Genomic DNA, 56,655 nt, shown 5'->3' with positions numbered 1-56,655 from the left:
GCATACTCTTGTCGCTGCGGGAGTTGATTCAGTGCAATCAGTTCCTGTTTCATCGCCTCCAATTGAGTCAACGTGCGGGCTTCCTCAAAAGCAACTCGATCTCGTCCCGGAATCGGTGGCACCCAGCCCTCAACAATGCTGCAACCGTTCAGCAGCCCGGAAAATGCTTTGAGTATTCCCTGTTCCCCCGAAGGCATTTCCACCAGCAATATGCCGTACATCTTCCCTTCGCGATCGCAGGCACCGTCAGCCGCCAGGTACTGCATCAAACCCCGGGCCAGATCCTCGGACATTCGAGTACGCGGCAGTCTCAGCAAGTCGCCGCTTTGAGGACAAAGGCCTTCGTACCAATAATTCGGGTGGGAGTCGATCGACTCGCGATCGCAGTCCGTGAAATCTAAAAGCGCGTGCAAGTTTAGCATATTAAATTTGGTTTGAAATCTCGATTGGGACATATTTGTTTGTGTCTTGACGGTATTTTACAGCGGTGTACCGAAAGTGGGAACGGGGCATAATTTTATACCACTAAAATTCACTAAAAATGATTTGTCGCACCAAGCCTGATATGCTAAATTTGTTTCAAAACAGCAGCGAGATTAAGAAAAGCATAAGTTAATATATAAGACCGCAAGCTTGTTATCCCACTAAATTTTTTATGTGCAAGGCGTATGCCAGACCTCTCGACTTCGGCTCCTGAAAACTCCTCAAACCCCCAACCAGCTCTGCTGCCGCCTATTTTAAGAATTTTTGCAGCATTTCCAGATTACGATCGGGGCAATAGATTGTACGCATCGGGAAGGTACGAAGCGGCAGTCCTTTGCTACGGAAAAGCAGTTCAAATTAAGCCGGACTGGGCCCGGGCGTGGCTGAATCTGGGCAAAGCTTACAAGCAACTGCACTCCTACGCAGAAACCGTAGCCTGCGCCGATCGAGCTATTGCAATTAATCCCGAAGAATATTGGGCTTGGATGCTGCGCGGGACAGCGCTGTTAAATTTGCAAAATCACTCAGAAGCGATCGCGGCTTTCGACAAAGCAATAGAAATCAATCCAGAAAAGCACGAAGCTTGGTATCAGCAGGGCAGAGTTTTAGAGGAATTGCAGCAGTGGGATAAAGCAGCAAGCTGTTACAAAAAAGCCACCCAACTTCATCCGAATTTGCCCGCGATGTGGTACCGGCAAGGCAACGTGTTGCTGCAAGCGGAGCGCTACGGTGAGGCAGTGGCGGCTTACGAGCGCGCGCTGAAACTCGTCCCCACTAATTGGGAAGCTTGGCTGAACCGAGGTTTGGCTCTGATGAAGGCGGAACGTTACGCTGAAGCTGTAACTTCTTACGATCGCGCCATTCAACTGCAACCGCAAAATAGTCTGGCTTGGTTCAATCGAGGCATTGCTTCAGCAAAATTGCACAAATATGCAGAAGCGGTGACAGCTTACGATCGCGTACTGCAACTGCAACCCAACGACTGCGAAGCTTGGTTTTATAAAGGTATGGCCGTCAAACACCAGTGGCCCGATGCGGCAATTGCTTGTTTCGATCGGGCAATCCAAATTAATCCTTTTTATCCCGAAGCATGGATCGGCCGCGGTCAAACACTGTCAGAATCGAGAGATTTTGAAGGGGCGATCGCAGCTTTTGACAAAGCCATTCAAATTAATCCGAACTTCCCCGAAGCTTGGCTGGGTAGAGGCATCGCCCTGGCAGAATTGGAACGCTACAAAGATGCTATTATCGCTTACAGCAATGCCCTACAAATTGAAGGTAATTTTCTAGAAGCTTGGAATTTGCGAGGCGAAGCTCTGGAAAAATTGCAGCAATACGAAGAAGCGATCGCCTGTTTTGATAAAGTAATTTCACTTAGTTCCGAAGCAGAAATTACATCAAAAGTAGGGTTGCAGCAAGGGGCGGCGCTGGAAAGATTGCAGCGCTACGAAGAAGCCGTCGCAGCTTACAACCGCGTAATTAAAATCGTGCCCGACAATTTTGAAGCTTGGTTGAAACGCGGCAACGCTCTGTCAACTTTGCAGCAGTACGAACAAGCTCTCGCATCATACGATCGAGCAATTACTATCTGGCCCGACAGCTATCAAGGCTGGGTGCAGCGAGGTTTAATCCTTGAGAAAATGCAGCGCTATTCCGAAGCACTCGTCGCTTTTGACCAAGTGATTCAACTCAAGCCCGACAACTGGGAAGCTTGGGCGCAGCGGGGCGACGTTTTGCAAAAATTGCAGCGGACTCAAGATGCCATTAGCTCTTACGGAGTCGCCCTGGAGATCAAACCCGATTACTACGAAGCTCTAGTCAGTCGAGAAGAATTGAGGCTCAAAGATGCAATCCCAGGAAAATGGTAATGAGAGCATCCAATGAGAGCTTTCAAAGTAGTGCGATCGCCTCGCACTCCTCAAACTTTCCCTCTTTTCTCTTCCTCTGCGTTCTCTGCGCCCTCTGCGGTTCATCTGAAAATTGGGTAGAAACCCCGTCCTTGTAGGACGGCTTTATATTGTGCTAGACTCGGATGAGTATTTAGATAGATGCAATGCAGACAATATCTGTAAAATGTAAGCTCCAAGTCCCTGTAGAGTTGCGGAATGAAATTGACCGCACTTTGCTGTGGTTAGAAACGGCTTGCCATCAGATATATGAAGTTGCAAAACGTGAGAAGTGCTGGAATACAACCAAGCTTCACCACAAGGTTTATAAGCCAGTGCGCGAAGCTACGGGGTTGAAGGCAAACCATGTCTGTCAAGCAATTCGTCGTGTAATTGGTAATGCCACATCTGTTAAGCAAGTCCACAAATTTAGACCGACATCTATTAATTTGGATGTTCGGACTTTTCAATATATTGAGGATTTGCAAACTGTTGGCATTACTTTGATGTGTGGTCGAGTTAAATTCAAATTGAGTATTGGCAATTATCAATTGGCTTTGCTTAAAGGGCAAGCTCCAACGGCTGCTACTCTCAATAAAACTAAACGAGGTGACTACTACATCAATGTTTGTGTTAAATGGCCCACCAACCCAACTGGTCAAAGACTAAAAGTAGTTGGGGTTGATTTGGGTAGAAGAGATATTGCTACCACTTCTACTGGTAAGTCGTGGAGTGGCAAGCAGATCCAATCCATCCGTGACCGATATCGCTTCGTCAGAGCCAATGTTCAATCCAAACGCACTCGGTCTAGTCGTAGACTTTTGAGAAGGCTTTCTGGGAGAGAACAAAGATTTCAGAAATGGTTGAACCACAATATCTCAAAACAGCTTGTTCAAGAAGCAAAACAAATAGGTGCGGACTTGGCTTTTGAGGATTTGACTAATATTAGAGAGTCTTTGAACAAAAAACCAAGGAGCAAAACTGAACGCCGAAGAACTAATAATTGGGCTTTTTACCAACTGCGTTTGTTTGTTGGGTATAAAGCTAATATTGCTGGCGTTAAAGTTGTATTTGTCCCAGCGGCCTATACAAGTCAAACCTGTTCCCGATGCGGACATATTCACCCGGTTAAGGGTAAGTCGTACCGTAATGGAAAAGTTTTTAAGTGTGGGCATTGTGGTTTTGAACATGATGCTGATATTAATGCAGCTAATAATATTGCTGCTTTGGGGAAGTCTGTAAGCCTTCCTGAAAGTCCGGGGATGAGTTGTCAACTAGAGGGGCAATTGTCTCTCTTCCCGATGATTCAAATCTGAGGCTAAAGCCCCGTACCTGATAGTCGGGGTAAGCTTACAAAAATATAATTCACAAATCAAATACTTTTGCGATATACGGATAAAGTTCGATCGCAGAAGTAATGATATCGTCTCCGGTAAAACAACCGTTATCACTCACATCTTGCACCATTCTCGCTTAACAGGCAAGATGTCAGTTATAACTTACATCTTGCACCATTCTCACCAAGCCTTTTATGGGCGGGCTCTCCTGGCCAACCCTACTCCCCACAAGAAAATTCACTCTTTGTGGAACAGGCCGAAAAGCCTGTTAAGCGAGAAATGTGCAAGATGTAAGTTATAACTGAAATCTTGCCCAATTTTTAATAAAACCCCATCAACCGGCTAACAGCGACGAAAAATCTCGGCTCTCAAGTTGATTCCGCAGCAAGGAACCAAGCAGATAACGCCAAAAGGGCAAGATGTCAACTATCACCAATACTTGCTGTCGGAGATTGCCCGACAGCACCCCTAATAAAAAATTCTGACAGCCAATTGCTGATTCTGCTGGCTTCATGTTATAGTGATTTTTCAAGAATTAAATTCGGTGGCGTAGTTTGTTGGTGTTTATTTACAAGCGTCTCTCCGAATCTAACTCTCTGCACCTTAAGGATTCTGGAGATTTTATGTCGATTTACGTGGGTAATCTTTCTTATGAGGTATCGTCAGAAGACCTCAGTCAAGTATTTGCCGAGTACGGTACTGTAAGCCGCGTCCAAGTGCCAACGGATCGGGAAACAGGCAGGATGCGGGGTTTTGCTTTTGTGGAAATGGCAAGCGAGGCAGAAGAAGCAGCAGCCATCGCAGCTCTAGATGGTGCTGAGTGGATGGGCCGTGACTTGAAAGTCAACAAAGCCAAACCTCGCGAAAACAACAACAAACGCTCCTCGGGCGGCGGCGGTGGCTGGGGCGACAACGATCGCTCCTCACGACGCTACTAAGCTTTGAGACTGAAAATTCGAGTTTTTGTAGTTGACAGCAGGTGCGAATGCTGCTTTTTTTTCGGGTTGTTCGATCGACCTATCATATCAAATCCGCGCTTCATCGTCGGGCGTAAAATCGAGAAGGCCAGTCAACACTCAACCTTCATTCAGTTTTTCGACTGACAGTTAACACTCAACAGTCAACAGTCAACAATCACCTGACGGTGCAACCGGAATTTAGATAAGATATACCCCCAAACCTCTCGCATCAGTTTGGCCCCCTCCTTCGAGGGGGCTTTGTTTTTGGCGAAAAATCCCGCCCGGTACGCTGGCGGCACATTTCCCCGCTTAACTCGCGATTCGATATCCTCTTAACTGCTTTTTTCAAGAGGCTTTCGGGATTTCTGGGCTCAACTCCTGTAAACTGTCAAGCTAGAAGTAAGCACAAAGAAAAGTTAGAATAACGGCAAAGTGATATTAGACCTCTTGCAAAAATAACTAGGACGGGCAAGATGCCCATCCCACAAAAAACATTTTTCCTTGTGGAACGGGCATCTTGCCCGTTCCAAAATTTGATTAAAAGGACTTTTGCAAGAGGTCTATTGCTCAAAAAAACAAACAATCTTTACTGAAAATTAGCCGAGAAAACCAGCCAGACCAGCAAATCTATTGATTTTGCCTGAATAAAGATGCCCAAGGTCTACAGCACGGCGGAACTTATTAAAATCCTCGAAGAAGAGCGCCAAGCCTGCTTGCACGGGCGACGCCTCAACTTGACTCAAACTCCTGCTACAGGCAACCCCGTGATTGACCGCTTTCTCAAATCTGAGGGCGTGCAGAAGTTCACTGCTTATCAAAATTTTAAGGCTGCCGTGCACGAATACCAGCGGGAACATCAAGTTTCTGGGATTGTGTGGCGGGAAATGGCGGTTAAAGGCTATAGTCTGCGCTATCCGGCAGTGGACGACCAATTAATAGCTTTGCCAGTTGATTTGATGACGCTGAAAGCGGCCAAGATTTCAATGTTGGAATTCTGGCAGCAGGTAACTGCGGGGATGGATTTGTATTTAAGCGTTAACAGCGGGAAGGATTTTCGATCGATCGAGCCGGTTGATGTGGAGGCGATCGTCCAGCGCACAGAATGGGCCAGTCTCTCGAAGTGGGAAAAGTTGGATTTTCTAGAAATTTTGTTGCAGTTGGGCTGGGGGAAGCCGGAGGAAGCTTATTATAAGCGGGGATGGCCGACCTCGGGCAGCGAGTACATTCACGCCGTCAAACCCGGACAGCGACCAATTTGTTAATTAGTCAGCAGTCAGTAGTCAACAGTCATTAGTCATTAGTCAGCAGTCAGCAGTCAGCAGTCAGTAGTCAGTAGTCAGTAGTCAGTAGTCAGTAGTTACTGATTATTGGGAGATATTCAAAACAAATAACAAATAACAATTGGGGCGTTGCTGATTCACGGTATGAATCAACTTTTCGCTTGAAGTTACAAAACTCACCCGACTTGGCTTATAGCCATTGGGAAATCTTGAATTCATACCTGTATTAAGCAACGCCACAATTGGCAATTGGCAACTGCCAACTGCCAACTGCCAACTGCCAACTATCAACTATCAACTGTCAACTGACAAAGCATCAAGCCAAACCACTGATTTGGATCTGTCCAAACTTGCACCGGCATTAAACCGCGCTGCGAAAGTTCTTCCTTTACAGTATTGAGATTAAACTTGCGCGATATTTCGCTGCGGATAGTTTCTCCTGCTGCAAATTCCACCGTTAAATTGAGAGCGCGCAACTGAACTGTTTGCGCTTTTTTACTTTTCAAGTGCATTTCAATTTGACATTCCTCTTGATTGTAAAAAGCCCAATGCTCGAACTGTGCTAAATCAAAATTTCCCTCATATTTTCGATTTAAATGCCGCAGCATATTCAAGTTAAACGCCGCCGTTACTCCTTGACTGTCATCGTAGGCCGGCTCTAAAATATCCTTAGATTTGTCCAAGTCAATTCCCAGCAAAAAATACTCTCCCGGCTGCAATGCACCGACAATTTGCGAGAAGAATACATCGCATTCTCGATCGTTGAGATTGCCGAGGGTACTGCCTAGAAAGCAAATCATTCGGGTTGGCAACGGCGACGGTGCAATTTTAGCTAAGGCTAATTCGTAAGTGCTCACAAGTCCGTGAATCTGGAGCGACGGATAATCTGCCAACAGTTGACAAGCGCTGCTTTCTAGGATAGTAGGACTGATGTCGATCGGCAAATAGTGCAGGGGATATTCCAGTTGGCTGTAAGCATCGAGGAGAATCCGAGTTTTGGTGGAACTGCCACTGCCGAGTTCGACGATTTCGCACGGGCCCGTCAAATGGGCGATCGCCCCCGCGCATCCCTGCAAAATCGCCGTCTCAGTGCGCGTCAAGTAGTATTCCGGCAACTGACAAATCAACTCGAACAGCTTCGATCCGCGATCGTCGTAGAAATACTTGGGAGGCAGGGATTTGGGGTTTTGAGTCAACCCGCTAACTGCATCGCTGCCAGCATTGATTTCTGCGGGTGTCGGTGCCGCAGCGCTCACCAGTCGCTCTAAGTGCAGCCGGTTTTCCTTCGTTGAGGCTGAGTTTGTCGTGTCGGACAGTCTTGGGGATTTCATAGTAATTTTTAGATCCACAAATGGGTATAGCACGCCGTCGCGTTGCCAAATATCGCGATCGAGTCAGATTTTTCATGCCGATCTCCGTTCTGTATTTTCTCACCGGATGGCGATCGCTCCCCAAATTAAAACTTAAAAATAATTTTCCTAAGTTTTTTTACTTAATATTTTAAAATGCGATCTTTTTGGGCATTTAGTAAACAATTTTTGTCCCAGATTTTCTCGACCTATTACTTAATTTTTTGATTGATTGAGCGACCGCAGATGTCAGGCAGATGCAACACAGATAAACGCAGATACATTAAAGATAGTTTCCGAGTTTTGCAATCTTTTCTATTGCAGTTATAATTACATAGCGAACTACTTAGCGCACCGAAAACCAGCAATAATTTGCCGCACGCCCGGATAGTACCAATTCCGAAAACTCGATCGCAGTGCCTGCGGAAAAGTCGCCCAACTCCCGCCTTTCAAAACCCGGTGTTCTCCATCAAAATAAACTTGAGAGTATCCCCTGTAAGGATAACTTTCAAATCCCGGATAGGCCTCAAAGGTTGAAGCAGTCCATTCCCAAACATTACCCAACATATCGCAGCAACCGGCCGCACTTGCTCCTTTGGGAAAAGCATCAACTGGCGAGGTATTTGCCATATTATTGCCGTGATTGCACAGGCTGCCGTTTGGCTGTTCTTCTCCCCAAGGATAGATGCGATATGTCTGATTTGTGGTATCCCAACTCGCAGCTTTTTCCCATTCGGCTTCCGATGGCAAACGCTTGCCGGTGAAGTTGCAGTAAGCTTCGGCTTCGTACCAACTCACGCCGCAAACTGGATGGTTGTTGAAAGCTGGATTTTCTGACCAGTAAAGCGGGCGATCTACTAAATGAGATTGCAGCCATTTCCAGCCGTCCGCTGACCACCAATCAGGGTTTTGATAGCCGTTGGATTCCATGAAATCTCGGTATTGACGGCAAGTGACGGGATAGCGATCGATCGAGTATGCTTCTAAATAACATAGGTGGCGCGATCGCTCATTATCCAAAGCCTCAGCAGCATCGCTTCCCATGTAAAATTCCCCGCCCGGAATTTCAATCGCCGGCGAATCAGTAATTGGGCATCGGGAATTGGGCATTGGGAATTTCTGCTGCTTTATTCCTCGGTTGATTCCTCTGTGTTGTAGAGAATTAATCCGTGTATCCGTGTCCAAATCCGTGTCGTGCCTTCCTTCCTTCTTCCTGTGCATTTGCAACACGAAAGCAACTGTTTCGCAGTGCTGACTTTCGTGCTGAATAATAAACCGCCAGAGACGTTCTTGCTCGTCGATCGGCGCTACTTCCAAATAATCTAACACCTTTTTTCTCACCGCGTCTAGATATAATTCAACTTCTGGTAACGCGGGCAGAAAAACCCGTTGTTTTTTCGGCAAAATATCAGCAGCAAACAGTTGGTGATACTCAGGAAAGACTGGCTTCAACCCAGCACACCGCTGCAACAGCCACAAATCCTCAGTATAAGCAATATGGCCTAAGTGCCAACCAACCGGGCTGAAATCTGGATGAGCTTGACGGCAGAAAGTATCGTTATCGATGTCTGCAAATAGCTTGAAAGTGCCGCGGCGACACTGCTGCAAATCGTGATAAATTGCCTCTCTACAAGATTGGATAGATTTCGATATCACGCTCTACTCCGGTACTGATAATGCTCTGGACTGGACACTCGTGCCAATTGCCAGCAAATAAAGGCTCAGAAGCAATGATGACAGAATTCGGGAAATTTAAATCGTCTCGCAGCCAATAGAGGGAAGGAGGGGTTTTTTGGGAAGCAAAGCGAGAGGCAACGAGCTGGTGTCCGTCGCTGATAATGATATTAGCTGAAAATTCTACTTGGTGAACGTTTGCTAGCTCAGCTAAGGTTTTTAGGGAGTTTTGCAAAGCAGCTTCTAGAGTCAGATTTGTGTTGGTCAATTCATTGACAAATAAGCCGAAGATGTGTTCTGAATCTGTAGTACCGTTAATTGATTGATAAACGGTATCGCTGAGCCGATCGCGAATTGGTCTGTAAAGACTTTTCCGAAAATTTTGCACGAAGCCGTTGTGTACGAACAGCAGGCGATCGCGCCCAAACGGCTGACAGTTGCTGAAATCTAGAGCTTGTCCTGAAGTTGCGCTGCGAACATAGCCTAGAACACAGCCGGATTCAACGTATCGACTGATACTCGGAAGGTTAATGTCGTTCCAAATTGGCTGTATATTTTTATAGGTAAACGGATCGGTATCTAGGTGCGGGTGATACCAACCAATACCAAAACCGTCAGCATTGAGTAGGCCAGAAGTCATTTCGCGGGGCTGGTAACTCTGCACAATTAGGGAATGTTCCGGCTTGTACACAATAGCATCAAGTAAAATCGGCTCCCCGAGGTAGCCAAGCAAACGGCACATAAAATTTTTGCAGCAATGTAATTAGCATTTTAGACCAATAGCCGGCAAATTAGCCGTTAGCGAAGCCCTCGAAGAGGATCGCGCATCTTAAGCGCTGGAAGGTTTTTTGTAGGCCGCTGCCAGCATCGCAGTACAAACGATACAGTTAAGGTAGAACCCCAGCAGCAAAAGGAGACTCTTGAATGTTCATCGACGAACTCATCCCCGTGGTCAAAGAATTGATCCAACAGCCGATCGCCTTCACTGGCGGATTTTTTTCTGGCCTGCTTCGGCTTAACCTTCACGAAGAGCCCGTTAAAACCTGGATCGACGACCAAGCCGGTTCAACTTCCTACACTACTCCCCCTGCCGAACCCACCAACGGTAAAAGCACGGGGCCTCAGTCAATCTCGATCGACTAAGCAAAAACAGTAACTATTGCAGTCAGTACAAAGGGTTTGTCAGTGTGGCAAACCCTTTTAGTCAGATACGATTAGCTGGCGTTGTAAGCTAGATAGCACTTGACAGTAAAACCTACAGGTTATGATGTATAGCACAACAAGTTCAGTTCGATCGACATGACTATCTACATTGGAAATCTGTCTTACCGCGCCACCGAAGAAGACCTGAAATCAGTATTTGCAGATTACGGCACTGTCAGCCGAGTTGTCTTGCCAACAGACAGGGAAACCGGTCGGATGCGCGGTTTTGCATTTGTTGAGATGATGGAGGATGCCCAAGAAGACGCTGCAATTGCCGAATTAGACGGTGCAGAGTGGATGGGACGCCCCTTGCGAGTGAACAAAGCTAAACCAAAAGAAGAGGGAAATCGAGGCGCAGGTATCAAGAGGAACAGCGGATATTAGTCCGCGATGCGGCGGTTGACATCCTTTCGGAACCCACCTGATGCTCAAGTGCGCAAGTAGCGCCGAATTGCTAGCAGCAGTTGATTTTGGGGATGCAATGTTGTCAAATCCGCTGCACAAAAATATCGACCTTTATGGGCTGCACTTGATTCATTCTTTTTGAGAAAGACTGAATTTACGCACGGGAGTCTCGCAACCCGATTTCTTCCCGGATACCTCGCTGCTAAAACCAAGATTTATTAGGAGAAACCGGGTTGATGAGCGTCAGTCTTAGAAAGAGTAAACTCGCCCTTTTTCATCAATATAAACTGACCGATCTTGCCTAGTGCGGCCGTCAGATTGGCTGATGCGAATCGTCACAATGTTTTTCTGAGAGTCAACGTTATAGTCGTATTTCAAAGTTGTAGTTCCTCCTTTGACATTAATCGGAATATTGGCGATGTCGCCGGTGCGATTGCTGATGCGAACCATGATGTTTTTGGTGGCTCCGACGGGCAAGGATGACAAGCTGGCACCTGATTGACCGTATTCTAGGTTTAATCCTGTTTCATTTAAGAGTCTGAGGGTAATGTTGCGAGTATTGTCAACCTGCGCTTGAGGTTGCCAGAATCCGGGTTTTGTCCCGCCGTCAGTTGCAGGTTGAGATAATGCTGGGTGGGGATGCAGACAGCCGAGGGCGGCAAGTATTGCTGCGGTTGCAATAATTTTGGATTTCACTGTTTGTACCTCCGGGTAAAGTGTTGGTGATATTTTTATCCTAGCTTTAAAATCAGAGCTTTTGATAGCGGAAGGAAAAAGAAGGAAGAAGTTCGGCAAGGGATTCTGTAACGGATGTAACGGATGTCAGTCCGAAGGAAGAAGGAAGAAGGAAGAAGGAAGAAGGAAGAAGGAAGAAGCAATAAAAGCAAGGGTTTCACCAATTAAAAATGTCCTCGCCGTCTGGGCGGTTGCTATATCTAATTTAAAACCGGGTTTCTGTAGTTGTTAATAGTCCTGGATGCACGGGTTGTCTAGAAACGCGGTTTCTGAGCCGGTGGCTGCTTGCCAAAGCTATGATTTAGAGTAGAAACGGGGTTTCTGAGGTAAAGTGCGTCCGGGAGTGGTTAATTGTTAATTATCGATCGAGCGAGTTCTAGGAGAAGGCGCTGTTCGGCGCGGGCGATCGCCCTGCTAGTTTGTTCTACAGCATCGACATTGACCGAAATAGACGAAATCCCCCACCCCACAAAGGATTCAACTGTCTCGGGATACAATGTTGGAGCGTCGCCGCAGATCGAGCAAGGAATGCCGGCAGCCCGGGCCTGTCGGATTAATTGTTCGATCGCCCTCATCACTGCTCGATCGCGCCCGTTGAAACCACCTGCTACCTGTTCGGAGTCGCGGTGAATGCCTAACAAAAATTGAGTTAAATCGTTGGTGCCGATGGAAATTCCTTGAACTCCTGCTTTTACGTAATCTGGCAATAAAAATAACACCGAAGGAACTTCCGCCATAATCCACAGTTTAAACTCGGATGGCCGTTTTTTCCAAATAGTTTCTAAGCGCTGGCGGCAATAGACAAACTCCTCAACAGAGCGCACGAAAGGCAAAATTAAATTGACATTTGTATGACCTGAATCGCAGACTTTTTTAAGTACGCACAGTTCCCAATCAAATAACTCGGGTTCAAAGGTAGAACTGAAACTGCCGTGGGTTCCTGATTCGCGCAAATCGAGAGAGCGATAAAATACCGGCTGCGGCGAAACGGCAGCAGCAAATAAACTGAGGCAATCCGCCATGCGATCGACAAATTCCGATTGGCGGCCGTTTTGCAACCAAACTTTGGGGTTTTCACAGTCCAAAGCTTCCAATGCCATTAATTCCGATCGCAGCAATCCGATGCCGTCTATTGGCAGATTTTTGAGGCGGTCGATCGAACTTGTTTGGCTGATATTAACTAGCAGTTGAGTAGCCGTTGGCGCGCCCCAAACTGATTCGGCAGGCTCACCCCGTCGCGATTTATGCCCGGGATTGGACGATCGATCTGAGGTTGAAGATTGGTGGTTGGCTATTGACATTTTGGCGGCTGTACTGTATGTATCTGCATTTTTTGCTGTGTCCCGAAGCCGGTTGCTGTCTGGTTTCTCGATCGCATCCTGTTCGGCGGTGGCAAAAACTTCTCCGCTATCGCCGTCTACCAACACCCAATCGCCCGAGGCGATCGCCCGAGTGGCCCCGGCAACTCCCACAACGGCGGGAATCCCCAATTCTCTGGCTAAAATAGCGCCGTGGGCTGTCATGCCTCCTTGTTCCGCAACTACCCCAGCAGCAACTTTCAGCCAAGGCAGCCAGTGCGGCTCGATTGTCCGGGCTACCAAAATGCCTCCGGCTAAGAATTGGGCGTTTTCTGGGTGGGAATTAGTCATAACTTGGGCAATTGCTTCAACTTTTCCTGATGCGGCAGCCAAACCTCTGAGGAGCGCAGGAGTCCGGGCCTTGGCGATCGGCTTTTCCCATACCGACGCGACTTTTTCCCCTTTCAAAAGACGAACTTGAGTAAAATAAAAATGCGGTTCGCTGCTGTTTTCTGTCTGATTTATCGTCCAGTCCAAGATCAAATCAGAGTCAAATTCTGCGCTCGCTTTTTTACTCAATTCAATGATTTCTTGCAGTTTCGATTCCTCTAAAACGTATTCATTTTGTGCTTCCTTTCCCAGCGCTAAAACTTCCACGCAACTCTCAGCAAAATCAGGAAGGAGAAATGGATGATCGGGAATTGGGAAAGCAGCAAAATTGCCGATATGCAGTTTTTTTTTCGGTTCACCATCGCCGACTTTGAGATTGTAGGCTAATGTTTTGTAACCGAGCCGCTGGAATTTAACCGCGCCTGTTTCCGGCTGCACTTTATAGTAATCGGGGATGGTTTCTCCCCTAGCGAGGGACATTCCCAAACCGCTGGTGGCTTGGATTTCCCAGGCTGCACCCGCGTTAGTTTTCACCTCGCCCGCGGCGCGAGCTGCTTCAAGCGGCTGCACCAAAACTGCGGGATTGATTTGCTGTATCCCCATGCCGCACCGCTGCCAGTAAAATAGACTTCGGGCTCTGAACAGTTCTGCCCAAGCTCGTTTGAGTCCGGCCCCCATTGCTTCTGGTTCTGCCCGTACTGCGTGAGCTTCCAGGATTCCGACTGTTTTTGGGTTCCAGGAAGTCAGGGAAGGGCGAAAAATTAAGGCTTTGGAGTTTGAGTTTAAGTTTAGTTGAGAAACAGCAGACTCTAGGCTGGAGATCAGTGAATCTGGCAGTTTGCCGGCGAGGATTTGGTGGCGGATGCTGCGGGCGATCGATTGCAGTTGTCTGGGTTCATCGACATTCAAGTGGAGGGAAGAGTGCGGCCAGTCAGCCAACAGCGGTTCTAGGCAGTCGATCGACTCTAAAAACTGCCAAAATGTTTTAGCCGGCACGACAAAACCCGGTACAACGGGATGATTTTTCTGGAGCAAACAGCTCAAGTAAAATGCTTTTTCTCCCACTGCCTCTCGGTCTGAAGGTTGAATTTTGTCTAGCCAGTAGAGGTTTTTCACGCTGCGAGTCTGTTCTTGCAAACAGATTGAATTTGAGAGTTTTTTCTATTAATCACTTACCACAATTTTAGGATGAACAAGCGACAATGGACGGGATTAGTCAAATCTTTTCTCAATCTATTTCTTAAGTCTAACTGTTCTCTTTGTCAGCGACCTGCCGCCGGAGAGTTTTGTCCGTACTGCCACAAGCAACTTCAGCGATGTCAGTTAGCCGATCCGGGTCGATTTTGGCATTCACAGCAGCGTGTTTTTGTGTGGGGCGAGTACGGCGGGGTTCTCAAACGGGCGATCGCAGCTTTGAAATATGACGGCAATCCGCAATTAGCGAAACCTTTCGGCGGCTGGCTGGCGGAAGCTTGGCTGAGTTTTCCCGAATTGGCTATTGACAATTTAACAGTTGTACCGATTCCCCTGCACCAAGAAAAGCTCAAGCAGCGCGGTTTTAACCAGGCGGAACTTTTGGCTGAAAGTTTTTGCGAGCTGACTAATTTGCCTTTGCAGCGGCACGGTTTGGAGCGAGTGAAAAATACTCAGGCTTTGTTCGCTCTGACACCGCAGCAGCGGCAAGCGGAAATGAAAAATGCTTTGAATTTGGGGAAAGATTTTCGCCGCCGGCTCCCGCGCGATCGAGTGCTGTTAGTTGATGATATTTACACTAGCGGTACTACGGTTAACTCGGCAATTCAAATATTGAAACTGTCGGGAATTTCGGTTTACGGAACAGTGGCACTTGCAACTCCTAATAAGATCGATCGGTAAGTTGTGACTGGCTTTAATTGTGGACGCACGACCTCAGAAACCCGGTTTCTACGAATATTTCTCGTTTCTAGACGCAAAACTCGTAGAAACCGGGTTTCTCGCCCCTCGCGAGTCAGCCATGAAACTGTCCGAAGTGTTGATTAATAGACCTCTTGCAAAAATAATTAGGACGGGCTCTCCGGCCCATCCCACAAAAAGTTTTTTTCTTGTGGAATGGGCATCTTGCCCGTTCCAAAATTTGATTAAAAGGACTTTTGCAAGAGGTCTAATGATGATTTGCTAATAAGATTTTTTTGGGAAAACGAACCGCGAAGAGGCTTATGACGCGAAGAAAGAGAAGGGAGAAAGTTTAGGCGGAAAATGGGAATTGGTTGCTGATGTTCCACCGGCTGCCGTCGTGAAGCAGTAAAGTTAATGCGGAAGCAGTAAACTCAAAGTAGAGCGATCGCCCTGCAAATTCCAACCAAGCCGTTTGAAAATTATCCTTAGTTAAATCGCGAAAAGCCACTGTCATGTGCGGTACAAATGGGCGACTTTGAGAAACTCGATCGACAATTCCCAAATTTGCTTCGATATAACTCATCAAATCTTGTTGAATTTCCAGCAATGCTGGCGATTTGACAACATCAGCGTAAATGACGCGGGGCGCGAAAGCAGCAAAACCGAATAAAGTAACGGGAATTGGCAGCCGATTTGCAGAAAACTGGTTCAAACTTTCCTCTAATTTGGGAACATCAGCCGCTAACGAGTGAAAAGGAGGTTGCAGCGTGATGTGCGGCGGCGAATTCAAAGCACCGCGGCTGTTGTAGTTTCCCGCAAAATACAGTTTAATCTCAGTAATGTGCTGTTCAATATCGGGCGGCGGCACTAGGGCAATAAAAAATCGCTGTTTTGACTGGTTCATGGGATACCATCGCAGTTAAGAAAAAAGGGTGCAAAATGGAATATAGAGCATTTGCCCTAGATCCCATTACCGATCGCGCATTCCCAATCTAAAATATAAAATCTAAAATCCAAAATAAAAATGCCTTGGTTTGTCAAAATTGAGCAAGGAATTGTCGAAAAGCCTGTCTTTGACCAATACGTGCCAGCTCACAGAGCTTATGTCCGAGAGTTGATTTCTAAAGGACACCGAGCGAAAACTGGCTACTGGGCGCGGCGGGGCGGCGGTATGTTGCTGTTTGAGGCGGGTTCGATGGATGAGGCGAAGGCGATCGTCGCTGAAGACCCCTTGGTGAAGAACGGTTGCGTTATTTATGAAATTTATCACTGGTGTGTGGTTGAAGAATAAATAACTGTGTTATACTAATAAATGAACTGGACCCACGCGATTCCAACGCCCAAATCTTGTCAGGACCGGAAGGTAGCAGCAACACGGGATGCTTGTAATAGGCGTGGTCTCCGGTTCACCCAGTTTTTTGAGGTGTAGCTCCTATGCCTGGTTTCGGAGATATTTTACAAAAAGCAGTTTACCTTGGTGTCGGGCTAGCTTCCTACGCTGGTGAAAAAGCTGGCAGCAAGTTAACTGAATTGCGCACTGAAGCCCAAAAGCTGGCAGATGAATTGGTGAAGCGTGGCGAGATGTCCACGGAAGAAGCCCGCCGCTTTGTTGATGATATGGTGCAACAGGCTCAGCAGCAGCCCCCCGTAACATCGGCTGGGGACAAAAAACCCGCTGAACCTCGGCGGATTGAAATTATTTCTGAGGAAGAAGATGTCTCGGCAAAAGATGCTAAAGAGACAGGCGGCGTAGACAAGCTCCGCGAACAGGTGCAGAATTTACAAGAGGAATTGCGGCGGCTGAAGCGGGATTAAACTCAAAAAAGCTCGCTCCGCAAAGCATGAAGGGAACTCAGGATAATACTCTTGAGTTCCCTTTTTGAATATCTCCCCTGTCAGATGTGGACGGATATCAGGCAATAGGTAATAGAATTGAAAGTAGGTGCGATCGCTTCGCCAGAGGCTGGCTGCACCTGTCTGTAAAATATTTTGCAATAGCAAGCTATCAAATTCATGGAAGATTGGTCTAAAGATTTTTTCGGAGTAATGGAAAATGCTGTTTCTGAAGTAGAGCATTTTTTCAGCGAAATGGGCGAAGAGTTTGTCGAAATGCTGGACGTTTTGGCAAAAATGTCGGAAGAGTTTACAGAACAAGTACAAAATAATCTGATTAACGACATTGACGGTTATTTCAATGAATTTGACGGTTTATTTAATGAATTTCTCGAACCGATAATTGAAATTTGCCGGGACTTTGACCCGGAGTTTGATGAGATAGATTTGTCGATGGTGACTTATGTAGACCCTTCGCCGACGCAGCAGCCGGCTTGTCGCGGTTGTCGCAACTATCACGGTCAAGTTTACGGGGGAAATTTGTTGGTTTGTGCGATGCACCCTACCGGTGTGGAATCGGAGAGTTGTGCTGATTGGGAAACTGACGGCGATATGAATTTTTAAGAGTTTTTGAGGGTTTAATGGCTTATGGTAACGTCAATTCAGTCTCCGTCAAAGATTTCTCTGGAAGAGTTTTTGTTGCTTCCAGAGACTAAGCCGGCTAGCGAGTATGTTGACGGTCAAATTTATCAAAAAGCTATGCCGCAAGGCAAACACAGCACGTTACAAATCAAATTTTCATCAGCTATTAATCAAGTTGGCAAACCGCAAAAGTTAGCTTTTGCTTTTCCCCAATTGCGCTGTACTTTTGGGGGATGTGCTGTTGTTCCAGATTTAGCAGTATTTGAGTGGTCGCGCATTCCTCTGAATTCTCAGGGAGAAATTGAAAATAGGTTTGAAATTGCGCCGGATTGGATAATTGAAATTTTATCGCCGGATCGAAGTTCTAGTCGCGTGATTAAGAAGATTCTGTTTTGTCTCAAAAATAAGACTAAATTGGGTTGGCTGATTGACCCGGAAGAACGATTAGTTATTGTTTTTAAACCGCAGCAGCAACCAGAGGCGAAAGAGAATCAGGATATTTTACCTGCGCTCGATGTGCTGTCGGATTTGCAAATGTCGGCGGCGGATTTGTTTGAGCTGTTAAGTTTTAATTAGAAATGAGTTACAGTTGAGTATAGGGAATTTTGCATCTAACGGCATTTAAAGGTGAATCGCTCAACGGCTAATAATTCGCAATTTGGGTTTCCGAGAATGCCGCCATCGCTGCAATTGCGGCAGTATCAGCGAGTGGCGGTTGCTAATTGGTTTGCGAATCAGGGACGCGGTACGCTGAAGATGGCGACGGGTAGCGGCAAGACGATTACTGCGCTGGCGATCGCCACTGAATTATACAATAAAATTAACCTGCAAGTCCTGCTCGTAATTTGCCCTTACTGCCACTTGGTGAATCAGTGGGCGCGCGAATCGGAGAAATTTGGTTTAAAACCTATTTTGGCTTTTGATAGCGCCCGCAGTTGGCAAAACAAGCTGGCTGGGGGTTTGTATGAAGTGCGATCGGGCGATTGCCTACGGGATAGCTGCGCTTCACGAGCATTTCTCACAATCATCACTACTAATGCTACCTTAATGGGAGATAGTTTGCGATCGCAACTGCGCTATTTCCCAGAAAAAACCCTGATTATTGGAGACGAAGTTCACAACTTAGGGGCGCCCCGTTTAGGAGAAAGTTTGCCGCGCAATATTGGACTGCGACTCGCCCTTTCCGCCACCCCAGAAAGGCATTTCGACGAACAAGGAACCGAAGCTATTTTAGATTATTTCGGCCCTGTTTTGCAGCCCGAACTCACCTTAGCAGATGCCATCCGCCAAAAAGCACTGGTACATTATTTATACTATCCAATTTTAGTAGAATTAACAGAAGCGGAAACTCGCAAATATTCCTACTTAACTAAAAAAATTGGCTGGGCGCTTTGGGGCGATGAACAAGTACAAGAAAACGATGCTTTAACAACTTTATTAATGCAGCGAGCCCGGTTAATTGGAGCAGCGGCTAATAAATTAGTAGCGTTGCGAGAATTAATGATTCACCGTCTCGACACAGCCCACACTTTATTTTACTGCGGCGACGGTGCTATCGAAGGAGGTGCGCGCCGAAATAACAACCGCCAGCTAACAGAAACCGCGAAGTTATTGGGTTCAGAATTAGGCTATCGAGTTAACACTTATACAGCGGCGACTCCCTTAGCAGAAAGAGAACGATTGCGCCAACAATTTGAGAGTGGAGAATTGCAAGGTTTGGTAGCGATTCGGTGTTTGGATGAAGGCGTGGATATTCCAGCAATTCGCAATGCTGTAATTTTAGCAAGCAGCAGCAATCCGCGCCAGTTTATTCAGCGCCGGGGGCGCATTTTGCGGCCGCATCCGGGGAAGGAAAGGGCAACTTTATTTGACATGATAGTTTTGCCTCCAGATTTGGGCAGAGAAAGCTTAGAAGTCGAGCGCAATTTGCTGCGAAAAGAGTTGAAGCGGTTCTTGGAATTTGCCGATTTAGCCGACAATGCTGGAGAAGCTAGGGTGAAATTGCTGCAAATTCAGAGACGTTACGGATTGTTAGATATTTGACATTTATTAAGGTTCGGTTTATCTTAAAAAGATAGAATTATTTTATTGCAGTTTGAGTTGTTAGTTGAGTTTGCGATCGCGCGCCGACTTCAGAGACCCGGTTTCTTTGTAGATTTATCGTGAGGGGAGAGCAAAACTCGTAGAAACCGGGTTTCTCCTCCTCTGCGTAACCCTGTAGCTTTTGATTTTTGCAATATAATAAGTAAATTCACCTAATTAAACGTCAAAGAGAGATGACTCAAAAACGATCTGCTATAGCATTATTCCTTCTCTCGCGATAACTAAATTTTTCTTCCTTCTTCCTTCTTCCTTCTTCCTTCTTCCTTCTTCCTTCTTCCTTCTTCCTTCTTCCTTCTTCCTTCTTCCTTCTTCTTATGACTGAAAATCTGAATGAAAATCTAATTATGGCGTTTAGATATGAAGATAGTGCGATCGTATCCGTACCGACAAGCATTTTAGCAGAAAAGCGTTCTTCTTATCAAACTCATCAGGAATTGAGCGACGTACAGGAACCAATTACTAGCGCGCCGACCGAAGTTAGGCAAATTATCGAGCGGGTATTGGAACTTGAAAAAGATAAACTGTACATGAGGGCTCCCCGCTATATTAGCGATGACATTTTGAAAATTATTAAGGAAGCAATTGTATGAAGTTAATTTCAATTAGTCTGTGCAATTTTCGGCAGTTTCACGGCAAAAGTCCAGAAATTAAGCTTGCTTGGAGCGAGCGAAATATTACAGTAATTCACGGCAATAACGGTGCTGGAAAAACAGCTTTGATGAATGCCTTTACTTGGGGACTTTACGGAAATCTGAGTGCGGGTTTTACGGAAGAACAATCAGTAAATAAACGCGCTATTGCGGAAGCCAAACCGGGCAAACGAGTACCTTGTTGGGTGGAAATCGTGTTTGAACACGACAGCAAGCGCTACCAAGTAAGGCGCAGTTGCCATGCTTACAAAAGTCAAAATAGTGTCGAACACAGCAAAGGCGAATTGTTTATGCAGGTAGCAAAAGATGACGGCCGCTGGATGCTACCGCCCCAGCATCCTGATGATATTATCGGACGAATTTTGCCGGAAAGTTTGCATCAATATTTCTTTTTTGACGGGGAGCGAATCGAGCAAATTGTCCGCCACGATAAGAAAGCAGAAATTGCTGAAGCTACTAAGGAATTGCTGGGAGTAGAGGTGCTGAATCGCTCGATCAGACATTTGGGAGATGCCAGAAAGTCTCTAGAAACAGATTTAAGAATGATTGGCAGTTCCGAAATTAAGAAACTTTTGAAAGAGAAGCAAAAGTCTCAAATTGATGCAGAACAATTATTGCAAAAACAAGTAGAAATTGAGCAAGAATTGATTCATCAAGGCGAGTTGAGAAAAGCAGTTAACGGTGATTTGCTGCTACTGGGCGGTGCCGCCGAATTGCAAAATTTGCGAGACGAATTGGAAAAGCAGCGCCATTTATTTAAGCAACAAATTTCAGAAGCTACAGATGCTCTAAAACGCTCAATATCTATGCGCGGTTACGCGGTATTTCTGTCAGATGCGGCGGTTGAATTTGAAGTTATTGTCGGGGGTTTACGAGAATGTGGCTCGTTGCTTTCGGGGATTCAGCGGCCGTTTTTGGAAAAGTTATTAGCGCAGCAGCGGTGTATCTGCGGTGCGGAATTAGTGGAGGGTTCTGAGTCTCGCCAACAGGTTAGCGGTTGGATGGATAAAGCGGGTGTTGGCGATGTGGAAGAAACAACTATTCGGATTAGCGATCGGGTAAATGAAATTGACAGGCAAGTAGCTGATTTTTGGGAGGAAATTGACCGACAACAAGGCAATATCAGCCGGGACAGAACCGAACTTTCTCGGGTGGAAACGCAGTTAGACGATATTCACAACAAGCTGCGAAATTTTCCTGATGGCGATGTCAGCCGCTTGCAAAAGCGCTTGGATGAAATTGATGCAAAAATTGGCGAGTTGCACCGGGAAACTGGCTCTAACCAGCAGCAGATTGAGAGTTTGAATGCGTCGGTTGTGGCTTTGGACAAGCAAATCGACAAGCAGCAACTGAACGAGCAAAGGCAAGTATTGGCCCAGCGCCGGATTGCTGCGACTCAGGATGCGATCGATCGCCTAACTGAAGTGCGATCGCGCTTAGAAAAACAGTTTTGTTCTCAGTTAGAAAAGCGGGTGCAAGATATTTTTAGTCAAATTTCTTTTACTCCTTACATCCCCAAGTTGAGCGATAAATACGAACTGACGCTAGTAGAAAACACGTCGGGAAAAGAATCTTTAGTGGTCGCTTCTACAGGAGAAAATCAAATTCTCAGTTTGTCGTTTATCGGCGGAATTATTGAGGGCGTGCGGGAGTGGAGTCAAAAGAATACTTTGATGGGCCCGGATAGCAGTACGTTTCCAATTGTAATGGATTCTCCCTTTGGGAGTTTGGACGAAATTTATCGCAAGCAAATTGCGAATAAGTTGCCGAAGTTGGCGAATCAATTGGTAGTTTTGGTAACTAAAACTCAGTGGCGGGGAGAAGTTGCTCGAGAGATGGAAAGTTGCATTGGCAGGGAATACGTGCTGGTGTACAATTCTCCGAAAGCTGATTGTGAAGAAGATGCGATCGAACTGGGCGGGACGCGCTATCCTTTAGTTAGGCGCAGTCCGAATGAATTTGAATATACGGAAATTGTAGAGGTGGAGTATGACTTCTAATTCGGCAATTACGCAGGCTTTGGAAACGGATATTTGGGTGAAAGCGACGTGGGAAGAGTTTCTAGCCTTCGCTGACGATTCAGCTTGGGAAAAGGGCAAGTTTTATTATTATCAAGAACACATGAGGGTAGAAATGTCACCAGTAGGGCCATTGCACGGGCGTCAAAATTCAATTATGGCCTGTGTAGTTATTCTGTTTGCAACATTGAGAAATATCCGAGTAGTTCAGTTTACTAACACCAGTTTTAGGAAAGCAGGTATTCGCGAATTTCAACCCGATTTAGCTTACTACATAGGTTCAGATTTGAGAGTTCCTCCTAATGACAGCAATTCACCTGTTAATTTGAATCTATACGATCCGCCTAATTTGGTAATAGAAATTGGTGCATCTTCTTTTAGCGATGATTTGGGTAACAAGCGGTTGCTTTACGAAAATGCAGGAATTAGCGAATATTGGGTTGAACGTGCAAACACGCGGGATGTTTTTGCGTTTGCGATTAATGGCGGAGGTAGCGGGAGAATTCAAGAGTCGCGGGTTTTACCGGGGCTGGAAATCCGGTTAGTTGAGGAAGCTTTGAATCGGAGTCAAACGCAAGATGATGGGGAAATTAATCGCTGGTTGATTCAAACATTTAGTCAAGGTTGAAGGGAGTTTGACGTGGAAAAGGAGTATCATAAGTTGGTGCGCGATCGCATTCCTGAAATTATTCGCCAAAGCGGGAATGAATGCGAGTTTGTAATATTGTCGGAAGCCGAATACCGTCAAGCTTTGCGGCATAAATTGATTGAAGAAGCGGGGGAAGCGGCGGAGGCCCACGAGGAAGAGTTGGTGGCGGAATTGGCTGATTTGTATGAGGTGATTGATGCGGTGATGGTCAGTTTTGGGATTTCGGGCGATCGACTTTTGGCGGAACAAGTGAAGCGGCGGGAAGCAAGAGGAGGTTTTGCACAAAAAATTCTGTTGTTGCGGACAATAAGTATAAAATAACTTGGGCAGCTTATATACAGCGTATTCCAGTTTGTGAAGTGTAGGGACACGGCACTGCCGTGTCCCTACTAACGATAGGCGAGTGTATTTCATAAATGTGGAATCTGCTGTATGTTATTACCCGATCGCCCACAAAACATTTAATTAAAATTAAAATTTATCCCTGCACAGGTAAAACGATCGCAAACTCAGTGCCAACTCCAGGCTCCGCAATCACCTCGATGGTTCCGCCATGTTTTTCAACCGCAATCTGACGGGCAATTGCCAACCCCAATCCTGTTCCTTTGCCGACACCTTTCGTGGTGAACAAATGGTCAAATATCTGCTGTTTTACTTCCTCTTTCATCCCTGTGCCGTTATCAGCAATTTTAATTTGAATGTACTTTTCGCCCATTACATCAGTGCAAATCGTGATGCGGTTGGGATTGGCGGAAATTTCGCTAAAACTGCGTCCTAGATTTGACTCTTCTAAGGCATCGATCGCATTCGCAAGCAGGTTCATGAAAACTTGATTCAATTGACCGGGAAAACATTCGATTTTAGGGAGATTGCCGTATTTAGTCCTCACTTCGATCGGCGGACGCTGTTCGTTTGCTTTGAGGCGGTGTTTCAAAATTAAAATAGCGCTATTAATGCCTTCGTGAATATTAAAAGGAACTTTGTAGTCTTTGTCGCCTCGGGAGAAGGTGCGCAAACTGGTGCTGATGCTGCAAATGCGATCGCACCCGACTTGCATGGAATCAATCATCTTCGGTAAATCTTCCAAGAGATAATCGAGGTCTATCTCTTCGGCATGGTCGGCAATTTCCGATTTCGGTGCATCGGAGCGATACAATTCTAAGTGTTCTATAACATCGGCCAAACTCCTTTTAACTTCGCTTAAATTGCCAGAAATAAACCCAATGGGATTGTTAATTTCGTGGGCAACTCCGGCAACTAAATTGCCCAAAGCAGACATTTTTTCGTTTTGCACGAGTTGCAGTTGCGCTTTCTGTAAATCTGTTAAAGTTTGTTCTAGCTGTTGATTTTGCTCTTGCAAAACTTCTGCTGCTTGCTTGCGCTCTGTGGCATCAACACCCAAACCAATAATCCCGATCGTCTCGCCCTGGGAATTTTTTAACTGCACTTTCGTGATTTCTAAATAGTGTTGTTTGCCGTCAACAAGCGTGAAAATTTCGGTGGAGTAATGCGGCAAATCTTGGGCAAGGCAGCCTGCATCGGAAACCAGACAGCCCGCGGCATTCTCCCCCAGTATATCTTTGTAATCCTCCACAGCTAGGAAAGCGCTCAGAGGCACGCCCACGTCTTCACAAAAGGTCTTGTTGAAAAACTGTACTTTACCTCTGGGATTAACCATCCAAATCCAAATCGGAGCGACATCAAGAATCGCTTGCAGCATTTGTTTCTGCTCGGCAAGCTGAGCTTCGGTTCTGCTGAATTTTTCTAGCGATCGCTCTAATTGTTGGTTGTAATCCTGATATTTCTTATACAGCAGAGCATTTTGCAAGCAGATGGCTGCCTGGGAACACAGGAGATTGAGAAGTTGCAGGCGATCGCGGGTAAAAACTTTTGCCGTTAACCGATTTTCCAGATACAAAATGCCGACTAAGTTACCTCGATCGAGAACCGGCCAACACAACACGCTCTGCGGTTCGTATTTGAGGATGTAATAGTCGGAATCCCAATCGCATTCTTGAGCGATGTCCCGCACAATCACAGGTTTCAACAAGTTTTTAACGCAGTCAACAATTTTGAGGGGCAGGATATCGCTGTTTTCATCGAGTGTTGCGGATGATAAGCCGATCGCTTTCTGGACGCCCGAATTGTCGATCGCGCTCGTAGCGGCGATTTCCCATTGATTGCCGTTTGGCTTTAGCAGCACTGCTTTGTCAGCTCCTGTATTGCTCATCGCCAGTTGCATCAGTTTGGCAATCAGTCGATCGATATCTCTTTCACTAGATAGCGCTTGACAAGCTTTTAGCAGACTTGAAAAACTTCCGAAATCTGACACACTCGCCGACACAGACCGATAAATGGATGGCAGAATGGATGGATGCACCGATTGATTTGGGTTGGCAGGTGTTGCGAAAGTTGCTAATTGATTTGCAGCGAGTTTTGCTGGCTGCAAAATCGGTTCCAACAATTGAGGATAGCGTTTTTCTAAGTCGTCAATTTTGGCTCGATCTCCCCAGCGGACATAGCAATCATAGGCATCTATCATGTAGACTCGCGCAATTTTTTCTCTTCCCAATGACAGGTAAAACTTAGCAGCGAGTTCGCACGCAAGAGCTTCTTCATTCAAATATTCGTTAGCTTTAGCTCCGGCAATAGCTCGATCGTACAGTTCCATTGCTTCTGCTGTCTGCCCCAAAACGCGGAGCCATTCTGCCTCCACCAGATCGAACTTGTGCTGGTGATCGATCGGGGTATCGTGCGCGAATTCTTTGAGTTTTTTCTGACTAGCCCCAACGCGCTTGAGGATTTGTTGGCGCTCCGCCGGTGTGACATCTGCATAGATTGCCAAATGTGCCAGCGCATCGTAAAAGTAGTGCATCATCGTTACTACCATCGAAACACAATTCCCCAGATAAGGTTTGCCTCCATTTCCCCTGTCGATCGGCTTCGGATTACGGCTCGAATATATCGCGAATCCGTCGCCTCTTTTTGCTCAATTTTATACGGCTCAATCTGGCAGCTAACAGTCAAGATAAATTTAAATATTGGGATGTTTCATATATTTGTAAATAACAGGACTCCGTTCGAGTTCGTCGAGAATGTCTGTTCGCTTGAGGACTATTTCGACCGATGTAATTAACGGCCGCTGATGCAACTTTATGGTATTTTGGCAGCACCGCGTCCCGGAAATCCTCCGCGACAAGGACGTACGTTTGAGCATTTTAGGGGCGGGTTGCCGGTCTTTCTCGCCCACGGCTCCATCGACAGCCGATCGAGAATCGGTGTACAATTGCGCGATCGAGCGATATCCAGGCATTACCGCAGTCAAATTTACTAGCTCTACTGTTGCTTCCGTATCGGCTGACTTCAACCCCGACATTAACTTAAAAAAAGCTAGTGTGTCTATATTAGGGCCTAAACAGCATAGTTTTCGATCTGTCGGTCGAAAATTTCAATTATTTATTAACGAACAACATTTTATACTTGGGCGATCGGGATTCGAGCCTGTTACTTAGGTATAAGTTTCTACGGTTAATATCAAAGGCGGTTAAATAAACGCGAAATACCGTAAGAACACGGCAGTATCGTGTCTGGAGAAATACAATGTGTAATTAATTGAATTTAATATAGCTCGATCCCCAAAATATCCGGTACCGATAAAAAATTTATTACCTTAAAAAGTCAAAATACAATCTATAGAAATTATAAATAATCCGTAGTGAAATAAGTAGCACTCCAGTCCCCCCCAAGAAAGGACAGGGCCGTTTCATTCTGCTGAAACCCGCCCTGCACTCTACTTTCGGGCTAATAGCCCTCCCAGGGGTTAAAATTGAATCAAATCCTAATATGCAGTCGTCTTCAGAGGAAATTTGCTAAATTCCGACAGGGATTAAAACCCCTGTCGGAATGTAGCTTCCAGAAAAGGAAACAGCGTTATTTGAGATTAGTCGATCGCGTCTGCCGCTCGTTGAGTTCTGTGAATATCTCGATTCACTTTCTAGCGAAGCTTGTCCGAGGCATCTTCAGCGTTCTATCTTGCATCTCGCGCTGCATCATTGATATTTTATTGGCCGCCGCTGGTATTGTATCTCAGAGACTCAGTACCCTCTGCTGCTCTTTCTTTTGCTCCCTCGGTGGCTTCTTTAACAATATCTTTCGCTCCCTTCAAGCCTTCGCGAGTGTTTTCTTTAAGATTAGCAAAACCTTTTTTGGTTTTGTCGCCAAAGTCATCAGCTTTGCGCTGAGCCGTGCGAGCATTCTCATTCAGCTTTTCGCCAACTTGGTCTAGTTTGTCTGTCGCATCGTCCGCTACCCGCCGCACGTTTTCGCCTACATTGTTGCTAGATTTGGTGTCGATGCGGTGCTGCGCTTGCTCTTTGAGAAGCTGAGCTTTTGCTTCTGCTGATGTCACCTTTTGGTTTCTGGGATCGACATCGCTGTAGTTGTTCATGCCGCCTTTGTATTCGGAAGTTACAGCCCCACTCGGCACTTCTTCTCTAATTTTGTCAGAAGTTCTTCCTGCCACTACATCAGTTTTTCCTGCCGTTACATCAGGGCGGCTGCACGCCGTACTCACTAATACTAAAATGCCAGCCAGAAACACTGTTAAAATTTGTACAGCTCGAATTTTTTTCAGAAATGCAGTTAGTCTGTTCATAAAAATGATCCTTTCTATTGTGAAATGCTCAAACGCCTGGTAGTTCTGTAGATGGCTAGCATTACAAAATTAGGCACTTAAACATTTTTTTAGTATAGGAATAGAAACAGCAGCTTTTCATCTATCTCAAGTTAGATTCCTCAAGTTATAGTAGAAGAAACTTCGGCAACGGATTCGGGTAAAAATCAGGAATCAGGAATCAGGAATCAGGAATGGACAATCCTCAATCTTCTACCAATTATTAAAAGTCGCAGCGCCCGGTGCCGGACACGGCAATGAGGTTTCCCTACATGGCTGTTTGGTTCTCTGCGCGCGCACTATGTTGAAATGTTTTGTGTTTTGGACTCAAAAAAAACCTTCCAGTCAGGAACCAGAAGGCAGTGAATGTACGATCTCAAGTACAACAAGGTCTTTAATCGCAATTGTCGCGACCCATCCCGATCGCACACATCTGTCTAATGGCTGAAAGTATCTGCACAGTTGCTACGGATTTTGAATTGCTGTTTTTAGACTCTTGCAGAATTCGCCGATCGCTTCTAAACCCTGTTCTGGAGTGCCTTGGGCCAAGCGTTTCACAAAAGCACTGCCAACAATCACAGCGTCTGCACCCCATTCTTTCACTTGGCGAGCGTGTTCGGGTTGCGATATACCAAACCCGACGCCGATGGGTTTGTCGGTGATGCTGCGGAGTTCTTGCAGCAACTCTTTTGCTCGCGTTTCTAAGCCTTCGCGCACTCCCGTAACCCCCGTCACGCTGACCAAGTAAATAAATCCTTGAGACTCCCGAGCGATCGCTTCTATGCGACTTTTGGGACTTGTGGGAGCAACTAATAATGTTAGTTCAATCCCTAATTTGTTGGCTGGTTGTATGAGACTGTCGGCTTCTTCTAAGGGCAAGTCCGGTACAACCAATCCCTGAACTCCGGCACTTTTGATTTGCTGCAAGAAGGTTTCTATACCTCGGTACAAAATCGGGTTGTAGTATGTGAAGAGAATGATGGGCGATCGCAAATTCGGACTAACTTTCGCTACCATTTCCAGCACCGCATCTAACCGCGTTCCCCGCTGCAAGGCCCTTGTAGCGGCGGCTTGAATCACCGGCCCGTCAGCTAGCGGGTCAGAATAGGGAACGCCAAGCTCGATCGCATCTGCACCGTTATCATCCAAAATTTGCAGTGCTTTAGCCGTTGTCTCCAAGTCTGGGTCGCCAGCAGTAATAAAAGGAATCAATGCACATTGGTTGCTTTTTCGCAACGTTTCAAAACAATTAGAAATAGTCATTAGTTATTAGTCATCAGTCATTGGTCATCAGTCATTAGTCATCAGTCATCAGTCATCAGTCATTAGTCATCAGTCATTAGTCATTAGTCATCAGTCATTAGTCATTAGTCATTAGTCATTGGTCATCAGTCATTAGTCATTGGTCATTATATAATGTCCGATCGATCGCAATCAAAATCGTTTGGGGTGCTCTTCCCGCGAGCGAGACGCTCGCACTCCTAAAAAACACTACAAAATCCGAATGATCCCGTCATTAGAAAGAGAGTTTCTTGCTAATGACTAATGACTAATGACTAACGACTAATGACTAACGACTGAGGACTAATGACTAACTATCTTTTTCCTGCTCAATTTCCGCTTGAAGTTTGGCTAATTCTTCAGGGGTGAGTTCATCCAGTTGCTTCTGCAAAACAGCTTCTTTGTAGTCTTGCAGTTGCTGGCTGTAGGTCATATTTTGAGTAAGTGCTCGAAATAAATAAGTCACCAGCCAGCCAATCAAGCCGGCGACCAAAAATAACTGACTCCAAATCCCTGCATTCATGCTGTCGAGTCCGGCGAATTGCAGCAGCAAGTAGACAAACCCACCTGCTGCAAAAAAGCCGAGACTGATTCCAATTACATCAATACGTCTCATTTAGGCTTCTATCTGCCGCCGTTTGGGGCGAAAATTTAAAAATGGAGCTAGGAGAAACATACCTGGGAAAAAGAAGAACATCAAGAAGTACATGAAGCCGCGCTCAAAAGAGGTGGCCACGTACCAGCGGCTGTTCAGGTAGGCGTAGGTAGCGGCAGGTACTACCAGGAGGTAGCTTCCGGCCAACACGGCGTAAAGCAGTAAGGTAATATACATAGATTTGGTTTAAGGGAAAAATAACAAGGGTCAGTGGGTTGACACGCTCCGCGATCGCTGGTTAACTATTGTACCGCTTGGGGAGTTCCAGCGCGACTTTTGGGAATTTTTTGATTAGGGGTTGCGTAAATTGGGGTTTTGGCTGTAGAATAAAAGGCTGTTGCTGTTAGTGGCTCAAACCCACAGCAATTTCAAAAAAGGGGGGCGTGGCGGAATGGTAGACGCTACGGACTTAAAATCCGTTGACCCGAAACGGTCGTGTGGGTTCAAGTCCCTCCGCCCCCATCCATTTCAATCATTTGTGAGTTAATAAGCTGTTGCGGCATTTAACTTTATTTTTATGGGCGAGGCTCAAAGCCCACCCCACAAGAGTTTTAATAAAGAAGATTCTTAAAATTAGATGCGCGCCAGCTTGTAGTAATTCTTGCAAGATTTGTGTGTGGGATGGGCTTCTAGCCCGTCCTATATTACGCAGCAACTGGCAAAGTAATCACAAATTCCGTGCCCTGTCCTATTTGAGAATTTACCTCAATTTTGCCGTGATGCTTGGCAAGGATTTGATAGGAAATAGCCAAGCCCAATCCAGTACCTTTGCCGATCGACTTTGTAGTAAAAAATGGGTCAAATATCTGTTGGGCACTTGCGGACGCAATTCCCGGCCCGTTATCCCGAATCTTCACGGTGACAGTATTGTCGCCTGTAATTTCCGTGCTAACCCAAATGGTTGGCGAATAGCCTTTATCTTCCTTTTTCACCTCCTCCAGCGCATCTATTGCATTGCTAATAATATTCATAAATACTTGATTCAGTTGCGCGGGATAGCACTCAAGCGCAGGCAACTTGCCGTATTGTTTAATAACTTGAATACCTTGTTTGAGTCGGTGATTGAGAATTACGAGGGTGCTATCAATTCCTTCGTGAATGTCGGCTGATTTCATTTTTCCGTCGTCCAATCGCGAAAAGTTGCGCATGGATACGACAATTTCGCGAATGCGATCGGCTCCCAGTTTTATCGAAGAGAGGGTTTTTGGCAAATCTTCTCTGAGAAATTCGAGTTCAATGTCTTCGATGCGCTCTAGAATTGCATCTGGTGGGTTTGGATAGGATTGTTGATAGAGAGTTACCAAACCTGTCAAATCTTCGATGTATTGGTTGGCATAGTCAATGTTGCCCCCGATGAAGTTGACGGGATTGTTGATTTCGTGGGCGATCCCTGCAACCATTTGACCGAGAGATGACATTTTTTCGGTCTGAATTAATTGGGATTGAGTTTGTTTGAGTTCTTGTGTATACTCGCTAACTCGCTGAATCAAGTGATTGAAAGAGACCGCTAAAACTCCGATTTCGTCGTCAGTTGTGACTGGTACTTGCAGGTTAAAATTCGATTCGCGAGTGACTTGCTGAGCGACATTAGTGACGGTTTCGAGGGGTTGGGCGATCGCGCGGCTGGTTTTGTCCGCCAGCGCGACGGCGATGAGTGCTGAAATTAGCATACTCCCGAGAATAATTCGGTTTCGCAAAGCTTCAGCTTCTTCTAATGCTTTGATTCCTTGCTGCTTGTGAATTTGTACTGTAGAAATTAGCTGGGTTAAACTCTGAGCAAGGTTATCTAGTACGATCGCCTCTTGGCCGCTGCTAGTCCTCAACATTTGTAGCTGTGCGGACTCGACGCTGTTGGGCGACAAATTCCAAACTTCCGCATCTTTTAACTGCAATTTAATTAGCTGACCGTAGTAATCAATGACGAGGGCAGATTTCTTCAGTCTAGCCTGCAATGCTGCCTCTTCTGTTGCTAGTCTATCGGGATTTTCTCGTGCGAAAGATGCAATTTCTGAAATCAAAATTTTCGCCTGATTGATTTGCCCGAAAAACCGATCCTGTTCGTATTGCAGCCACACGGCGTTTCCCAAAACGACTGGCAATCTCGCCGCGTGCGATCGGGCTTCAAATACGGTATTTTGCAAATTTTGCAGCATTTGCTGCTGCTGCCCAGCAACATTTACCTGAACTAAAGCTTGCTTGCGAAAGTAGTCTCCCAATCTCAGTCCCGCACCAGTTCCCAAAATCGCTATGCCGATAGCTAAAGCATAGCCATAGCTAATTTTTTGACCGATCCGCAAATGGTTAAATCCTCCCTTCAGCCAAGTTAAATTAATTGATGAATGCTGTAACAACTTTTTTTTAGCAGAGGTTTCTTGCTCTACCTTGCTATTTTGACACTGAGTGTTGGTAAATAATAACATTGGAAGTTCCTCCCAAACAAATCAGGAGTAATTGAGCGAATAAATGCAGAACCGACTTATGCTGAAGGCAGAAAGCAGTTTTGATGGTTGAATTTTTAATTTTGCAATTTTTAACTCAAAACTCACAGATCGCAACTCAACGCTTCCCCTAGTATCTCTGTTTTTAGACTAGAGTGTTTGTGATCTATATCAACAATTTATGTGATTATACGCAGAGTGACCAAATTTATGATAACTGCGATTAGTATTTTTAGTTAGTTGGCACAAGGCCCAACTACGGGTTCTCCCCGTTTTTCTTTTTCTGCCAGTTCTAGGTTTAATTCCAGCACTTTTGCTAAAATATCGTCGGTCTCAGTGAGTTTAAAGGGCTGACTTGTTGGTTATTCCAAAAACTTGTTGTAAATTTGAGTAATTCCCCACTGTTTCGCTGATATTTGTTGAGTCCGGTACAGTGAAGTAGTAAGATCGAAGCGCGATCGCCTTTCTCATTCCTCAACATTTTCCATTCTAATACTGTAGCAGGTTCAATCATGGTAAAGTATCACTATGAAGGATATTCCGCCGGAAAACACACCGTCTTACTCAGAGAAAACTTTGGAAGTTCCAAAGTGTATGCACAAAATGCACAGTCAGTGCTTAACAAAGCTACTGGATTTATCAATGCTTACGATTTCACGCTGAATCCTTATCGCGGCTGCCAGTACGGATGCAGTTATTGTTATGCTGCTGCTTTTAGCCCTAATTCACAGATGCGGCAAGATTGGGGAAATTGGGTAATCATCAAAGAAAATGCCACCGAAATTTTAAAGAAAGAGTTGCATAGTTGGTACAAGAAAAACCCCGATCGACCACCTAGCATTTACATGAGTAGTGTCACAGATCCGTATCAGCCAATTGAATCTAAACAGCTATTAACTAGGTACTTGTTACAAGTGATGGTTCCCTATCAACCGACGCTAGTTATCCAAACTCGAAGTCCTATGATAACTAGAGATGTCGATATTTTACAGCAATTTCAGCGGTTGCGAATTAACATGAGCATTCCCACGGGTAGCGAAAAAGTGAGGAAAGATTTTGAACCAAAATCGCCTAGTATTACTGCTAGACTCAAAGCTATGGCAAAACTGAGATATAGCTTTCCTTACCGAGACAATTGCGAATTCAGATTTTCTATAACTGTGACGCCACTCCTCCCTACCTTACCGGAAGATGAAGCTGATTTTATTAGCAAGCTGGCAGTTGTAGATCGGGTGGTGATTCAGGATTTTCATGCCAGCAACGGGCGATCGCTAATTGCGTCAACTCGCGAGGAAGCATTAGCTCTTAAACAAAAGTACGCTTGGTGGTACAATAGCGAACAACAGAGTTATAGCAACTTTAAAAACAAATTAATGGCGATGCTTCCGGGGGTTGAGATTATGGAAGGTAAAGAGGGGTTTGGCTATGAGTAATCCGCTAGCAAATTGGTGGCGTTCCCATAAGTTTAACGAAGCCGTTAAGAGTCAAAATAATCGACTTGCCAAACAACTCTTAAAACAAATACAAAATTCCGGGGCAAAACTCTCATGGCAGCAGAAGCTATATAAAGAGCGCCTACAGCTTGAGAAATTATTGCAGAAAACAAATGACCGCATCAAAGAAGGCGATCGGCATTTAGAAGAATTAGAACTGCAACTAAGCTTCGGGCAACTTGACGATTCGCTGGCGCGGATTGATGAATTAACCTTGTTTCCCGACACAAAGTTCATTGAATATATTTCAAACTCTTTCAAATTGATAGACTGCGATGAAAGTATGATTCAATGCACTGGTATTGATGAGAAAGTATTTAATAATTTTGAACAACATTTGGCTGGCTTTATCAAAAATGAGCTGAATAAGTTGAACCGGGAAAAAAACAATGTTGATGATTTACTTAAACAAGCTATTGACGATATACAGAAACTGAAAGAAGGACAAGATCCTCAATACAGTTTTGAGCTTAGTCCTCACATCTATTTAATGAGGTATTTCCTAGATAACGTTTATTGTACATATCTAGCTTGGTTCTTGATTTACAAGGCAGGGTTATTACCAACTACAGTCAATATCCTCGATATAGCGGCGGGGCCCGGTACTGTTGCTTACGGACTCGGTTTGTTGCTGCAAAGCAGTAGCGACTTTTTTTCAATGCCGCCAATGCACATATCCTACTACTCTCTGGAACAGCAAAAAGCTTTTCAATATCGCGGACTCCAGTTTTGGCGGCAATATATGGAACCCCAGGCGATCAATGCTTACTTTCGGTTTGACACTTCTAGTATCTTTGATAGCGCCCATCAATCTAAAAGGCTGCCCACAAAATTCTTTGACTTTATTGTGATTTCTCACTGTTTTTTTTACGATGATGAGAGAAGAGAAAAATCCCATCAAATTTATAAGGATATATTTATAAATACCCTGACAGATTCGGGTTACGTTTTGCTAATTATTCAAGAAAAGAAGTTGCTTAAAGCGTACAATGTTCGTCTAGTTAATGATTGCAAACAGGAGCTAAGTGTAGTAAAACAATTTGTTGAGGAGCTGGGCTTAAACTTGGTTTGGTATAAATATTTACGCTCAACCGGTAGCAGGACATCCCATCCTAACTTTGGAAATTTTGCTAGAGAAAATCTACCTTTACAGAAATTTATCAGTCCGCTTTTCCGCCAGCACTTTAAGTTACCTTATGACTTAACTTATGCAGTTGATGACTATGTGATATTGGCAAAGAAATAAGTACAAAATACTTTCTTTGCCCGCCAGGGACTTAAGTGCTTGTCTAATAGCAAAAGTCGGTTGAAAACCACTCAAATACAGGACTTATGCACGGCAAATACTAATTTTATAGTTCTATACAAGAGGACTTCAGCTTTGAGGCAGGGGTTGAAACCCCTGCCGGACTGCATCAGTGACCGATCATCCAAGGTCGTCCCCCTCGGTGTTCGCGATTCCGCTGCGGTTTAGGTTCCTCACAACGCTTAACTAGCTGCGGTTCCTGATTTTCTTGACCTTTCAACCGCAGCTTTCCAGTTAGAATCATCGGCGGAGAAAAGATGCGTTTAGCAACAGTTTCGCAACTCGGGCAAAGCACAGGTGTATCTGCTTCGGCAAGAGGGCGCCACTTATCAAAAATGCCGCAAGTTTCACACCTAAAATCGTAAAGAGGCATAGCAATTTTTGATTGTACAGTTGGATGCAATGAGTAAACGGCGGGCCACACATTGTGTCAATTTAAGAATGAAACTCTATGTATATCTCGCTTGTATGAGAGTCTCGATCCCCCTAAATCCCCCTTAAAAAGGGGGATTTCAAGAAGGATCTTGTCCCCCCCTTTTTAAGGGGGGTTAGGGGGGATCGGAAGGATTATCAACTCAGCCAGCAGACTGATACTACTTTGTTAATTTGACACCAATGACTGTCCCTGCCCGCCTTAATAATTAAGACGGCAGAATATCCATCTCAAAAATTTCTGTCGGTAAAGCAATTGTGCAGCAAGCATTGGGAATATCCACAATGCCGCTGATCCTACCTTCAACTGGTGCACAGCTTAACAGCAAATACGCTTGTTCTCCGGTAAAACCAAACTTTTTCAAATATTCGATCGCATTCAAACAAGCTCGGCGATAAGCAACATGGGCATCCATATAATACTGTTTGCCCGTAAATTCATCAACAGAAATTCCTTCAAAAACCAGGTATTCTGAATAGCGGGGTTCTACCGGCCCGGGTTTGAAAATTGGGTTGACCATTGCGTATTTATCCATGCCGCCTTTGATAATATCAACGTGGAGGTCGATAAACCCCGACATTTCAATTGCGCCGCAGAATGAAATCTCCCCATCTCCTTGAGAAAAGTGAATATCTCCCATCGAAAGTTTCGCACCTTCGACATAAACCGGAAAGTAAATTCTCGAACCCCGCGACAAATTTTTTATATCGCAATTGCCGCCGTGTTCGCGGGGAGGAACAGTGCGGGCTGCTTCCGCCGCAACTCGCTCGAATTCAGATGCTTTCAGCGACCCCAAAATTGCATTTTTGGGGTTCGGAAGTTCTGCTAAAGGCGGCACTCGATCGGGATTTGTGGATACTAATTCTGCTTCCCGTTTGTTCCATTTATTCAACAATTCCTGAGAAGGCGCGCAGCCGATTAAACCAGGATGAGTAATCCCCGCAAACCGCACTTTTGGTATGTGTCTGGAAGCGGTATAAATTCCCTGGAAATCCCAAATTGCTTTAGCAGCAGTCGGAAAATGTTCGGTCAAAAAACCGCCGCCGTTTTCTTTAGCAAAAATTCCCGTAAAACCCCATTCGTCCCCTTGCAAAGCCCCGATATCGAGGATATCGACTACTAAAATATCCCCGGGTTGCGCGCCGTTAACGTAAATTGGCCCGCTCAAAACGTGAACTACTGTTAAGTCTACATCGCGAATGTCGTCGGGGCTGTCGTCATTTTTAATTTGTCCGTCTGTCCAGTCTTTGCACTCGATGCGAAATACATCGCCGGGATTGACGGAAACTACTGCTGGAATATCTGGATGCCAGCGATTGTGACCGACTAATTCCTGTTCTGACATCGGTTTGGTCAAATCAACTTTGAAGAGAACTTGAGGCATAGTCTGCACTCCTCTAGTTACTAATTTTTACATGGTATGGGCATCTTCCCCGATCGGATGCTTGAGAAATGTAAATTGTTATACTAATCAGTGCAGATCCGAAAAATTTTTCAGATAACGATTATCATTATTTATAAAACAACCGGGCTGCGCGGCAGTTGTGGTATGTTTTTGATAGTGAATGTTTTGAATTTCAAAAATCTGTGACTGAAACTTCGATCGCACAAAATACAGATAACGTTAGAAATGGATGGCACGGCTACCTCAATTTAGTCTACGCTAACCGATCCGGCGCAACTCAAATCATTCACAATCAAATGCAAGCGCCCCTCAAGGTGCAGCGTCCGTTTTATCCTGAAGGGAAAGAGATTTGTCACAGCGTCATCTTGCACACGGCTGGGGGAGTTGTCGGGGGCGATCGACTTTCCAGCAATTTTCACCTCGAACCCAACGCCAAAGCCTTGATTACCACGGCCGCTGCTGGTAAAATCTATCGCAGCAGCGGACAGCCAGCACAACAAAATATTGACATTACAGTAGATTCCGGCGCTAATTTAGAATGGCTGCCGCAGGAAACAATCGTTTTCGACGGCGCAATATATCGGCAAGATTTGCGGGTAGAATTAGCACCAACAGCGATGATTCTGCTGTGGGAAATTACGCGCTTTGGACGCACTGCTAGGGGCGAAAAATTCTTGTCTGGAGAATGGCGATCGCACACCGAAATCTGGCAGCAAAACCGTCCTTTGTGGATTGACAGACAGTTTCTCAAAGGCGGGGAAAAAATGCTCGAAAGTCCTCACGGTTTAGCAGGAAAATCCGTAGTTGCTACCCTCGCTTGGGTAGGCGAACCAGTCACCGCCGAACTCGTGGAAAAAGTGCGAAATTTGCCATTTGAGGCAACAATTTATCCTGGTAATTCCACCGTCGGCGTGACTCGCATTCCTCACGGCTTGCTGTGCCGGTATCGCGGCACATCCACCACCGCAGCGAGAGACTGGTTTGTCAGCATTTGGCACTTGCTGCGCTTATCTTTTTCAGAACGCCCTTGCTGTTTGCCCAGAGTTTGGATAAAATAGGATCGTATTTTAGTTTCAGTAGATTTACTGCCGCTGATAGTTTAACTCGAACCAATAATGCGATCGCCCTTACAAGAATAAAAATGCAACTCACCCCCCAAGAAAAAGACAAACTGCTGATTTTCACTGCCGCCCTGGTAGCAGAGCGCCGGAAACAAAGAGGTTTAAAATTAAACTATCCAGAAGCACTAGCCTACATTTCCGCCGCGATTTTAGAAGGAGCCAGAGATGGCCTCACCGTCACTGATTTAATGAGTTATGGAACAACTCTCCTGACGCGGGAAGATGTGATGGAAGGGATACCAGAAATGGTGCATGAAGTTCAGGTTGAGGCGACTTTTCCCGATGGAACTAAACTCGTTACAGTACACGATCCGATCCGTTAAAATTTTAACCGCAGAGATTCGCAGGAGGAAAAGATGATTCCAGGAGAAATGATTGTTTTAGAAGGTGAAATAGAACTAAATGCCGATCGCCAAACTGTGCGGCTGCTGGTAGGAAATACGGGCGATCGACCCATTCAAATCGGTTCCCACTATCACTTTTACGAAGCTAACGAAGCCTTAGAATTTAATCGAGAACAAGCAAAAGGAATGCGGTTGGATATCCCGGCGGGGACAGCAGTTAGATTTGAACCGGGAGACGAAAGGGAAGTTCAATTAGTGCCGTTTGTGGGTAGCCGTCAAGTCTACGGCTTTAATGGAAAAGTGAACGGTGAGTTACTATTATGACTTTTGACCGAGTTAAAATCCGCAGTCTGCGATCGACAATGGTTGTTTAAACCGCAAGCATACAGAGCAAAAGCGCATAATGAACCCAAAATTAGTCGATCGGGTCAAACAACTCTTGAAGCAGAGCTTGGTGGCTACGTCCAGGCGAGTTTGGAGAACACCGTTAGACCGTCGCACCAGCATCAAATTGCTAGACGGCAACATCGTATACAAACAGCAGCATGAGTCCGTTAATATACCCGCATTAGTCTCAGTAAGTGGAGTGCCTTCTCTGTATTTTCCAACAGAAAGAACCCTGTCTTTTGACCCTGACTATGTTTGGAAAATTGGTTTGAACGAACAAATAGAGTCTCTAACAATTTGTACGTCGGGGAATACACTGCTCAATAACAAGTTGCTTTTAGACTTGGATTTTCGGATTAGCGGTGCGGGCATTCTGGAATGGCCGTACAAACCGCACCAAATTACTTACCCGCTGGTAGTTGCTCCTTGGTCGCATTTGTGGGCCAGTTATTACGATTACGTCATTTTTGTACTTGCGAAACTTTGCCGCATTGAGGAAGCTTTGGGTAAAGAAATTTGGCAAGAGGCAAAGATTTGTTACCCCCTAAAACATACAAGTTTTGAGTTGGAATTTCTGACAAAATTAGGTATTCCTGAAAGTTCGCTAATCGACACTCGCGATCGAGAAACAAGATACCGTGCAGAATGCGCCGTGTTGGGAAACAATCAAGACTGGTATTTTCCCAGCCCTTACGATATAGCGCTTTTGCGGAGCAAATTCGCTCTCAAAGAAAAGGTAAAGCCTTACAGAAAACTTTATCTATCGAGAAGCGGCAAACGAAAGGTGAAAAATGAGGCGCAAGTGCGAGAGGTATTGAAAGAGTTTGATTTTGAAATTTTGGAAGATATCTCTCGCACGGTTGACGAACAAATTCGCCTGTTTGCAGAAGCGCAGGTTGTTGTCGGCCCTCACGGCGCTGCTTTTACAAATTTGCTGTGGTGTCAACCCGGGACTAAAGTTATGGAATTCTTTTACGCAGGCTATACTCCGCCCTTTTTCTATTACATTTGCCAGCTATTGGGTTTAGAATACTCCTGTACAGTCGATGACAGCGGCGCTTCCGAAGATTGGAGTTTGATTGGCATGGATATGACTGTAGATGTGGATATTTTGAAAAAAGAAATCAAGAAAATGCTGGGCTAAATTATAATGGTTAAATTAACTGGTGAGGAGAAAAAATGAGTTACAGAATGAACCGCCGCGCCTACGCGGAAACCTTCGGGCCGACAACGGGCGATCGCGTCCGGTTAGCCGATACCGAATTATTCATAGAAGTTGAAAAAGATTTCACAACCTACGGGGATGAAGTCAAATTCGGTGGCGGTAAAGTCATTCGCGACGGCATGGGACAGTCGCCTATTTCTAATGCTGACGGTGCAGTTGACACGGTAATTACTAATGCTTTAATATTGGATTGGTGGGGCATTGTCAAAGCAGATGTCGGGCTTAAAGACGGGAAAATTTACAAAATTGGCAAAGCCGGAAATCCTTACATTCAAGATAGGGTAGATATTATTATCGGGCCCGGTACAGAAGTAATTGCCGGCGAAGGAATGATTCTTACGGCGGGGGGAATTGACACTCATATTCACTTTATTTGCCCGCAACAAATAGAAGTGGCGATCGCCTCTGGGATCACGACAATGATCGGGGGCGGCACAGGCCCAGCCACGGGTACAAACGCCACTACTTGCACTCCCGGGCCTTGGCATATGTACAGGATGCTGCAAGCTGCCGACGCTTTCCCCGTAAATCTCGGCTTTTTAGGTAAAGGAAATAGCAGTCAACCTCAAGGATTAGTCGAACAAATCTTTGCCGGTGCAATGGGTTTGAAACTCCACGAAGATTGGGGAACTACACCAGCAACGATCGACACTTGTTTGAGTGTCGCTGACGAGTATGACGTACAAGTTGCAATTCACACCGACACTCTCAATGAAGCGGGATTTGTGGAAGCTACAATTGCGGCTTTTAAGAATCGGGCAATTCACACTTACCACACCGAAGGTGCAGGCGGCGGACACGCACCGGATATTATTAAAGTTTGCGGCCAAGCTAATGTTTTGCCCTCGTCAACTAACCCGACTCGCCCTTACACTGTCAATACTTTAGAAGAACATTTAGATATGTTGATGGTTTGCCACCATTTGGATCGGGGCATTCCTGAAGATGTGGCTTTTGCTGAATCCAGAATTAGAAGGGAAACTATTGCTGCTGAGGATATTTTGCACGATTTAGGTGCGTTTAGCATGATTTCTTCTGATTCTCAGGCGATGGGAAGGGTTGGTGAAGTGATTATTCGGACTTGGCAAACGGCTCATAAAATGAAGGTGCAAAGAGGTCATTTGGAGGGGCAAGATGCCCGTTCCACAGGTGATTTAGACGGGCAAGATGCCCGTTTTATAGGGAATTTGGACGGGCAAGATGCCCGTTCCACAAGTGGTCGAAATGACAATTTTCGGGCGAAGCGGTATATTGCTAAATATACAATTAATCCGGCTATTACTCACGGAATTAGTCAGTATGTGGGTTCGGTGGAAGAGGGGAAATTGGCGGATTTGTGTTTGTGGCGGCCGGCGTTTTTTGGGGTGAAACCGGAACTGGTAATTAAAGGAGGTGCGATCGCCTGCGGGCAGATGGGAGATGCTAACGCCAGTATTCCTACGCCGCAACCGGTGCATATGCGGCCGATGTTTGGGAGTTTTGGCGGTGCGATTGGGGCGACTTGTCTGACGTTTGTTTCGCAGGCTGCGCGCGATCGAGATATTGCCGCACAGCTCGGTTTGCAAAAGCCAACTGTAGCAGTTTCCGGGACGCGGCAGATTAGTAAAAGAGATATGAAACTCAACGATTATTTGCCGCAGATGGAAGTCGATCCAGAAACTTATGAAGTGAGGGCGGATGGAGAATTGCTGATTTGCGAACCGGCAACTGTTTTGCCGATGGCGCAGAGATACTTTTTGTTTTGATTGGTGATATAGCCTCATCAAAAACATCCCAAAATATCGTAGGGGCGGGTTCACCAACCATCTATGAAACTCACAAACAATCTCATAAACCCGCCCCATCCCCGCCATTATTTACATGAACATTTTACCAATAAATTATGGTACATTTGTATTGTTGGTGAGGCGGGGGCGGGTTTATCAGATTATTCATTTTTACCGTAAATTGTTGGTGAACCCGCCCCTACAAATTTTGTCCTAGCAGATGGAAACTGAAGAGTCAACGACGATATTTAATGCGGGTTTTGGTATAATATCCTTTAGTTGCCTGGGAGTTGGTTGCGGTTGCGATCGTATATTTCATAGAGTCGCTGAGCAATTGCGATCGGAATGCCCAAGGCTGGAGCCACGATTTTGATGGCTTCTACGCCACCTGCAAATACTACACTCAAAATGTCTACCCAGCGTCGCCATTTTTGTGGATCGTTCTGGTGCATTGTTGCCAATTCACTCTGAATGATGTCAACAATTTGTGTTTCTGAAGCTTGGGGATTTTGTTGGCGAATATCTTGAATCACTTCCGAAACTTGACCGACAGCTTCGGCTTGTTTGGGTTCGGGAAAGGTATAGTTGTATTGAATCCCTACCATGTCACGCTCAACGTTCACATCGCCAGTATTGATGTTGCCGACTTGCTTGATATGGAAAGTTGGTTGATTTTTTGATGGTTCTGTCATAATTTCTATTAATTCGGGTTTGGCGATGAGAACAAGGGCATCAATTGCGCTCAGGCAGACTTGAATATCGGGATCTGTTGAGGCAGCTTGGGAAAGATCGGGAATAGCTGACTCGATGCCCAACTTTCCTAATGATAGGGCAGCTTTTGCTCGGATTATGGGTTCTTTTGAATCTCGCAACAGTTTGCAAAGGATTTGGACGATCGCCTGTTGGTTTTCTGGGGTAATTGCCACAGTTGTCTTTAAGCAACCCGGTATTGGGCAACGTTACCCAAGGCATCGACGGCACTTTCCCTGACGTGCGCGTTTGAGTCTTCTAGCAAGCGGATTAAGACTGGAATCAAGGCTTCGTTACCGAGTTTTCCCAGGGCGATAGCGCTTGCTTGACGAATTTCGGGATCTGGATATTCAATAAGTTTGAGTAATGCCGGAATTGCCGCATCGGAACCAATTTTGCCTAACGCATCTGCTGCATTTTTACGCACATCGTAGTCTGAATCTTCAAGGAGTTTTAGTAAGTCTGGAATTGCCGCCTCAGAACCAATTTTGCCTAACGCATCTGCCGCACTTTTACGCACATCGTTGTTTGCATCTTCAATGAGTTTGAGTAAGGCCGGAATTGCGGCATCGTCACCGATATTGCCTAATGCTTCAGCCACACTTTGACGCACAAAGTTATCTGAATCTTGTTCGGCTGCTAGCAGGTGAGGAATGGAGGCCTCATCCTTCAGTTGTCCGAGGGCTTGGATGGCGCTGCGGCGGACTTCTGGGGAGGTGTCTTTGAGGGTTTTGGTTAAGATGGGGGCGATCGCGACATCTCCTATTTTTCCCAATGCTTCTGCTGCTTTTGCCCTGATAGCGGGGCTAGCATCCTCTAGGGCAGTGCAAAAGGTGTCTAGCACCATCTGCTGATATGCTGGGTTTTGAATCATGTTGTGAGTCTCCTGCGATCGCGCTTACTTTTGTTGTATCAATTTTTTGGGTGGATATTGTGTTGTGTGCCAATTTGGTCGCCTTTAACATTGACGGTTCCAGTGTTGAGATTCCCAACTGTCTCAATATTAATCGTTTGTCCATGCGAGTTTTTAGCCTTGCTTACTTCCGGTGTTAGGGACAACTCGCGTATCCGGTAGTTGTAGTATTTGCAGGCGGCTTGGATGGCGAGGATGAGGCGGTGAACTTTGTCGCCGGATTCGGAGGGAATTAAGGTAAGGAGGTGGGGGAGATGGGGGGCGACTTTCTCTGCGTGCTGGTTAGCGATTTTGCCTAAGGCCTCTGCCGCGCTACTACGCACATCAGAGTCTAAATCTTCAACGTCTAAATCTTCAACGAGTTTAAGTAATCCCGGAATCGCCGGATCGCCACCGATTTTGCCTAAGGCTTCTGCCGCGATCCTACGCACATAAGGGTGTGAATCTTCAACAAGTTTAAGTAATCCCGTCATCGCCCCGTCACCGATTTCACCTAACGCATCTGCCGTGCTACTACGCACACCGGAGTCTGAATCTTCAACGAGTTTAAGTAATCCCGTCATCGCCCGATCGCCACCGATTTTGCCTAAGGCCTCTGCCGCCCTCTTACGCACATAAGATTCAGAATCTTCAACGAGTTTAAGTAATCCCGTCATCGCTCGATCGCCACCGATATTGCCTAAGACCTCTGCCGCCCTCTTACGCACATAAGATTCAGAATCTTCAACGAGTTTAAGTAATCCCGTCATCGCTCGATCGCCACCGATTTCACCTAAGGCATTTGCGGCGCTCCTACGCACATAAAGGTCTGAATCTTCAACGAGTTTAAGTAATCCCGTCATCGCCCGATCGCCACCGATTTGACCTAACGCATCTGCCACGCTCCTACGCACATTATAACGTGAATCTTCAACGAGTTTAAGTAATCCCGTCATCGCCCGATCGCCACCACTTTGACCTAAGGCATTTGCGGCGCTACTAGGCACATAATAGTCTGAATCTTCAACGAGTTTAAGTAATGCCGTTATCGCCCGATCGCCACCGATTTGACCTAAGGCACGTGCCGCGCTACTACGCACATAAGGGTGTGAATCTTCAACGAGTTTAAGTAATCCCGTCATCGCCCCGTCACCGATATTGCCTAATGCATCTGCCGCGCTCATACGCACATTATAGTCTGAATCTTCAACGAGTTTAAGTAATCCCGTCATCGCCCGATCGCCACCGATTTTGCCTAAGGCATATACCGCGCTACTACGCCCATCAGAGTCTGAATTTTCAACGAGTTTAAGTAATCCCGTCATCGCCCCGTCACCGATATTGCCTAAGGCATCTGCCGCGCTCCAATACACACAATCAAATTCTGAATCTTCAACGAGTTTAAGTAATACCGGAATCGCCCGATCGCCATCGATTTTGCATAAGGCATCTGCCGCGATCCAACACATAACATCATCGGCTGAATCTTCAACGAGTTTAAGTAATCCCGTCATCGCCCGATCGCCACCGATTTTGCATAAGGCATCTGCCGCGATCCAACGCACATCACCGTATGAATCTTCAACGAGTTTAAGTAATCCCGGAATCGCCCGATCGCCACCGATTTTGCCTAAGGCATCTGCCGCGCTACTAAGCACATCACCGTATGAATGTTCAGCGAGTTTAAGCAATCCCGGAATCGCCTCATCCGATCGCACTTCACCCAAAAGCGCAACCTTCAACCACCCCGGCACATCCAACCCATCCACCAACCCAACCGTGCGCTGCTGAAAATCCACCTGCACTTCCCCCGCCAGCCGCGCCCCCAACATCAAATCCACCTCCAAAGCCAGCCGCACCACCCGCACCGCCTGCACCTCATCCCGCAACAACGACAGCATGAACGCCAGAGGCTCCGTCCATTTAAAATAATTCAAATAGAAATGCTGCAACCGTTCATCATCGATCGCATCAGGATGCCTTTCAACCAACAGTTTCAGCAACGCCCGCCCCGCATAATACTCCTGAAATAATTGGTGATGAAACTCAATTTCCTCCCGCTTCGCCGCCACCTGCAACAGATGGTGTTCCAGCAAATCCTCCAGCCATTCCTTCGCCTTAGTTGGTGCATCCTGCTCCCCCTTATCGCGCAACCAGCACTCCAAAATCCCCTCAGCCCGATCGCGAGAAATCGCCACCCAACCATCCGTGGGGCGCTGCGAGTCGCCCTGCAACATCACAAAAGCCAACTGCTGCAAAACCTCCGACTTGAAGCGCCGAAAATCCTCTGAAACCGACCCACGGCCCTTAAACTCGTCATACTGGCGATCGAACTCCACAAACAACTCGCCCTTACTCTGGGGAATTTTCCCGCTATTTTCAAACACCTGACACATCATCTGCAACAACAACGGCGTTTCCGCCACCTCTCGCAGGCGATTTCCCAACTGTCGCAGCAGCGAATCCCCATGTTGCGGCAAATACTTGTGCACAAACTCCCGCATCTGCGGTTGCGTCAGCGGGCACATCTCCAGTTGTTTCTCAATGCCCAAAGATCCCCCCGGCACCAAATCCCGCGTCGTGAAAATCATCGGCGTATCCCGATTGTCGTCGCGAAATAGCTGCAAATCCTGTCGCCGTTGTGACGATGGCATCTCATTCACGCCATCCAGCAACAGCAGCAACTTGCCATCCAGCAGCAAATCATCCACCTCTTCCGGGCAAACTCTCAGCTTTGCTTGTCGAAATTCGGCACGGATTGCTTCTACGATCGAGCGATCGCTCCTCAACTGTACCAACACCGGAATCTGTCGATCGCCCTTCTCCAGCGCTTCCAGTGCCAATTCCCACCTAAAACGCTCCAAAACCGTCGATTTTCCCGATCCGGGCTTTCCCAGCAGCAGCACATTGCCCTGCTGCACGTATTTGCGGAGTCCCGTTAGCACTTCCAGGCGATCGATTTTCGTTTCTGGTTTCTTTTCTGCGGGAAAGGGCGATTTTTCCTGCGGTGATATTTCTTCCCGCACCTCCACCTGTAAATCCGTCAGCGTGTAGAGATGCTGTTGTTTTTTATAAGACTCAACCAGGGATTGCAGATATTTAGGAAAATCAACTGGTGTCGCCATTTGATTATAGATTTTAGAATATGGATTTATTATAGATTTTTTCTAGATACGCGAGCGGCGCTGACAAGTCCGGGAAAAAGTAGTATCAGTGCGATGCACCCATTTGCTCAAGGCATGACTACAAAGTAGTTGTTTTATTATATTTGGAACAATTGAGCGATCGCACTATCAATCCCTGGCACAAAAACCAAAAATAAAGTGCAATATTAATCCCGCTCAACAGCTTCGGAATTCCCTCCAACAAGCTCGAAATTATCTCGTTTTTCAAAGGCAGCGCTTCTGCAAAAAAGGCAACAAATAACAACCCAACGCCGCTCAGCAGTAAAGGATAGGGAGTCGATTTAATTTGCCTCCTAAAAGTTAATCCGTATGCCACTGCCAGCACGGCATAAAATATGACTATTGTCACTTTCGGAAAACCCGCACGTCCCAGATGAACGTGAGTCCGAAAAACTTCATTGAACAGAAAGCAACCTGCAAACAGTGCCGAATATAAGATAAATCGATTTTCCGGGCGATCGGGCTGAATAATTCTCAGCAATCCAAAGGTAAAAGCGCACACCATTACCGATAAATAAAATAACATTTGAAACGCCAAAAAAAAGAAGCCAGCACCCGGATACGTGGCAGAGCAAGGCGGCAAGAATAATCCTTTTACTGAAGAACCAAATAAATTTAGACACGCCGTCACTAGCCCAACTAGCACTAAAGTTAGACTGTTAAAAAACAACACACTTTTGTAACTTGGCATAATTAATAACTAAAAACTAACATCAGTATATTCAATTACCAACAGTGGTAAGGTGCTCCGTGCGCACCCTAGGCAGCTTCAAATCTAAAATCTAAAATCTAAAATCTAAAATGGTATTACCCGTGCATTTCTCCATTTGGCATGATGGTACCGCGAAACTGAGCTCCCGCTAAATTAGCAGTGCTCAAATCTGCCCTAATCAAAGTTGTGCGGTGCAAAATAGCATCCCCCAAATCTGTTCTAGCCAGGTAAGCATCAGTCAGATCGGCTTCACTCAAATTTGCCTGATTAAAATTAGCTCGACTCAAATCAGCCCTCACCAAATTAGCTCGACTCAAGTCAGCCATAACTAAATTAGCATTGCTCAACTTAACATCAGGAAGAAATGCACCCCGCAAGTTAACACCCGCCAGTTCAGCATCAATTAACACAGCTCTTTCCAACTTAGCACTTGTCATTACAGCCCAGGACAAATTCGTTTCTACCAAAGTTGCTTCAGTCAAAAATGTGCCATCTAAAATAGCTTCACTCAAATTCGCCTGAGTCAGATTTGCTTCCCGCAGAAATGCTTCAGTCAAATTCGCTTGACTGAGATTAGCTTTAGTCAAATCTGCACCTAGCAAATTGACGCCCCGCAAATCTGCACCTTGCAAATTTGCACCCCGCAAATTTGCCCCCTCAAAAATCCGCTGCTCCTTGCGCAAATTTGCACCGCGCAAGCACGCACCCCGCAAATCTGCACCTTGCAAATTGACGCCTCGCATATCTGCATCGCTCAAATTTGCATCAAGAAAAACTCCCAAAGAGATGTTGGCTTTGCGAAAGTCTGCACCTTGCAAAGTAGCTCCGTGGAAGTCTGCATCGGACAAATTTGCTGCGCTCAAGTTGGCCTGATTTAAGTTAGCACCGCACAACTTTGCATTAGTTAAATTTGCGCGCTGAAGGTTAATTCTGCTCAGGTACGACATCGCTAAGTTTGCACCCCCGAGGTCAGCACTGCTTAAATTGACGCCAATTAAATCCGCACCGCTCAGATAGACGCCTCTAAGACTCATACCTTGAAAATCTAGTTCTCCTGATATATATCTCCTTACAATTTCGCTGGAATTCATATTTGTTTTATTTTTAATTGGGGCAAATCTGCTATTTCTAGACTTCTTGAATTTCATTCCTTGCCTTGCGGACTCAGTTTGTGTAGCCACAGACTTCTGTCTGGGCATTTAATGAGTTTGATTCACAAATTCTTGAGTCCAAGCGACTGTTTTGTTGCCTAACTGCCGCCCGTGAATTTTGACGTGAGTAAGAGCTTGTGATTTTAAAGTACACAGTTTTTTGTGAATGTAGATAGCTGTATCCTGTTTTTTTGGTACTTCGGCAGACTCCAGAATGATGTGGAGCCAACCGTCTTTAAATCCCGCTGTAGCACTAATTCCTTTAGGCTGTAGCAATTGATTTATCAATAGGGCGATCGCCTTTGGCTTGCCTTGTTTTGCCATTTCCACAAGCTGATACTGATTTGGTTTCTGGCTAGAGATTTGCTCATCTGTTGCTGAAGTATTTTCTACCATATTCTCCTGGGGTTCCGAAGGAGGGCGCCCGTTTGCTTTTAACTCCACTTCGCTCAGAATTTCAGTTAATTTTTCGGTAAATCCCTGAACTCTTCCTACATAATCTTTGAGACTTTTACATTTCCAGTACAAACGCTCCTCTGCACTTTCTGTAGAAAATTTTCCGTTCAAAGCAGCTTCTAAATCGCTGAATATCTTTTCTATTTGCGCCGTGGCGGAGTTAACACTTTGACTGACTAATCCTTTCACTTCTTCTTCCACTCCCAACTTGCGCTTGATGGAATCGCTAATATTTATAGTAACAGGAGCGGCCGCTTCGATCGTTTCGAGAATAGTCGGCGTTTCTGAAACCAGGAATGTGTCTACGAATTCCTGTCTAAAATCTGCCGGGGAATTATTAATGCTGGTTTCGGGTTCTTTTAATGGTACATTTTCTGCCGTGTCCGGCACTAAGTAACTTTTCTGGGGGTCATAATGATAGTGAGTGGGAGCAGCTTGAATGATTTGAGTAATATCGCCCGCCTCAAAATAATCGTTGCGCCCCTCAACAGGCTCGCTCTCTTCATAAATACTGTTGTTTAAATGCGTCTGATCGTAATCTTCGCTAGCGGAATTTTCGGCTCGATCCTGTTCTTCTTGTTGCAATTTTGTGTAACAAGAATTCATGGCTTTGATAATCACGCTAGCCGCTTGGTCGCATTCGTCGCTGTTGTCGAGATTGCCCGCAGTTCTGTACAACTGAGATTCGAGTTCGGCTAGGCTGCCGCAGACATTAAACAGTTGTCGCAGCAGATTGTCAAGTTCTTGGGTTTTCAGCAGCAGCCAGTCGCGATCGCTAAAAGTGAACTCGTGATAAAGAGTAGAAAAAATGAGAATTTTCGCCCTCAGCGGATTGGTTTGCTGTAAAATTTTTTGTCGGACATCAAATAGATTTCCGGGGTCTCTTTCGCTCGACTCCGCTGCTGGCACTTGCGAACTAAAGTGGTCATCAAATGCAGGTGCTTCGTAACCGCCAAAATTAGATATGTTTGTTTCTAATTTTGTGAAATCTTGGTATTCGTAAAGCCTGCTCAGTTGGCAGACGATTTGATCTGTCACTAAAGCGTACTCGGTTTTTTTATTAACCTTGGCAACTATACTGTTTAAAACTTCTTCAATATCTTCTAACCTGGTGTATTTAGTGCAGAGTTCTTCGATTAAGCTCCTGACATTGGCGCTTGCGAGTTGGGCCGGATCGTTCTCCCAAGAGTCTTTACAAGCAAAAAATATTATTTTTTTTATGCGCGAGAGATTGACATCTTGTTCTAATTCGCGAACAACTTCATCTAAAATAGATAAAGGTTTCATAGTTTTCCTCCCCCAAATATACCCTGTTAACAGTCAGCAAGAAATAATACAATTATACCACATTTGATAAATGCAAGACTTTGAGGCGATCGTAATTGGCAGCGGCATTGGCGGCTTAGTCGCCGGCTCGATGCTAGCTCGCTACGGCAAGCGGGTTCTCGTCTGCGAGAGTCACACCATAGCGGGCGGGGCGGCTCACAGTTTTTCGCGCCGGGGATTTCACTTTGATTCGGGGCCTTCTTTTTATTGCGGTTTGACTGACCCGCAGTCGCTCAATCCTTTGCGGCAAGTCTTGAATATTTTGGAGGAATCGATCGCCACAATTTCCTACGATCCGCTGGGGCATTACCATTTTCCAGAGGGAAGTTTGCCGGTTTATGCTGATGCGAGAAATTACTTAGATGGTGTAGCTAAATTCGCACCGCAAGGTGCTGTAGAATTACAGCAATTTCAACAAAATTTATTAGTTTTGTATGAAGCTTTGCGTGGAATTCCGGCTTTAGCGCTGAGATCCGACTGGCAGTTGATACCTGTTTTGCTGTCTCGGTACTCGCCTGCTTTGCTGAAGCTGTTGCCGTTGGTAGGTGCGATCGCGGGTTCTGCTGGTTCCTTGATGGATCGGGACGTGCGCGACCCTTGGGTGCGGCGTTTGATCGATTTGGAGTGCTTTTTGCTGTCGGGTTTGAAAGCGCACGGAACTGTCGCGCCGGAAATAGCTTTTATGATTGGCGAACGATCGCGCTGTGCGATCGAGTATCCTGTTGGAGGCAGCGGTGCGATCGTCGATGCTTTAGTGAGAGGTTTGCAGCGCTGGGGAGGGAAGTTGCGCTTGGGAACTCCCGTCGAGCAAATATTAGTTGAATCCGGCAAAACTACAGGCATTCGCTTGCAAAATGGCGAAATTATTCGCGCTCCAATTGTTATTTCAAATGCCACCGTCTGGGATACTTATACAAAGTTACTGCGACCTGAAGATTTGCCGGAAAGCTACCGAAAAAGCGCTTTGTCGATGCCAGCAGTAGACAGTTTCATGCACCTGCATTTAGGAATTAAAGCCGAAGGAATCGAAGGTTTGACCGGCCACCACGTCGTCGTTCGCGACAGCAAGATTGACATTACAGTACCCGGAAATACTTGTATGATTTCGATTCCTACGGTGTGGGATGCAACTCTCGCGCCGCCCGGACATCACGCCGTTCACGCTTATACATTGGAACCTTACGAAGGTTGGGAGTACGGCGACGGTTATCAGCAGAAAAAGCAAGAGCGATCGCAATCTCTGTTTCAAGCTTTAGAAAAAATTATACCGGATTTGCGATCGCGAATAGTCTTGGAGTCGATCGGCACACCGCTAACCCACGCCCGATTTTTACGCCGGTATCAAGGAACTTACGGGCCTGCAATCGCCGCCGGAAAAGGCACGTGGCCCGGGCCGCAAACACCAGTCAAAGGCTTGTATCGAGTGGGAGACAGCACCATGCCCGGAATTGGCGTGCCCGCCGTCGCAGCATCGGGTATTTTGTGCGCGAATACTTTAGTAAATTCGGATATGACAGCACAATTTTTGTAAATTGGTAGAGGAAATGGGCGGGTTTTGCCAAAGATATTTCCGGCTACTCAAAAAATAGATCGACCCGCCCTCGCGGAACCAGTAAACTGCTGATTGAGCGCTGAGGACTGTTAAAAACTGGTTATCCACCAGCGGCAAAAGCGCCCATAATTGCGATCGACAAAGCCAAACCGGGCAACAGCAGCAATCCTAACATTAAAGCATCGTGTCCGCTCATCACTTTCTCCTGATATTGACCTTCAACATTATACTATATCAACCGCCATCTCGCCCTTAAAAATTAAAATCGGCATATAGATTCAGGATTGACAGGGCAAATTTTATTAACAATGGGATTTCCCCGCAAGTCGAGCGTAGTTAACTTTGGCAAAGATTGCAGGGAACTGATATCAGAAATTTGATTGTTGTACAAGTCAAGCAAAAATAGGTTATTTAAAGGTTGCAGCGCGCGGCTATCGGATATCGAATTGTTGAACAGATAAAGTTGAGTCAAATTAGTTAATGATTTCAGCGAACTGATGTCAGATATTTGATTGTTGCCGAGGTTGAGTTCTATTAAATTAGTTAGCGATGCCAAAGAACTAATATCAGATATTTTATTTTGGAATAAAACCAATTTCTTTAAGTTAGTTAGCGATGCCAGCGGAGTAAGATCGGATATTTCATTTCCGAATAGAAACAGCGTATTGAGATTTTTCAAGGAAGCCAACGGGCTGATATCCGATATTTTATTATTATAAAGGTAGAGTGTCTGGAGTTCAGTTAAATTTGCCAGAGGAACGAGATCGGAAATTTGATTGTTGTAGAGTATCAGCGCATTTAAGTTAGTTAAAGCTTTCACGGGACTGATGTCATAAATTTTGTTGTCAAACAAGACAAGGGCGGTAAGATTAGTTAGAGATGCTAGAGGACTGATGTCTGAGATTTGATTGGTATCGAGAACGAGTCTAGTCAGATTTGTTAGAGATGAAAGCGGACTGAGATTCGATATTTGATTGACATCCATAACCAGAGTTTTCAGCTTGGTTAAAGATTGCAGGGGAGTGAGGTCAGATATTTGATTGCTGCCGAGGCTGAGATTAGTAAGTTGAGTGAAAGATGAGAGGGGGCTGATATCGGTAATTTGAGCAAGTTTGAGATTGAGTTCTGTTGTAGTAGAAAGCAATTCATTGGCTCGATCGCACTCGGAAGAGTCTGATATTTGCAACAGTATTTCTACAGTATGTTTGGCGCCTGGAGAGATATTTGCTTTGTGCTTGCACCAATCGGGAAAGTTATTATAAGTTGTCATGGGATTTTAGATGTGCGATTTTAGATTGGCGCGAAACCTAATTATGTAGGGCGCGCAATGCGCACCTTACCGCTATAAGTAAGCTGTGGAGTATTTAAACCACCGGGCGGGGCCTGTAGGGTGCGTCAGAAGCGAACACTTACGCTTACAAGGGAAACGAGAAAGGAGCCGTGGCACCCTACAATACTATTTTAAATGCGTAACAGCTTAGCGCGTAAAACCACTTTTGGCGTAAGTCCTCGATTTGCGATTATTATAGCAATTCTATTTCATTTGTGAATGATATTTTTTTCTGGTTTTGATAAATTTCAGCAAAACTTGTGTAAACTAATCTTAACAGCCCAAATTGCATTGCATTCATTCGCAGGAGCCAACAGCCAACTATGACACCAGAACTAATTTTTAACGCAGCTAATCTGTTCGTTTTGCCTTTCTGGGCAATTATGATTTTATTGCCCAACTGGGGAATTACTCGCAAAGTGATGAATTCTTTCATTCCGTTTGCAGTGCTCGCCACTTTGTACATATATTTGTTTGCTAGCAGTCTGACTGCGGAAAATGCGGCTGCTTTGTCCAATCCCAAGCTAGCAGATATTGCTAAGTTTCTGGGGGAGGAAACGGCTGCTGCTACGGGATGGATACATTTTTTAGTGATGGATTTGTTTGTCGGGCGCTGGATTTATTTGGAAGGACAGCGGACAGGAGTTTGGACGGTTCATTCTCTGGCTTTGTGTTTGTTTGCGGGGCCGATGGGATTGCTTTCTCATATTGTAACTGCTTGGATTACTCAAAAGTTTTTTCCGAGTTCTGAGGCGGCGGTAACTGTTACTCCGTCGGTTTAGGGCTTGTCATTACCAACATTTTTTAAACGACGCGACGGGGTTGTAAGCTGTGGAGCATTTAAACCATTAACGATCCAGGTAAGGTGCGTCAGCTAGAACACTGACTCTACATGGGAAACACTTATTTACTGACGCACCCTACTATCTCACTAATATTGAACAAGACGAAGAATGAAAATTTAACAGGAGCACCCACATCGGCGGAAGAAATTGCCAATGCCCTTAACGAACTGACTCCGGCTACTTCTCATCGATGGCAAGCTGGTTTTATTGATACATCAACACCTCTAGCAGCTTTTAACCTGTTATTAAATACTGAACAGTCGTGGATGGCTCAAAGGTCAGAATTTGGTAACAGAGTCGGACACATGGTAGTAGTTGACGGTCTGGATCTAACAGGACTTGTTCTAATTCGAGACCCCTGGGAAGGGACAAAGTATAAAATGAATATAGATGAATTTTTAAAGGTTTGGAATCAAATTGCAGTTTTCTGAGGCATACCATGAATATCAAAGTGCTTTCAATAGAACCAGCGAGCGAATTGGGAACATTCAATACGATCGTATTGCTCGATCGAGAGCAACATCAGTTTACAATGACCGCAGAAACAGCCAAAGTTTCTGGACAAACTATCCCGTTAATCAAGGGCGATCGGCATTTCTGCAAAATCTTTAGATGGAATCCGGTAGCCAGTGTTAAACTGTACAAGCTAGTGTCTCAATTTAAGCGGGGAGAATCTCTAGAATTTCCTATTAATCTAGGTGATTTTGAATTGAGAGAGATAGCACAATTCCCTTTAAATAAGGAAGTTACAATATCTGTAAAGTGAGGCGAAAGCTCGTTATTTCATAACTCAAGCCTCGCACTCAGCCCGCATCCATCTGTGGTTCAAAAGTGCGATCGCCCTTACGACAAAAAGTGCGATCGACCTTCATCACTCCACCTCTATTTGTGGTTAAAAAAGCGATCGCGCTACTTAAAATTTTGGCAGGTTTTGCTAACAAATTTATACTTCTACTGTTGAGCTATCGAGCGATAGCCTGACTCGATTCAATCTTTGCTGGCGAAGCTGTTCTGCCAGCATCGCATTAATCTCTCCCAATTCTAAATTGACTTCTTGAACCTCCAAACGAGTTCGACGGAGATTAGCTAGTAAACGTTTAGATGTTTCTGGATCGGGGATGCGCGGTTGTTTATTCATGGCAAATTATATTCCATCTTAACTTCTTCAATACTACGCTCCAGTGCCGGAATCCTTGCTTGGGTTCGTGCTATAGCTCGTTCTAGTAATTGTAACATATCACTAGAGGCAACAGGTTGAGCTTGGGCAATTTGAAGCTGGATAGTAGACAGTTGGGAGTAGGAAGATTCTGCATTTTCTGCTGCACTTTTCATTTCATCTAGTGCCGCAATCGTTGCGTCTGTCTCTCCAAACAGTTCAAAAATGGTTAATTCCAAGGCTAAAGCTTTATTGACAATATTTAACGACTGCTGTTTTAATTGATTTATGATTTCAGTAGTTTCTGATGGTAAATCAGCCATATTTATACCCCGATAACAAGCTGCTATCATTAAAACATAACAGAGTGTACTTTAGCAACAGTATCTATCCCCCTTTATCTAGTCCGATCGCCCTTACGTCAAAAAGTGCGATCGCCATTAAAATCAGAATAGACAAACAACATCTAATTTGTTATAATCGAGTAAAACTCTACCTAGAGAGTTTTACCCAATTTTATAATAGCTGAAAGATATGTTTTGGACTCTGAAAAAATTAATCAGTACAGATTCACAAGGACACCTCAGTTTAAACCTCGAACCCAAATCAAAAGAATATCGCGTGCTCGTCAACGAAGCCGGACAAATTTTATTAGACCCCATAAGCAACATACCCGATCGCGAGCAATGGTTGTGGCAAAACCCCGAAGCATTAGCCTTAGTCAAGTGCGGTCTCGCACAAGCAGCTAAAGGTGAAGTACACGATTTAGGTGACTTTTCTGAATATGCTGATTTGGAGATTGAAGAGGAATGAATTTTTAGATAGAATTCTCTTCATCAGCTAGAGATAGCTTAGCTAATCTCCAGAAATTAGATCCTAAAAAACACAATAAAGTGCTGAAAACACTTGGATTAATGGCAACTAATTTACGCCATCCCAGCTTGAAAACTCATAAATACGACACATTATCTGGCCCAAATGAAGAGGAAGTATTTGAGGCCTACGTCGAAAACAAAACGCCAGCAGCCTTTCGAGTTTTCTGGTATTACGGCCCGGATCAAGGAGTAATTACAGTTATTGCAATTACTCCTCACCCTTAAGTCGCGATACATCTGCGTTCATAAGCCATCCGTTGCGGTTCAAAAGTGCGATCGACCCGGTGCGTCAAAAAGTGCGATCGACCTTTCCCCATCCGCGTCCATCAACGTGCATCTGCGGTTCAAAAGTGCGATCGCCCTTTGCATAGAATTATCAGAGCTTTCGGAGGTACAGTTTAATCAGGAGCATCCAAATCAGTTAAAAACGCTGGCGCGAGTATTGGGTTGTCCCTCCCGATTTAGGAGCACGCTGTTAAAATAGAAACATCATTCCCTCCCAACCCATCAAAATCTATGAAAATAGAAGACTATCCACTTGCCAAAGAATTAATATTAGATACCGAAGGCAACATCAGTCAAGTCATTCTCAACTATACCGACTATCAGTATCAGGGTAAGAGCATCTCAATCAGGCTTGACACAAGCATTTGAGAATCTGCATCATATACTCATCATTCATCGCCGCTCGTTTCTTTTTTTGCCGCACACTACGTCGGAGAGTTGTTTCTTGATTGATGGCATTAAGCGCCATTCGTCTTAGAACAGCCAAGTTCTGAGGGCTGTTTAACGACCGAATGCGACACAGGTCTTCATTAAAACCCACATTCCGCACTTCTTTACACAGTTAAAAGTATTTTGACGGTCGAACGTCATTCTAGAGATTTAGTTTGAAAAAGATTCTCAACGATCAAAAAACTTTGGAAAATAAAAAATAATTATCAACAAAAATTAATATTTCTCTACAGTGGCTATGACGCTTGTATAGAACGGAAGATAACCATTTTTTAGCAAAAAATTCCCGATTTTATGTTAAGACCTGCGGAAAGTGGGTTAAAAGTAACATCTAAAACCCAATGAACTTGGTTTTCAATCCCCCAATGTTGACGAATGGCACGGCCATTAAGCTG

60 protein-coding genes, 1 tRNA gene, 1 other RNA gene and 1 pseudogene (1 of these 63 only partly in view) are annotated in these 56,655 nt (G+C 45.4%); 35 read left to right on the top strand and 28 right to left on the bottom strand.

What is annotated here, in order from left to right:
* Positions 1-422, bottom strand: partial view of an RluA family pseudouridine synthase gene (locus QUB70_RS02935; RefSeq protein ID WP_332978237.1) — the beginning only. 1,468 nt of this gene lie to the left of the window's left edge; the window shows 422 of its 1,890 coding nt (coding positions 1-422); the start codon lies at positions 420-422; its stop codon lies off the left edge, out of view.
* Positions 423-668: 246 nt separating this feature from the next.
* Between QUB70_RS02935 and QUB70_RS02930 the strand changes: the two genes are divergently transcribed.
* The gene (locus tag QUB70_RS02930) at positions 669-2,351 is read left to right on the top strand and encodes a tetratricopeptide repeat protein (RefSeq protein ID WP_332978236.1); all 1,683 of its coding nucleotides are present in this window, start codon (positions 669-671) and stop codon (positions 2,349-2,351) included.
* Positions 2,352-2,605: 254 nt separating this feature from the next.
* Positions 2,606-3,685, top strand: coding sequence for an RNA-guided endonuclease InsQ/TnpB family protein (locus tag QUB70_RS02925; RefSeq protein WP_332978235.1), 1,080 nt, complete (start codon positions 2,606-2,608; stop codon positions 3,683-3,685).
* Between the two features lie 355 nt (positions 3,686-4,040).
* Here the strand turns inward: QUB70_RS02925 and QUB70_RS02920 are convergent, their stop codons facing one another.
* The gene (locus QUB70_RS02920; protein WP_332978234.1) at positions 4,041-4,220 is read right to left on the bottom strand and encodes a hypothetical protein; all 180 of its coding nucleotides are present in this window, start codon (positions 4,218-4,220) and stop codon (positions 4,041-4,043) included.
* Between the two features lie 109 nt (positions 4,221-4,329).
* Between QUB70_RS02920 and QUB70_RS02915 the strand changes: the two genes are divergently transcribed.
* Together QUB70_RS02915 and QUB70_RS02910 are read left to right on the top strand one after the other, a co-directional pair.
* Entirely contained in the window at positions 4,330-4,644 is a 315-nt protein-coding gene (locus tag QUB70_RS02915) for an RNA recognition motif domain-containing protein (RefSeq protein ID WP_332978233.1), read from the top strand.
* Between the two features lie 671 nt (positions 4,645-5,315).
* On the top strand, positions 5,316-5,927 hold the full coding sequence (locus QUB70_RS02910; RefSeq protein ID WP_332978232.1) for a hypothetical protein: 612 nt from the start codon (positions 5,316-5,318) through the stop codon (positions 5,925-5,927).
* Positions 5,928-6,232: 305 nt separating this feature from the next.
* Here the strand turns inward: QUB70_RS02910 and egtD are convergent, their stop codons facing one another.
* From egtD to egtC, 3 genes are all read right to left on the bottom strand, one after another.
* Positions 6,233-7,276, bottom strand: a complete 1,044-nt coding sequence (gene egtD, locus QUB70_RS02905) for an L-histidine N(alpha)-methyltransferase (protein WP_332978231.1) — start codon at positions 7,274-7,276, stop codon at positions 6,233-6,235.
* A 360-nt stretch (positions 7,277-7,636) separates the two neighbouring features.
* The gene (gene egtB / locus QUB70_RS02900; RefSeq protein ID WP_332978230.1) at positions 7,637-8,950 is read right to left on the bottom strand and encodes an ergothioneine biosynthesis protein EgtB; all 1,314 of its coding nucleotides are present in this window, start codon (positions 8,948-8,950) and stop codon (positions 7,637-7,639) included.
* Positions 8,922-9,710, bottom strand: a complete 789-nt coding sequence (gene egtC, locus QUB70_RS02895; protein WP_332978229.1) for an ergothioneine biosynthesis protein EgtC — start codon at positions 9,708-9,710, stop codon at positions 8,922-8,924. The genes egtB and egtC overlap by 29 nt, the downstream gene beginning before the upstream one ends.
* Before the next feature lie 182 nt (positions 9,711-9,892).
* On the opposite strand from egtC, the gene QUB70_RS02890 reads away from it, so the two are divergent.
* From QUB70_RS02890 to QUB70_RS02880, 3 genes are all read left to right on the top strand, one after another.
* Positions 9,893-10,111, top strand: a complete 219-nt coding sequence (locus tag QUB70_RS02890) for a hypothetical protein (RefSeq protein WP_332978228.1) — start codon at positions 9,893-9,895, stop codon at positions 10,109-10,111.
* A 156-nt stretch (positions 10,112-10,267) separates the two neighbouring features.
* Complete coding sequence (locus QUB70_RS02885) at positions 10,268-10,555, top strand: RNA recognition motif domain-containing protein (protein WP_332978227.1); 288 nt, start codon at positions 10,268-10,270, stop codon at positions 10,553-10,555.
* A 40-nt stretch (positions 10,556-10,595) separates the two neighbouring features.
* Positions 10,596-10,718, top strand: a complete 123-nt coding sequence (locus tag QUB70_RS02880; RefSeq protein WP_332978226.1) for a hypothetical protein — start codon at positions 10,596-10,598, stop codon at positions 10,716-10,718.
* A gap of 107 nt (positions 10,719-10,825) precedes the next feature.
* On the opposite strand, the gene QUB70_RS02875 is transcribed toward QUB70_RS02880, so the two are convergent.
* A complete protein-coding gene (locus QUB70_RS02875; RefSeq protein WP_332978225.1) occupies positions 10,826-11,272 on the bottom strand; it encodes a hypothetical protein in 447 nt (148 codons plus the stop codon).
* Positions 11,273-11,333: 61 nt separating this feature from the next.
* Here QUB70_RS02875 and QUB70_RS02870 point away from each other — a divergent pair, with 61 nt between their 5' ends.
* Positions 11,334-11,543 carry a hypothetical protein gene (locus QUB70_RS02870; protein ID WP_332978224.1) on the top strand — a complete coding sequence of 70 codons (210 nt, stop codon included), beginning with the start codon at positions 11,334-11,336 and terminating at the stop codon, positions 11,541-11,543.
* A 115-nt stretch (positions 11,544-11,658) separates the two neighbouring features.
* On the opposite strand, the gene QUB70_RS02865 is transcribed toward QUB70_RS02870, so the two are convergent.
* On the bottom strand, positions 11,659-14,136 hold the full coding sequence (locus QUB70_RS02865; protein ID WP_332978223.1) for a putative PEP-binding protein: 2,478 nt from the start codon (positions 14,134-14,136) through the stop codon (positions 11,659-11,661).
* Positions 14,137-14,187: 51 nt separating this feature from the next.
* Here QUB70_RS02865 and QUB70_RS02860 point away from each other — a divergent pair, with 51 nt between their 5' ends.
* Positions 14,188-14,874: a ComF family protein gene (locus QUB70_RS02860; protein WP_332978222.1), complete on the top strand. Its 687-nt coding sequence runs from the start codon at positions 14,188-14,190 to the stop codon at positions 14,872-14,874.
* 349 nt (positions 14,875-15,223) lie between these two features.
* On the opposite strand, the gene QUB70_RS02855 is transcribed toward QUB70_RS02860, so the two are convergent.
* Positions 15,224-15,778: a 2'-5' RNA ligase family protein gene (locus QUB70_RS02855; protein WP_332978221.1), complete on the bottom strand. Its 555-nt coding sequence runs from the start codon at positions 15,776-15,778 to the stop codon at positions 15,224-15,226.
* Between the two features lie 120 nt (positions 15,779-15,898).
* Here QUB70_RS02855 and QUB70_RS02850 point away from each other — a divergent pair, with 120 nt between their 5' ends.
* The 10 genes from QUB70_RS02850 to QUB70_RS02805 all read left to right on the top strand — a co-directional run bounded on the left by QUB70_RS02850 (position 15,899) and on the right by QUB70_RS02805 (position 23,090).
* Positions 15,899-16,165: a YciI family protein gene (locus tag QUB70_RS02850; protein ID WP_015179070.1), complete on the top strand. Its 267-nt coding sequence runs from the start codon at positions 15,899-15,901 to the stop codon at positions 16,163-16,165.
* Between the two features lie 23 nt (positions 16,166-16,188).
* Positions 16,189-16,285, top strand: an RNA gene (ffs, locus tag QUB70_RS02845) — signal recognition particle sRNA small type.
* 23 nt (positions 16,286-16,308) lie between these two features.
* Positions 16,309-16,689: a phasin family protein gene (locus QUB70_RS02840; RefSeq protein WP_332978220.1), complete on the top strand. Its 381-nt coding sequence runs from the start codon at positions 16,309-16,311 to the stop codon at positions 16,687-16,689.
* A 198-nt stretch (positions 16,690-16,887) separates the two neighbouring features.
* Positions 16,888-17,331, top strand: a complete 444-nt coding sequence (locus tag QUB70_RS02835) for a hypothetical protein (protein WP_332978219.1) — start codon at positions 16,888-16,890, stop codon at positions 17,329-17,331.
* Positions 17,332-17,355: 24 nt separating this feature from the next.
* Positions 17,356-17,925: a Uma2 family endonuclease gene (locus QUB70_RS02830; protein WP_332978218.1), complete on the top strand. Its 570-nt coding sequence runs from the start codon at positions 17,356-17,358 to the stop codon at positions 17,923-17,925.
* Positions 17,926-18,021: 96 nt separating this feature from the next.
* Positions 18,022-19,392, top strand: coding sequence for a DNA phosphorothioation system restriction enzyme (locus QUB70_RS02825; protein WP_332978261.1), 1,371 nt, complete (start codon positions 18,022-18,024; stop codon positions 19,390-19,392).
* Between the two features lie 404 nt (positions 19,393-19,796).
* Complete coding sequence (locus QUB70_RS02820) at positions 19,797-20,042, top strand: hypothetical protein (protein ID WP_332978217.1); 246 nt, start codon at positions 19,797-19,799, stop codon at positions 20,040-20,042.
* Entirely contained in the window at positions 20,039-22,102 is a 2,064-nt protein-coding gene (locus QUB70_RS02815; RefSeq protein ID WP_332978216.1) for an AAA family ATPase, read from the top strand. Before QUB70_RS02820 ends, QUB70_RS02815 begins: the two co-directional genes overlap by 4 nt.
* Positions 22,092-22,748 (top strand): Uma2 family endonuclease, encoded by a 657-nt coding sequence (locus QUB70_RS02810; RefSeq protein ID WP_332978215.1) that lies wholly within the window; start codon positions 22,092-22,094, stop codon positions 22,746-22,748. The genes QUB70_RS02815 and QUB70_RS02810 overlap by 11 nt, the downstream gene beginning before the upstream one ends.
* Before the next feature lie 12 nt (positions 22,749-22,760).
* Positions 22,761-23,090: a nucleoside triphosphate pyrophosphohydrolase gene (locus QUB70_RS02805; RefSeq protein ID WP_332978214.1), complete on the top strand. Its 330-nt coding sequence runs from the start codon at positions 22,761-22,763 to the stop codon at positions 23,088-23,090.
* A gap of 157 nt (positions 23,091-23,247) precedes the next feature.
* On the opposite strand, the gene QUB70_RS02800 is transcribed toward QUB70_RS02805, so the two are convergent.
* From QUB70_RS02800 to ndhL, 6 genes are all read right to left on the bottom strand, one after another.
* Positions 23,248-25,659 carry a GAF domain-containing sensor histidine kinase gene (locus QUB70_RS02800; protein WP_332978213.1) on the bottom strand — a complete coding sequence of 804 codons (2,412 nt, stop codon included), beginning with the start codon at positions 25,657-25,659 and terminating at the stop codon, positions 23,248-23,250.
* Between the two features lie 144 nt (positions 25,660-25,803).
* The gene (locus QUB70_RS02795) at positions 25,804-26,145 is read right to left on the bottom strand and encodes a hypothetical protein (protein ID WP_332978212.1); all 342 of its coding nucleotides are present in this window, start codon (positions 26,143-26,145) and stop codon (positions 25,804-25,806) included.
* 684 nt (positions 26,146-26,829) lie between these two features.
* Positions 26,830-27,423, bottom strand: a complete 594-nt coding sequence (locus QUB70_RS02790; protein WP_332978211.1) for a DUF6658 family protein — start codon at positions 27,421-27,423, stop codon at positions 26,830-26,832.
* 483 nt (positions 27,424-27,906) lie between these two features.
* On the bottom strand, positions 27,907-28,704 hold the full coding sequence (trpA, locus tag QUB70_RS02785; RefSeq protein ID WP_332978210.1) for a tryptophan synthase subunit alpha: 798 nt from the start codon (positions 28,702-28,704) through the stop codon (positions 27,907-27,909).
* A gap of 328 nt (positions 28,705-29,032) precedes the next feature.
* Entirely contained in the window at positions 29,033-29,338 is a 306-nt protein-coding gene (locus QUB70_RS02780) for a DUF3007 family protein (RefSeq protein WP_332978209.1), read from the bottom strand.
* Entirely contained in the window at positions 29,339-29,554 is a 216-nt protein-coding gene (gene ndhL / locus QUB70_RS02775) for an NAD(P)H-quinone oxidoreductase subunit L (protein ID WP_332978208.1), read from the bottom strand.
* Between the two features lie 200 nt (positions 29,555-29,754).
* Here ndhL and QUB70_RS02770 point away from each other — a divergent pair.
* A tRNA-Leu gene (locus tag QUB70_RS02770) sits at positions 29,755-29,839 on the top strand.
* Positions 29,840-30,021: 182 nt separating this feature from the next.
* Here the strand turns inward: QUB70_RS02770 and QUB70_RS02765 are convergent.
* Positions 30,022-31,797, bottom strand: coding sequence for a sensor histidine kinase (locus QUB70_RS02765; protein ID WP_332978207.1), 1,776 nt, complete (start codon positions 31,795-31,797; stop codon positions 30,022-30,024).
* Positions 31,798-32,327: 530 nt separating this feature from the next.
* Here QUB70_RS02765 and QUB70_RS02760 point away from each other — a divergent pair.
* Positions 32,328-33,248 carry an SPL family radical SAM protein gene (locus QUB70_RS02760; protein ID WP_332978206.1) on the top strand — a complete coding sequence of 307 codons (921 nt, stop codon included), beginning with the start codon at positions 32,328-32,330 and terminating at the stop codon, positions 33,246-33,248.
* The gene (locus QUB70_RS02755; RefSeq protein WP_332978205.1) at positions 33,241-34,554 is read left to right on the top strand and encodes a photosystem II assembly protein; all 1,314 of its coding nucleotides are present in this window, start codon (positions 33,241-33,243) and stop codon (positions 34,552-34,554) included. The genes QUB70_RS02760 and QUB70_RS02755 overlap by 8 nt, the downstream gene beginning before the upstream one ends.
* Positions 34,555-34,723: 169 nt before the next feature.
* Here QUB70_RS02755 and QUB70_RS02750 read toward each other — a convergent pair whose 3' ends face one another.
* Complete coding sequence (locus QUB70_RS02750) at positions 34,724-34,987, bottom strand: FmdB family zinc ribbon protein (protein WP_332978204.1); 264 nt, start codon at positions 34,985-34,987, stop codon at positions 34,724-34,726.
* A gap of 268 nt (positions 34,988-35,255) precedes the next feature.
* Positions 35,256-36,431, bottom strand: a complete 1,176-nt coding sequence (gene fmdA / locus QUB70_RS02745) for a formamidase (RefSeq protein ID WP_332978203.1) — start codon at positions 36,429-36,431, stop codon at positions 35,256-35,258.
* A 203-nt stretch (positions 36,432-36,634) separates the two neighbouring features.
* Here fmdA and QUB70_RS02740 point away from each other — a divergent pair, with 203 nt between their 5' ends.
* The 5 genes from QUB70_RS02740 (at position 36,635) to ureC (ending at position 41,274) form a co-directional block, all read left to right on the top strand.
* Entirely contained in the window at positions 36,635-37,510 is an 876-nt protein-coding gene (locus QUB70_RS02740; RefSeq protein WP_332978202.1) for an urease accessory protein UreD, read from the top strand.
* A gap of 83 nt (positions 37,511-37,593) precedes the next feature.
* Positions 37,594-37,896: an urease subunit gamma gene (gene ureA / locus QUB70_RS02735; RefSeq protein ID WP_332978201.1), complete on the top strand. Its 303-nt coding sequence runs from the start codon at positions 37,594-37,596 to the stop codon at positions 37,894-37,896.
* 33 nt (positions 37,897-37,929) lie between these two features.
* Positions 37,930-38,241 (top strand): urease subunit beta, encoded by a 312-nt coding sequence (locus tag QUB70_RS02730; protein ID WP_332978200.1) that lies wholly within the window; start codon positions 37,930-37,932, stop codon positions 38,239-38,241.
* Positions 38,242-38,320: 79 nt separating this feature from the next.
* Entirely contained in the window at positions 38,321-39,448 is a 1,128-nt protein-coding gene (locus QUB70_RS02725; RefSeq protein WP_332978199.1) for a glycosyltransferase family 61 protein, read from the top strand.
* 35 nt (positions 39,449-39,483) lie between these two features.
* The gene (gene ureC, locus QUB70_RS02720) at positions 39,484-41,274 is read left to right on the top strand and encodes an urease subunit alpha (RefSeq protein ID WP_332978198.1); all 1,791 of its coding nucleotides are present in this window, start codon (positions 39,484-39,486) and stop codon (positions 41,272-41,274) included.
* Between the two features lie 296 nt (positions 41,275-41,570).
* Here ureC and QUB70_RS02715 read toward each other — a convergent pair whose 3' ends face one another.
* From QUB70_RS02715 to QUB70_RS02690, 6 genes are all read right to left on the bottom strand, one after another.
* On the bottom strand, positions 41,571-42,221 hold the full coding sequence (locus tag QUB70_RS02715; RefSeq protein ID WP_332978197.1) for a HEAT repeat domain-containing protein: 651 nt from the start codon (positions 42,219-42,221) through the stop codon (positions 41,571-41,573).
* 8 nt (positions 42,222-42,229) lie between these two features.
* Positions 42,230-42,919, bottom strand: coding sequence for a HEAT repeat domain-containing protein (locus tag QUB70_RS02710; RefSeq protein WP_332978196.1), 690 nt, complete (start codon positions 42,917-42,919; stop codon positions 42,230-42,232).
* A gap of 38 nt (positions 42,920-42,957) precedes the next feature.
* Positions 42,958-46,062 carry a HEAT repeat domain-containing protein gene (locus QUB70_RS02705; RefSeq protein ID WP_332978195.1) on the bottom strand — a complete coding sequence of 1,035 codons (3,105 nt, stop codon included), beginning with the start codon at positions 46,060-46,062 and terminating at the stop codon, positions 42,958-42,960.
* Positions 46,063-46,180: 118 nt separating this feature from the next.
* Positions 46,181-46,648 carry a hypothetical protein gene (locus tag QUB70_RS02700; protein ID WP_332978194.1) on the bottom strand — a complete coding sequence of 156 codons (468 nt, stop codon included), beginning with the start codon at positions 46,646-46,648 and terminating at the stop codon, positions 46,181-46,183.
* Positions 46,649-46,929: 281 nt separating this feature from the next.
* Positions 46,930-47,925: a pentapeptide repeat-containing protein gene (locus tag QUB70_RS02695; RefSeq protein ID WP_332978193.1), complete on the bottom strand. Its 996-nt coding sequence runs from the start codon at positions 47,923-47,925 to the stop codon at positions 46,930-46,932.
* A 108-nt stretch (positions 47,926-48,033) separates the two neighbouring features.
* Positions 48,034-49,728 (bottom strand): hypothetical protein, encoded by a 1,695-nt coding sequence (locus QUB70_RS02690; RefSeq protein ID WP_332978192.1) that lies wholly within the window; start codon positions 49,726-49,728, stop codon positions 48,034-48,036.
* A gap of 70 nt (positions 49,729-49,798) precedes the next feature.
* Between QUB70_RS02690 and QUB70_RS02685 the strand changes: the two genes are divergently transcribed.
* Entirely contained in the window at positions 49,799-51,298 is a 1,500-nt protein-coding gene (locus QUB70_RS02685) for a phytoene desaturase family protein (protein WP_332978191.1), read from the top strand.
* Positions 51,299-51,578: 280 nt separating this feature from the next.
* Here QUB70_RS02685 and QUB70_RS02680 read toward each other — a convergent pair whose 3' ends face one another.
* Positions 51,579-52,589, bottom strand: coding sequence for a leucine-rich repeat domain-containing protein (locus tag QUB70_RS02680; protein ID WP_332978190.1), 1,011 nt, complete (start codon positions 52,587-52,589; stop codon positions 51,579-51,581).
* A gap of 383 nt (positions 52,590-52,972) precedes the next feature.
* Between QUB70_RS02680 and QUB70_RS02675 the strand changes: the two genes are divergently transcribed.
* From QUB70_RS02675 to QUB70_RS02665, 3 genes are all read left to right on the top strand, one after another.
* Entirely contained in the window at positions 52,973-53,431 is a 459-nt protein-coding gene (locus tag QUB70_RS02675; RefSeq protein ID WP_332978189.1) for an ABA4-like family protein, read from the top strand.
* A 155-nt stretch (positions 53,432-53,586) separates the two neighbouring features.
* On the top strand, positions 53,587-53,925 hold the full coding sequence (locus QUB70_RS02670; RefSeq protein ID WP_332978188.1) for a papain-like cysteine protease family protein: 339 nt from the start codon (positions 53,587-53,589) through the stop codon (positions 53,923-53,925).
* A gap of 8 nt (positions 53,926-53,933) precedes the next feature.
* Positions 53,934-54,260, top strand: coding sequence for a hypothetical protein (locus QUB70_RS02665; RefSeq protein ID WP_332978187.1), 327 nt, complete (start codon positions 53,934-53,936; stop codon positions 54,258-54,260).
* Between the two features lie 37 nt (positions 54,261-54,297).
* Here the strand turns inward: QUB70_RS02665 and QUB70_RS02660 are convergent, their stop codons facing one another.
* From QUB70_RS02660 to QUB70_RS02650, 3 genes are read right to left on the bottom strand one after another with little or no spacing between them, the layout of a single operon-like run.
* Entirely contained in the window at positions 54,298-54,435 is a 138-nt protein-coding gene (locus QUB70_RS02660) for a hypothetical protein (protein ID WP_332978186.1), read from the bottom strand.
* 2 nt (positions 54,436-54,437) lie between these two features.
* Positions 54,438-54,632, bottom strand: a complete 195-nt coding sequence (locus tag QUB70_RS02655) for a hypothetical protein (RefSeq protein WP_332978185.1) — start codon at positions 54,630-54,632, stop codon at positions 54,438-54,440.
* Positions 54,629-54,973, bottom strand: coding sequence for a hypothetical protein (locus QUB70_RS02650; protein ID WP_332978184.1), 345 nt, complete (start codon positions 54,971-54,973; stop codon positions 54,629-54,631). The genes QUB70_RS02655 and QUB70_RS02650 overlap by 4 nt, the downstream gene beginning before the upstream one ends.
* Positions 54,974-55,184: 211 nt before the next feature.
* On the opposite strand from QUB70_RS02650, the gene QUB70_RS02645 reads away from it, so the two are divergent.
* From QUB70_RS02645 to QUB70_RS02630, 4 genes are all read left to right on the top strand, one after another.
* Entirely contained in the window at positions 55,185-55,463 is a 279-nt protein-coding gene (locus tag QUB70_RS02645; RefSeq protein ID WP_332978183.1) for a hypothetical protein, read from the top strand.
* A gap of 101 nt (positions 55,464-55,564) precedes the next feature.
* Entirely contained in the window at positions 55,565-55,750 is a 186-nt protein-coding gene (locus tag QUB70_RS02640; RefSeq protein WP_332978182.1) for a hypothetical protein, read from the top strand.
* Positions 55,728-56,009 (top strand): hypothetical protein, encoded by a 282-nt coding sequence (locus QUB70_RS02635; protein ID WP_332978181.1) that lies wholly within the window; start codon positions 55,728-55,730, stop codon positions 56,007-56,009. The genes QUB70_RS02640 and QUB70_RS02635 overlap by 23 nt, the downstream gene beginning before the upstream one ends.
* Positions 56,010-56,041: 32 nt before the next feature.
* The gene (locus QUB70_RS02630; protein WP_332978180.1) at positions 56,042-56,179 is read left to right on the top strand and encodes a hypothetical protein; all 138 of its coding nucleotides are present in this window, start codon (positions 56,042-56,044) and stop codon (positions 56,177-56,179) included.
* On the opposite strand, the pseudogene QUB70_RS32605 reads toward QUB70_RS02630, so the two are convergent.
* Positions 56,157-56,354: pseudogene (locus tag QUB70_RS32605) on the bottom strand (transposase); the annotation flags it as partial. The gene QUB70_RS02630 and the pseudogene QUB70_RS32605 overlap by 23 nt on opposite strands.
* Positions 56,355-56,655: the final 301 nt, after the last annotated feature.

Origin of the sequence: Microcoleus sp. A003_D6, assembly GCF_036702825.1 — a bacterium.
Classification (GTDB): Bacteria; Cyanobacteriota; Cyanobacteriia; order Cyanobacteriales; family Microcoleaceae; genus Microcoleus.
This window is presented reverse-complemented; position numbering and strand designations above follow the sequence as displayed.

Bases quoted from the DNA above. Each gene is read 5' to 3' on its own strand.
- QUB70_RS02700 (WP_332978194.1), bottom strand. From the start codon at position 46,648: ATGTTATTTTATTTATCGGTAATGGTGTGCGCTTTTACCTTTGGATTG.
- QUB70_RS02920 (WP_332978234.1), bottom strand. From the start codon at position 4,220: ATGAAGCCAGCAGAATCAGCAATTGGCTGTCAGAATTTTTTATTAGGG.
- QUB70_RS02665 (WP_332978187.1), top strand. From the start codon at position 53,934: ATGAATATCAAAGTGCTTTCAATAGAACCAGCGAGCGAATTGGGAACA.
- QUB70_RS02680 (WP_332978190.1), bottom strand. From the start codon at position 52,589: ATGACAACTTATAATAACTTTCCCGATTGGTGCAAGCACAAAGCAAAT.
- QUB70_RS02840 (WP_332978220.1), top strand. From the start codon at position 16,309: ATGCCTGGTTTCGGAGATATTTTACAAAAAGCAGTTTACCTTGGTGTC.
- QUB70_RS02725 (WP_332978199.1), top strand. From the start codon at position 38,321: ATGAACCCAAAATTAGTCGATCGGGTCAAACAACTCTTGAAGCAGAGC.
- QUB70_RS02825 (WP_332978261.1), top strand. From the start codon at position 18,022: ATGCCGCCATCGCTGCAATTGCGGCAGTATCAGCGAGTGGCGGTTGCT.
- QUB70_RS02910 (WP_332978232.1), top strand. From the start codon at position 5,316: ATGCCCAAGGTCTACAGCACGGCGGAACTTATTAAAATCCTCGAAGAA.
- QUB70_RS02760 (WP_332978206.1), top strand. From the start codon at position 32,328: ATGGTAAAGTATCACTATGAAGGATATTCCGCCGGAAAACACACCGTC.
- QUB70_RS02630 (WP_332978180.1), top strand. From the start codon at position 56,042: ATGAAAATAGAAGACTATCCACTTGCCAAAGAATTAATATTAGATACC.
- QUB70_RS02710 (WP_332978196.1), bottom strand. From the start codon at position 42,919: ATGATTCAAAACCCAGCATATCAGCAGATGGTGCTAGACACCTTTTGC.
- QUB70_RS02650 (WP_332978184.1), bottom strand. From the start codon at position 54,973: ATGGCTGATTTACCATCAGAAACTACTGAAATCATAAATCAATTAAAA.
- QUB70_RS02640 (WP_332978182.1), top strand. From the start codon at position 55,565: ATGGCAACTAATTTACGCCATCCCAGCTTGAAAACTCATAAATACGAC.
- QUB70_RS02780 (WP_332978209.1), bottom strand. From the start codon at position 29,338: ATGAGACGTATTGATGTAATTGGAATCAGTCTCGGCTTTTTTGCAGCA.
- QUB70_RS02795 (WP_332978212.1), bottom strand. From the start codon at position 26,145: ATGTCGGGGTTGAAGTCAGCCGATACGGAAGCAACAGTAGAGCTAGTA.
- QUB70_RS02810 (WP_332978215.1), top strand. From the start codon at position 22,092: ATGACTTCTAATTCGGCAATTACGCAGGCTTTGGAAACGGATATTTGG.
- ndhL (WP_332978208.1), bottom strand. From the start codon at position 29,554: ATGTATATTACCTTACTGCTTTACGCCGTGTTGGCCGGAAGCTACCTC.
- ureC (WP_332978198.1), top strand. From the start codon at position 39,484: ATGAGTTACAGAATGAACCGCCGCGCCTACGCGGAAACCTTCGGGCCG.
- QUB70_RS02655 (WP_332978185.1), bottom strand. From the start codon at position 54,632: ATGAATAAACAACCGCGCATCCCCGATCCAGAAACATCTAAACGTTTA.
- QUB70_RS02815 (WP_332978216.1), top strand. From the start codon at position 20,039: ATGAAGTTAATTTCAATTAGTCTGTGCAATTTTCGGCAGTTTCACGGC.
- QUB70_RS02765 (WP_332978207.1), bottom strand. From the start codon at position 31,797: ATGTTATTATTTACCAACACTCAGTGTCAAAATAGCAAGGTAGAGCAA.
- trpA (WP_332978210.1), bottom strand. From the start codon at position 28,704: ATGACTATTTCTAATTGTTTTGAAACGTTGCGAAAAAGCAACCAATGT.
- QUB70_RS02890 (WP_332978228.1), top strand. From the start codon at position 9,893: ATGTTCATCGACGAACTCATCCCCGTGGTCAAAGAATTGATCCAACAG.
- egtD (WP_332978231.1), bottom strand. From the start codon at position 7,276: ATGAAATCCCCAAGACTGTCCGACACGACAAACTCAGCCTCAACGAAG.
- QUB70_RS02685 (WP_332978191.1), top strand. From the start codon at position 49,799: ATGCAAGACTTTGAGGCGATCGTAATTGGCAGCGGCATTGGCGGCTTA.
- QUB70_RS02755 (WP_332978205.1), top strand. From the start codon at position 33,241: ATGAGTAATCCGCTAGCAAATTGGTGGCGTTCCCATAAGTTTAACGAA.
- QUB70_RS02850 (WP_015179070.1), top strand. From the start codon at position 15,899: ATGCCTTGGTTTGTCAAAATTGAGCAAGGAATTGTCGAAAAGCCTGTC.
- QUB70_RS02690 (WP_332978192.1), bottom strand. From the start codon at position 49,728: ATGAAACCTTTATCTATTTTAGATGAAGTTGTTCGCGAATTAGAACAA.
- QUB70_RS02705 (WP_332978195.1), bottom strand. From the start codon at position 46,062: ATGGCGACACCAGTTGATTTTCCTAAATATCTGCAATCCCTGGTTGAG.
- QUB70_RS02730 (WP_332978200.1), top strand. From the start codon at position 37,930: ATGATTCCAGGAGAAATGATTGTTTTAGAAGGTGAAATAGAACTAAAT.
- egtC (WP_332978229.1), bottom strand. From the start codon at position 9,710: ATGTGCCGTTTGCTTGGCTACCTCGGGGAGCCGATTTTACTTGATGCT.
- QUB70_RS02830 (WP_332978218.1), top strand. From the start codon at position 17,356: ATGGTAACGTCAATTCAGTCTCCGTCAAAGATTTCTCTGGAAGAGTTT.
- QUB70_RS02915 (WP_332978233.1), top strand. From the start codon at position 4,330: ATGTCGATTTACGTGGGTAATCTTTCTTATGAGGTATCGTCAGAAGAC.
- QUB70_RS02835 (WP_332978219.1), top strand. From the start codon at position 16,888: ATGGAAGATTGGTCTAAAGATTTTTTCGGAGTAATGGAAAATGCTGTT.
- QUB70_RS02885 (WP_332978227.1), top strand. From the start codon at position 10,268: ATGACTATCTACATTGGAAATCTGTCTTACCGCGCCACCGAAGAAGAC.
- QUB70_RS02820 (WP_332978217.1), top strand. From the start codon at position 19,797: ATGGCGTTTAGATATGAAGATAGTGCGATCGTATCCGTACCGACAAGC.
- QUB70_RS02695 (WP_332978193.1), bottom strand. From the start codon at position 47,925: ATGAATTCCAGCGAAATTGTAAGGAGATATATATCAGGAGAACTAGAT.
- QUB70_RS02675 (WP_332978189.1), top strand. From the start codon at position 52,973: ATGACACCAGAACTAATTTTTAACGCAGCTAATCTGTTCGTTTTGCCT.
- QUB70_RS02750 (WP_332978204.1), bottom strand. From the start codon at position 34,987: ATGCCTCTTTACGATTTTAGGTGTGAAACTTGCGGCATTTTTGATAAG.
- QUB70_RS02800 (WP_332978213.1), bottom strand. From the start codon at position 25,659: ATGGTAGTAACGATGATGCACTACTTTTACGATGCGCTGGCACATTTG.
- fmdA (WP_332978203.1), bottom strand. From the start codon at position 36,431: ATGCCTCAAGTTCTCTTCAAAGTTGATTTGACCAAACCGATGTCAGAA.
- QUB70_RS02880 (WP_332978226.1), top strand. From the start codon at position 10,596: ATGCTCAAGTGCGCAAGTAGCGCCGAATTGCTAGCAGCAGTTGATTTT.
- QUB70_RS02930 (WP_332978236.1), top strand. From the start codon at position 669: ATGCCAGACCTCTCGACTTCGGCTCCTGAAAACTCCTCAAACCCCCAA.
- QUB70_RS02790 (WP_332978211.1), bottom strand. From the start codon at position 27,423: ATGAACAGACTAACTGCATTTCTGAAAAAAATTCGAGCTGTACAAATT.
- QUB70_RS02860 (WP_332978222.1), top strand. From the start codon at position 14,188: ATGAACAAGCGACAATGGACGGGATTAGTCAAATCTTTTCTCAATCTA.
- ureA (WP_332978201.1), top strand. From the start codon at position 37,594: ATGCAACTCACCCCCCAAGAAAAAGACAAACTGCTGATTTTCACTGCC.
- QUB70_RS02645 (WP_332978183.1), top strand. From the start codon at position 55,185: ATGTTTTGGACTCTGAAAAAATTAATCAGTACAGATTCACAAGGACAC.
- QUB70_RS02855 (WP_332978221.1), bottom strand. From the start codon at position 15,778: ATGAACCAGTCAAAACAGCGATTTTTTATTGCCCTAGTGCCGCCGCCC.